The sequence below is a fragment of the Nocardia sp. NPDC004711 genome (assembly GCF_053601595.1).
The window spans coordinates 110,090-157,846 of record NZ_JBSGCB010000022.1 but is presented as its reverse complement, the minus strand read 5'-3'; the positions used below and the strand labels follow the sequence as shown (position 1 = coordinate 157,846).

The 47,757-nt window shown below is 68.7% G+C and carries 50 protein-coding genes, 1 rRNA gene, 1 pseudogene and 1 riboswitch (1 of these 53 running past the window's edge); of the genes and pseudogenes, 29 read left to right on the top strand and 23 right to left on the bottom strand.

Features of this window, described 5'->3' with window-relative positions:
* From rrf to ACWEKS_RS23640, 7 genes are all read left to right on the top strand, one after another.
* Positions 1 to 82 (top strand): 5S ribosomal RNA (gene rrf / locus ACWEKS_RS23670); the annotation flags it as partial.
* A 115-nt stretch (positions 83 to 197) separates the two neighbouring features.
* Positions 198 to 596 (top strand): hypothetical protein, encoded by a 399-nt coding sequence (locus ACWEKS_RS23665; RefSeq protein ID WP_452342070.1) that lies wholly within the window; start codon positions 198 to 200, stop codon positions 594 to 596.
* A gap of 56 nt (positions 597 to 652) precedes the next feature.
* A complete protein-coding gene (locus ACWEKS_RS23660) occupies positions 653 to 928 on the top strand; it encodes a hypothetical protein (RefSeq protein ID WP_452342069.1) in 276 nt (91 codons plus the stop codon).
* A gap of 226 nt (positions 929 to 1,154) precedes the next feature.
* On the top strand, positions 1,155 to 1,502 hold the full coding sequence (locus ACWEKS_RS23655) for a YrdB family protein (protein WP_452342068.1): 348 nt from the start codon (positions 1,155 to 1,157) through the stop codon (positions 1,500 to 1,502).
* Between the two features lie 285 nt (positions 1,503 to 1,787).
* On the top strand, positions 1,788 to 3,821 hold the full coding sequence (gene fusA / locus ACWEKS_RS23650) for an elongation factor G (RefSeq protein ID WP_452342067.1): 2,034 nt from the start codon (positions 1,788 to 1,790) through the stop codon (positions 3,819 to 3,821).
* Between the two features lie 149 nt (positions 3,822 to 3,970).
* Positions 3,971 to 4,405, top strand: a complete 435-nt coding sequence (locus tag ACWEKS_RS23645) for an SRPBCC family protein (RefSeq protein ID WP_452342066.1) — start codon at positions 3,971 to 3,973, stop codon at positions 4,403 to 4,405.
* Positions 4,398 to 4,880 carry a MarR family winged helix-turn-helix transcriptional regulator gene (locus ACWEKS_RS23640; RefSeq protein ID WP_452342065.1) on the top strand — a complete coding sequence of 161 codons (483 nt, stop codon included), beginning with the start codon at positions 4,398 to 4,400 and terminating at the stop codon, positions 4,878 to 4,880. The genes ACWEKS_RS23645 and ACWEKS_RS23640 overlap by 8 nt, the downstream gene beginning before the upstream one ends.
* A gap of 40 nt (positions 4,881 to 4,920) precedes the next feature.
* Here ACWEKS_RS23640 and ACWEKS_RS23635 read toward each other — a convergent pair whose 3' ends face one another.
* Positions 4,921 to 5,769: a GNAT family N-acetyltransferase gene (locus tag ACWEKS_RS23635; protein WP_452342064.1), complete on the bottom strand. Its 849-nt coding sequence runs from the start codon at positions 5,767 to 5,769 to the stop codon at positions 4,921 to 4,923.
* Between the two features lie 269 nt (positions 5,770 to 6,038).
* On the opposite strand from ACWEKS_RS23635, the gene ACWEKS_RS23630 reads away from it, so the two are divergent.
* Positions 6,039 to 6,677, top strand: a complete 639-nt coding sequence (locus tag ACWEKS_RS23630; RefSeq protein ID WP_452342063.1) for an HAD family hydrolase — start codon at positions 6,039 to 6,041, stop codon at positions 6,675 to 6,677.
* Between the two features lie 52 nt (positions 6,678 to 6,729).
* Here the strand turns inward: ACWEKS_RS23630 and ACWEKS_RS23625 are convergent, their stop codons facing one another.
* Positions 6,730 to 7,212 carry an SLOG cluster 4 domain-containing protein gene (locus ACWEKS_RS23625; RefSeq protein WP_452342062.1) on the bottom strand — a complete coding sequence of 161 codons (483 nt, stop codon included), beginning with the start codon at positions 7,210 to 7,212 and terminating at the stop codon, positions 6,730 to 6,732.
* Between the two features lie 93 nt (positions 7,213 to 7,305).
* Positions 7,306 to 7,422, top strand: a riboswitch (SAM riboswitch).
* 163 nt (positions 7,423 to 7,585) lie between these two features.
* Here ACWEKS_RS23625 and ACWEKS_RS23620 point away from each other — a divergent pair.
* The 9 genes from ACWEKS_RS23620 (at position 7,586) to ACWEKS_RS23580 (ending at position 16,655) form a co-directional block, all read left to right on the top strand.
* Positions 7,586 to 8,746: an ABC transporter substrate-binding protein gene (locus ACWEKS_RS23620; RefSeq protein ID WP_452342061.1), complete on the top strand. Its 1,161-nt coding sequence runs from the start codon at positions 7,586 to 7,588 to the stop codon at positions 8,744 to 8,746.
* Complete coding sequence (locus tag ACWEKS_RS23615; protein ID WP_452342060.1) at positions 8,747 to 10,582, top strand: ABC transporter permease; 1,836 nt, start codon at positions 8,747 to 8,749, stop codon at positions 10,580 to 10,582.
* Positions 10,563 to 11,432, top strand: a complete 870-nt coding sequence (locus ACWEKS_RS23610) for an ABC transporter ATP-binding protein (RefSeq protein WP_452342059.1) — start codon at positions 10,563 to 10,565, stop codon at positions 11,430 to 11,432. Before ACWEKS_RS23615 ends, ACWEKS_RS23610 begins: the two co-directional genes overlap by 20 nt.
* Entirely contained in the window at positions 11,425 to 12,174 is a 750-nt protein-coding gene (locus ACWEKS_RS23605) for an ABC transporter ATP-binding protein (protein WP_452342058.1), read from the top strand. The genes ACWEKS_RS23610 and ACWEKS_RS23605 overlap by 8 nt, the downstream gene beginning before the upstream one ends.
* Positions 12,171 to 13,187, top strand: coding sequence for a putative FMN-dependent luciferase-like monooxygenase (locus ACWEKS_RS23600; RefSeq protein ID WP_452342057.1), 1,017 nt, complete (start codon positions 12,171 to 12,173; stop codon positions 13,185 to 13,187). The genes ACWEKS_RS23605 and ACWEKS_RS23600 overlap by 4 nt, the downstream gene beginning before the upstream one ends.
* A complete protein-coding gene (locus ACWEKS_RS23595) occupies positions 13,184 to 13,756 on the top strand; it encodes a hypothetical protein (protein WP_452342056.1) in 573 nt (190 codons plus the stop codon). Before ACWEKS_RS23600 ends, ACWEKS_RS23595 begins: the two co-directional genes overlap by 4 nt.
* Positions 13,749 to 14,354: a peroxidase-related enzyme gene (locus tag ACWEKS_RS23590; RefSeq protein ID WP_452342055.1), complete on the top strand. Its 606-nt coding sequence runs from the start codon at positions 13,749 to 13,751 to the stop codon at positions 14,352 to 14,354. Before ACWEKS_RS23595 ends, ACWEKS_RS23590 begins: the two co-directional genes overlap by 8 nt.
* Positions 14,355 to 15,066: 712 nt before the next feature.
* On the top strand, positions 15,067 to 15,699 hold the full coding sequence (locus ACWEKS_RS23585) for a TetR/AcrR family transcriptional regulator (RefSeq protein ID WP_245550798.1): 633 nt from the start codon (positions 15,067 to 15,069) through the stop codon (positions 15,697 to 15,699).
* An 89-nt stretch (positions 15,700 to 15,788) separates the two neighbouring features.
* Positions 15,789 to 16,655 carry an alpha/beta fold hydrolase gene (locus tag ACWEKS_RS23580; protein WP_452342054.1) on the top strand — a complete coding sequence of 289 codons (867 nt, stop codon included), beginning with the start codon at positions 15,789 to 15,791 and terminating at the stop codon, positions 16,653 to 16,655.
* A gap of 13 nt (positions 16,656 to 16,668) precedes the next feature.
* Here the strand turns inward: ACWEKS_RS23580 and ACWEKS_RS23575 are convergent, their stop codons facing one another.
* The 3 genes and pseudogenes from ACWEKS_RS23575 to ACWEKS_RS23565 form a co-directional block, all read right to left on the bottom strand.
* Positions 16,669 to 18,144 carry an aspartate ammonia-lyase gene (locus ACWEKS_RS23575; RefSeq protein ID WP_452342080.1) on the bottom strand — a complete coding sequence of 492 codons (1,476 nt, stop codon included), beginning with the start codon at positions 18,142 to 18,144 and terminating at the stop codon, positions 16,669 to 16,671.
* Between the two features lie 72 nt (positions 18,145 to 18,216).
* Positions 18,217 to 18,552: pseudogene (locus ACWEKS_RS23570) on the bottom strand (cyclic nucleotide-binding domain-containing protein); the annotation flags it as partial.
* A gap of 16 nt (positions 18,553 to 18,568) precedes the next feature.
* Positions 18,569 to 20,617 carry a prolyl oligopeptidase family serine peptidase gene (locus ACWEKS_RS23565; RefSeq protein WP_452342053.1) on the bottom strand — a complete coding sequence of 683 codons (2,049 nt, stop codon included), beginning with the start codon at positions 20,615 to 20,617 and terminating at the stop codon, positions 18,569 to 18,571.
* Positions 20,618 to 20,732: 115 nt separating this feature from the next.
* Here ACWEKS_RS23565 and ACWEKS_RS23560 point away from each other — a divergent pair, with 115 nt between their 5' ends.
* Complete coding sequence (locus ACWEKS_RS23560; RefSeq protein WP_452342052.1) at positions 20,733 to 21,734, top strand: dipeptidase; 1,002 nt, start codon at positions 20,733 to 20,735, stop codon at positions 21,732 to 21,734.
* Positions 21,735 to 21,910: 176 nt separating this feature from the next.
* Positions 21,911 to 23,314 carry a dihydrolipoyl dehydrogenase gene (gene lpdA, locus ACWEKS_RS23555; RefSeq protein WP_452342051.1) on the top strand — a complete coding sequence of 468 codons (1,404 nt, stop codon included), beginning with the start codon at positions 21,911 to 21,913 and terminating at the stop codon, positions 23,312 to 23,314.
* 180 nt (positions 23,315 to 23,494) lie between these two features.
* Here the strand turns inward: lpdA and ACWEKS_RS23550 are convergent, their stop codons facing one another.
* Both ACWEKS_RS23550 and ACWEKS_RS23545 read right to left on the bottom strand, forming a co-directional pair.
* Positions 23,495 to 23,974, bottom strand: coding sequence for a nucleoside deaminase (locus ACWEKS_RS23550; RefSeq protein ID WP_452342050.1), 480 nt, complete (start codon positions 23,972 to 23,974; stop codon positions 23,495 to 23,497).
* Positions 23,975 to 24,009: 35 nt separating this feature from the next.
* Positions 24,010 to 24,408, bottom strand: a complete 399-nt coding sequence (locus tag ACWEKS_RS23545) for a winged helix-turn-helix transcriptional regulator (protein ID WP_452342049.1) — start codon at positions 24,406 to 24,408, stop codon at positions 24,010 to 24,012.
* A 109-nt stretch (positions 24,409 to 24,517) separates the two neighbouring features.
* On the opposite strand from ACWEKS_RS23545, the gene ACWEKS_RS23540 reads away from it, so the two are divergent.
* Positions 24,518 to 25,369, top strand: a complete 852-nt coding sequence (locus ACWEKS_RS23540) for an SDR family oxidoreductase (protein WP_452342048.1) — start codon at positions 24,518 to 24,520, stop codon at positions 25,367 to 25,369.
* Positions 25,370 to 25,412: 43 nt separating this feature from the next.
* Here the strand turns inward: ACWEKS_RS23540 and ACWEKS_RS23535 are convergent, their stop codons facing one another.
* From ACWEKS_RS23535 to ACWEKS_RS23515, 5 genes are all read right to left on the bottom strand, one after another.
* Positions 25,413 to 25,904, bottom strand: a complete 492-nt coding sequence (locus tag ACWEKS_RS23535; protein WP_452342047.1) for an aggregation-promoting factor C-terminal-like domain-containing protein — start codon at positions 25,902 to 25,904, stop codon at positions 25,413 to 25,415.
* Between the two features lie 134 nt (positions 25,905 to 26,038).
* Positions 26,039 to 27,271, bottom strand: coding sequence for an RNA polymerase sigma factor (locus tag ACWEKS_RS23530; protein ID WP_452342046.1), 1,233 nt, complete (start codon positions 27,269 to 27,271; stop codon positions 26,039 to 26,041).
* A gap of 17 nt (positions 27,272 to 27,288) precedes the next feature.
* The gene (locus tag ACWEKS_RS23525; protein WP_452342045.1) at positions 27,289 to 27,645 is read right to left on the bottom strand and encodes a YciI family protein; all 357 of its coding nucleotides are present in this window, start codon (positions 27,643 to 27,645) and stop codon (positions 27,289 to 27,291) included.
* Between the two features lie 3 nt (positions 27,646 to 27,648).
* Positions 27,649 to 28,236, bottom strand: a complete 588-nt coding sequence (locus ACWEKS_RS23520; protein ID WP_452342044.1) for a dihydrofolate reductase family protein — start codon at positions 28,234 to 28,236, stop codon at positions 27,649 to 27,651.
* Positions 28,237 to 28,346: 110 nt separating this feature from the next.
* Entirely contained in the window at positions 28,347 to 28,724 is a 378-nt protein-coding gene (locus ACWEKS_RS23515; protein WP_452342043.1) for a VOC family protein, read from the bottom strand.
* 124 nt (positions 28,725 to 28,848) lie between these two features.
* Between ACWEKS_RS23515 and ACWEKS_RS23510 the strand changes: the two genes are divergently transcribed.
* Positions 28,849 to 29,628, top strand: a complete 780-nt coding sequence (locus ACWEKS_RS23510; protein ID WP_452342042.1) for a TetR/AcrR family transcriptional regulator — start codon at positions 28,849 to 28,851, stop codon at positions 29,626 to 29,628.
* Positions 29,629 to 29,730: 102 nt separating this feature from the next.
* A complete protein-coding gene (locus ACWEKS_RS23505; RefSeq protein ID WP_452342041.1) occupies positions 29,731 to 30,393 on the top strand; it encodes a GNAT family N-acetyltransferase in 663 nt (220 codons plus the stop codon).
* Positions 30,394 to 30,413: 20 nt separating this feature from the next.
* Here the strand turns inward: ACWEKS_RS23505 and ACWEKS_RS23500 are convergent, their stop codons facing one another.
* The 9 genes from ACWEKS_RS23500 to ramB form a co-directional block, all read right to left on the bottom strand.
* On the bottom strand, positions 30,414 to 30,953 hold the full coding sequence (locus ACWEKS_RS23500) for a carboxymuconolactone decarboxylase family protein (RefSeq protein WP_452342040.1): 540 nt from the start codon (positions 30,951 to 30,953) through the stop codon (positions 30,414 to 30,416).
* A 65-nt stretch (positions 30,954 to 31,018) separates the two neighbouring features.
* Complete coding sequence (locus ACWEKS_RS23495; protein WP_452342039.1) at positions 31,019 to 31,786, bottom strand: GntR family transcriptional regulator; 768 nt, start codon at positions 31,784 to 31,786, stop codon at positions 31,019 to 31,021.
* 11 nt (positions 31,787 to 31,797) lie between these two features.
* Positions 31,798 to 32,490 carry an urea ABC transporter ATP-binding subunit UrtE gene (gene urtE / locus ACWEKS_RS23490; protein ID WP_354847117.1) on the bottom strand — a complete coding sequence of 231 codons (693 nt, stop codon included), beginning with the start codon at positions 32,488 to 32,490 and terminating at the stop codon, positions 31,798 to 31,800.
* A complete protein-coding gene (gene urtD / locus ACWEKS_RS23485) occupies positions 32,474 to 33,346 on the bottom strand; it encodes an urea ABC transporter ATP-binding protein UrtD (RefSeq protein WP_452342038.1) in 873 nt (290 codons plus the stop codon). The genes urtE and urtD overlap by 17 nt, the downstream gene beginning before the upstream one ends.
* Entirely contained in the window at positions 33,343 to 34,533 is a 1,191-nt protein-coding gene (gene urtC / locus ACWEKS_RS23480) for an urea ABC transporter permease subunit UrtC (RefSeq protein ID WP_452342037.1), read from the bottom strand. Before urtC ends, urtD begins: the two co-directional genes overlap by 4 nt.
* Entirely contained in the window at positions 34,530 to 35,414 is an 885-nt protein-coding gene (urtB, locus tag ACWEKS_RS23475; RefSeq protein WP_354847108.1) for an urea ABC transporter permease subunit UrtB, read from the bottom strand. The genes urtC and urtB overlap by 4 nt, the downstream gene beginning before the upstream one ends.
* A 111-nt stretch (positions 35,415 to 35,525) precedes the next feature.
* Entirely contained in the window at positions 35,526 to 36,761 is a 1,236-nt protein-coding gene (gene urtA, locus ACWEKS_RS23470) for an urea ABC transporter substrate-binding protein (protein WP_379404199.1), read from the bottom strand.
* A gap of 330 nt (positions 36,762 to 37,091) precedes the next feature.
* On the bottom strand, positions 37,092 to 37,781 hold the full coding sequence (locus ACWEKS_RS23465) for a hypothetical protein (protein ID WP_452342036.1): 690 nt from the start codon (positions 37,779 to 37,781) through the stop codon (positions 37,092 to 37,094).
* A 178-nt stretch (positions 37,782 to 37,959) separates the two neighbouring features.
* Positions 37,960 to 39,369, bottom strand: coding sequence for an acetate metabolism transcriptional regulator RamB (gene ramB / locus ACWEKS_RS23460; RefSeq protein WP_452342035.1), 1,410 nt, complete (start codon positions 39,367 to 39,369; stop codon positions 37,960 to 37,962).
* Positions 39,370 to 39,475: 106 nt separating this feature from the next.
* Between ramB and ACWEKS_RS23455 the strand changes: the two genes are divergently transcribed.
* Entirely contained in the window at positions 39,476 to 40,993 is a 1,518-nt protein-coding gene (locus tag ACWEKS_RS23455; RefSeq protein ID WP_452342034.1) for an ATP-dependent DNA ligase, read from the top strand.
* A gap of 378 nt (positions 40,994 to 41,371) precedes the next feature.
* Here ACWEKS_RS23455 and ACWEKS_RS23450 read toward each other — a convergent pair whose 3' ends face one another.
* Positions 41,372 to 41,812, bottom strand: a complete 441-nt coding sequence (locus ACWEKS_RS23450; RefSeq protein WP_354847094.1) for a DUF4254 domain-containing protein — start codon at positions 41,810 to 41,812, stop codon at positions 41,372 to 41,374.
* Positions 41,813 to 41,916: 104 nt separating this feature from the next.
* Between ACWEKS_RS23450 and ACWEKS_RS23445 the strand changes: the two genes are divergently transcribed.
* The 6 genes from ACWEKS_RS23445 (at position 41,917) to ACWEKS_RS23420 (ending at position 47,066) form a co-directional block, all read left to right on the top strand.
* Positions 41,917 to 42,861, top strand: coding sequence for a hexose kinase (locus tag ACWEKS_RS23445; RefSeq protein WP_452342033.1), 945 nt, complete (start codon positions 41,917 to 41,919; stop codon positions 42,859 to 42,861).
* Between the two features lie 154 nt (positions 42,862 to 43,015).
* Positions 43,016 to 43,369: a hypothetical protein gene (locus ACWEKS_RS23440; protein WP_452342032.1), complete on the top strand. Its 354-nt coding sequence runs from the start codon at positions 43,016 to 43,018 to the stop codon at positions 43,367 to 43,369.
* Positions 43,370 to 43,470: 101 nt separating this feature from the next.
* A complete protein-coding gene (locus ACWEKS_RS23435; protein WP_364620358.1) occupies positions 43,471 to 44,274 on the top strand; it encodes an ABC transporter ATP-binding protein in 804 nt (267 codons plus the stop codon).
* A gap of 11 nt (positions 44,275 to 44,285) precedes the next feature.
* Complete coding sequence (locus tag ACWEKS_RS23430) at positions 44,286 to 45,047, top strand: ABC transporter permease (protein WP_452342031.1); 762 nt, start codon at positions 44,286 to 44,288, stop codon at positions 45,045 to 45,047.
* Positions 45,048 to 45,094: 47 nt separating this feature from the next.
* On the top strand, positions 45,095 to 45,889 hold the full coding sequence (locus ACWEKS_RS23425; protein ID WP_452342079.1) for an ABC transporter permease: 795 nt from the start codon (positions 45,095 to 45,097) through the stop codon (positions 45,887 to 45,889).
* 79 nt (positions 45,890 to 45,968) lie between these two features.
* Positions 45,969 to 47,066, top strand: coding sequence for an ABC transporter substrate-binding protein (locus ACWEKS_RS23420; protein ID WP_452342030.1), 1,098 nt, complete (start codon positions 45,969 to 45,971; stop codon positions 47,064 to 47,066).
* Positions 47,067 to 47,086: 20 nt separating this feature from the next.
* Here the strand turns inward: ACWEKS_RS23420 and ACWEKS_RS23415 are convergent, their stop codons facing one another.
* On the bottom strand, positions 47,087 to 47,757 hold the 3' portion of the coding sequence (locus ACWEKS_RS23415; RefSeq protein WP_452342029.1) for an XdhC family protein. The gene runs 355 nt beyond the window's last position; the window shows 671 of its 1,026 coding nt (coding positions 356-1,026); the start codon falls outside the window, past its right edge; it ends in the stop codon at positions 47,087 to 47,089.

Below are 47,757 nucleotides of genomic sequence, written 5' to 3'. Positions count from 1 at the left end.
CATTCCGAACCCGGAAGCTAAGGCCACCTGCGCCGATGGTACTGCACTCGACAGGGTGTGGGAGAGTAGGACACCGCCGGAACATCCTTCGCGAAGGCCCCCAGCTCATGCTGGGGGCCTTCTGCGTTTTCTGGGTATTTCTCGGCCGGCGCGTAATTCGGTGGGGCCGGGGCGTCGAAGGTTGCGAAGATGCCTGGGTGAGTTGGGATCTGGACGAGCTGGTGATCAGCCGTACGTTGCGGCTGCCCGGTGTCGAAGGGCCGGAGGGGTCCGGCGAGGTTGTCGTGCGGCAGTTCGATGCCGTAATGATGTCGGTGGGGTTCAAGCTTTCCGGGGATCTGATCGCGCGGCTGGCGGGGTTGACGCCGGGGGCGGTGCTCGATATCGCGGTGCGGGTGCTGCCGATCGTGCGCCGGATGGCCGGCGCGCATGTCGAGCACAATGTGTACTTCAAGGACTTCCCGGCGAATGTGCCCGACACGGTGGAGTTCTGGACCGACTGCCTGCTGGATACGCTCGGTGACGAGCGGGCGGCGGCCGCGGTGTCCGAGGGATTGGCGCAGGGGGTGCTGAACCTGCTGGCCTTGCCCAGGTAGCGGGGCGAGTCGCCCTGCCGCTGGTGTTCTTTCGCGCGCCGGGCGGCGAGTGGCAGGTGAGGTGGCTGCATCTGCACCTGGCGGGCGAGCCCGAATTCAATGCGGTGGAGAACAACCAGGTCTCGGCGACCGCGCTGGCGCGGGCGCTGGTGGATCGCCGGTATCTGACGGTGGGTTACCTGGCGGGCCTGCTGGCGGACGACGTGATCCGCTGGGACGGGCAGACTTTCGAGGGGCCGGTCACCTTCATCGGCCTGGAGCGCCCGGAGGGGCTGCCGGAGGGGTCGCGGATGTTCACTCCCGAAAACCTGGGTGATCTGATCCCGGCATGACTGCTAGCGTGGTGCGTGGCGAGGCCATGGGGGAGCTTCCTTCTAATTCTTTTGGGTAGATAATCCAGCGCCTCCGCTCTCCTCGCCGTCCAAGGGCCCCCCGGCACTGTGCCGGGGGCCCTTGGCATTTCCGCCTCCGATCGCAAAGCGAGAGCACTGCTCTTGACTCGGTGCCTGCGGTGGGCGATCATTGGTCCTAATTGAGAGCACCGATCTCGGAGTAGACATGATCACCACCGCCTGGACGGCCGTCAACCTGACCCTCGCCTTCGTGCTGGAACTCGTCGCTGTCGGCGCGCTGGCCTACTGGGGCGTGCGCACCGGTCGCGGCCGGATCGCCAAGGTGGTGCTGGGTGGCGGCGTCGCCCTGGCTGCCATGGTGCTGTGGGGCATGTTCGCCGCACCGCAGGCGAGTTTCTCGATCCCCGCGGCGGCGGTGGCCACCAAGGTCGTGGTGTTCGGCGGTGCCGCCGCCGGGCTGTGGCAGCTGGGACATCGGACGGCCGCGGTCGCCTTCCCGGTCCTGGTCGTCGCGAATCTGGCCGTGATCCATGCCGGGCATCTGGCGATGTAGCGCCGGCCGAGCTCGAATGGACCCCTGGGAAATTCACGCGACACCGAAAACGTTGCACTGTTACGGTCGCACGGCGGAGCGGGAGCTTCCGTCGAACTCGAGAGCGGGAAGGGGCCGATCATGCGCGTTCATCGCGACGTCGTCGTGGCCCGCCCGCGCTTCGAGGTGATCCTGGTGTCTTCGCCGGCTCGGTGCCGGCTGCGCGGCCGGTACTGAGTACCCCCGGGGCGTCTGCCCTGTCCGGGGGAATCGCGCTGTTCTGTTCCGGATCAGCACGAAGGACGTATGACCGTGCGTACCAACACTTCTCGACAATCTTTGGCAGTCGTTCGCAATCTCGGAATTCTCGCGCATGTGGATGCCGGGAAGACCACGGTGACCGAGCGGATGCTGTTTCTTACCGGGATCACCCACAAGCGCGGCGAGGTGCACGACGGCACCACCGTCACCGATTTCGATCCGCAGGAACGGGATCGGGGCATCACCATTTTCGCGGCGGCCGTGAGCTGCGAGTGGGCCGGGCACCGGCTCACCGTCATCGACACCCCGGGGCACGTCGACTTCTCCGATGAGGTCGAGCGGTCCCTGCGGGTATTGGACGGCGCGGTGGCGGTTTTCGACGCCGTGGCGGGGGTGGAGCCGCAGAGCGAATCGGTGTGGCGACGCGCCGACCGCTACGGCGTGCCCCGGATCGCCTTCGTCAACAAGATGGATCGCGCCGGGGCCGACCTGACGGCCGCGGTCGCCTCGATTCGCGAACGGCTGCATCCGGTTCCGGTGCTCGTCCAGCTGCCGGTGTACGCCGGCGACGCCTTCGCGGGCGTGGTGGATCTGGTTCGCCTGCGTGCCCTCACGTGGGCGAACGGCCTCGTGGCGGGCCCGGTTCCGGATCACCTCGCGGACGAGGTGGCGCGATGCCGACGTGAACTGGAAGAGGCGGTGGCGGAGCGGAATTCGGCGGCGCTGGAGGAATTCGTCGAACGCTCCGGCCTGTCCGCCGAGACCCTGACCGCCGCGCTGCGGGAGCTCACCCTCTCCGGCGAGGTGGTGCCGGTGCTGTGCGGCGCGGCCTACCGCGATATCGGCATCGAGCCGCTGCTCGACGCCGTGGTCGCGTACCTGCCGTCACCGCTGGACCGGCCCGCGGTCGGGGCCGGTGACGACGTCCGCGCCGCGGATCCGGCGGAACCGTGTGCGGCACTGGCCTTCAAGGTGCATGCCACGCCGACCGGGCGGCTCACCTTCGTGCGCGTCTACTCGGGCGTCCTGCGGAAGGGCGACACCGTGCTGGACGTGGGCGGTGGTCGTCGCGAGCGGGTCGCGCGCATCCTGCGGGTGCAGGCGGACCGGCACGCGGAGGTCGAGGCCGCGGTGGCGGGCGACATCGTCGCGCTGGTCGGGCCGAAGGCCGTGCGGGTCGGCGCGACCCTGTGCGCGCCGGACGCCCCGGTGCTGCTGGAACCGCCGGCTCCCACCGAGCCGGTGGTGTCGGTCGCGGTCGAGGCGCGGACCGGCGCGGACACCGAGAAGCTGGCGGTGGCCCTGGCCCGGCTGGCCGAGGAGGACCCCTCCCTGGCGGTGCGGACCGACCCGGAGACCGGGCAGACCCTGCTGGCCGGACTGGGCGAACTGCACCTCGAGGTCGTGGTGGAGAAGCTGCGCCGCGACCGCGGGCTGAGCGTGACCGTGGGCAGGCCGCAGGTGGCGTACCGGGAGACCGTGGTGCGCGGCATCCGGGGCCTGACCTACCGGCATGCCAAGCAGGACGGCGGGGCCGGGCAGTGGGCGCACATCGTGCTCGATGTGCAGCCGCTGCGTGAATCCGAGCCCGGGGCAACGGGATTCGAGTTCGACTCGACGGTGGTCGGTGGCCGGGTGCCGGCGGAGTTCGTCCGCGCGGTGGCGGCCGGCTGCCGGGACGCCCTTTCGGAGGGTCCGCTCGCAGGTCACCCGGTCACCGGGGTCCGGGTCACGCTCACCGATGGCGCGACGCATTCGAAGGATTCGTCGGAGCTGGCGTTCCGCACCGCGGGCCGCCTGGGGCTGCGGGAAGCCTTGCGCGCCAGCGCCATGGCGGTGCTGGAGCCGCTGGTGGAGCTGACCGTGACCGTGCCGGAGGACCATGTCGGCGCGGTGCTCGGTGACCTCGCCGCCCGGCGCGGCCGGGTGACCGGCTCGGTCACCCGGCCCGGCGTCGTGGTGGTGACGGCCACCGTACCGCTGGCCGAATTGTTCGGCTACGCAACCCGTTTGCGCAGTCGCACACAGGGCCGGGGCACGTTCACCACACGCCCGCTGGGTTACGCCCTCGCCCCGTAGGGGGTGACCGGGGCCCGGTGGCGGCGGGATATCGAGGCCGTCCGTCACCGAGCCCCGTTGTCGTGTGCGGCCATCGAATCCCCGGAAGGGTTGATTGTTGTCGCGACTACGGTTACTGTTGTCGCAACAACAGAATTTCCCGAGGGGAGATGGCAGTCATGATGTACTCGTTCACCGAAGAGGCCGTGATCACCGGCGACATCGACAAGATCTGGGCGGTCGCCACCGATGTGGCCCGCTGGTCGGAATGGGACCCGCACGAGGAGAAGTCCCGCATCGACGGCGAGTTCGCGGCCGGGACCACCGGGTGGGTCAAGCCGAAGGGGGCGCCGGCGGGGCCGTTCACCATCGTCGCCGTGGAGCCGGGACAGTCGTGGACCAGTGAGGCGGGTATTCCGTTCGGGAAGCTGCGCGGCCACCGCACCTACCAGGCCCTCGGCGACGGCACCGTGCGGGTGGCCGAGAATGTCGAGGTGCACGGGCTGTTCGGGCCCTTGTTCAAACTCGTCTGGGAGAAGGCCATGCGCGCGGATATGCCGCTGACCTTCGCGGCACTGGAGCAGGAGGCGCTACGGCGTGGCTGAATCATCGGGGCGGGCGCCGGGAACTTCGCGGCAGGCGCGTGGCGTGCCGCGGGGACCGCTCATGAGCCCGGGCTTCTGGTTGCACCACGCCGCGCTGGAGTGGCGGGCGACGCTGGAACGCAATCTGCGCCCGCTCGGCCTCACCCCCACCCAGTTCAACCTGCTGGCCTCGGCGGGCTGGCTGAGCCGGGAGGGCGAGCTGCCGACCCAGCAGCAGGTGGCCGACATGTCCGGTTCGGATCGGATGATGGCGTCCAAGGTGATTCGGGGGCTGGAGGAGCGGGGCCTGCTCCTCCGTCACGCCGATCCGGCCGACGCCCGGGTCCTGCGCATCGAACTGACCTCCGCCGGACGGGAACTGGCGAGCCAGGGCGTGCAGACCGCCGTCGACACCGACGCCCAGCTCTTCGGCGACGACGGCGACCTGCTGCGCGAACACCTGAAACCGATTGCCGCGCACCGGCTGCCGGGCTGATCACGGCACGACCCGGCTGATCAGGGCACGACCGGGCCGATCAGGGCTTGACCAGGATCGCCCGCGTGTAGAGCAGCCCGAAGCCCAGCCGTTGCACATTCTGCTGGGACTTCGAGCCGGGCTGGGTGGTCACCACCGCGATATCGCAGCCCGCTGCCGTCGCCTCGGCGAGGCGCACCGACAGCAGCGACGACTGCACCCCGTGCCGCCGATGCGCGGGATCGGTTGCCGCGCCGGTCAGCTGGGCGACGCCCTGGGACATGCGCATGCTCGCCCCGCCGGCCACCCGCCCGTCACGCCGGGCCAGATATCGCCGTACCCCCGCCGCACCGGTGAGATCCCGCATGGCCCGGGCGATGACATCGGCCGGAAATTCCTCGTGCGACGCCACACCCTGGGTATCGGGATGCGCGAACCCCTCCGCGACCACTTCGAGCCAGCTGTCGAACTCGTCCTCGCCGCTGGGTTTCACGTCGACACCGTCGGCGATCACCGCGGCACGCGCGCCGCCGAGCTCCAGCCCGAGCACGTTCTCGAACGACACCAGCAGATAACCGCGCGCGGTGAGGAGTTCGCCGACACCCGGATCGCCGAGCTGCGAGACCTCGGCCTGTACCGGCGTCTTCCGTGCCGCGAACAACCGCTCGATCTCGTCGAGTTCCGACGGCTCGGGTATCCCCGCGAATCCGAGCCCGGCGACCTTGTTCAGCGGTGACCCGTCCTCGGCAAACGACGCCACCCCGCCCGCCACCGGCAGTACGAACCCCGCATCGACTCCCACCCGGTCCGCGGCCGCCGCACTGCCCTTCGCAATGAGCTCCGCTTCGACCCGCTCGATCCGCGCCGCCAGCTCCGTCCCACAGAAAAGCGTTCCCTGATCACTTGGCATGCGCCCGAGACTAATTCGGGTCGCAACGGACATGCCCGCGATTTTCCGTCCCGGGAGAGCCCGCTGCCCAGGTCGTCACGGAACGGCCTGCCGGATTCCATGAATGCCGTAGCCCGGGCGAGCGCGGGTGGTGCCGGTCTACTCAGCGCCCGGGCTGTACCGATCGGGTCGGCGCGGCCGGTGGGTGTCATGCACGGTCCCGAGTGGGTGCGACGGTGGTCGGCTGTGGCCGTGGTCGGGTGGGTGGACGTGGGTCGTAGGGTCTGGGGGTGAGTGTTGATCGTTCGGGTGCAGTCGCCGGTGGGCTGGTGGTCGGGTTCGACCTGGATATGACGCTGATCGATTCGCGGCCGGGGATTGCGGCGGTGTGGGATGCGGTGGCCGCCAGGACCGGGGTGGCGATCGATTCGGAGCTGGTGGTGTCGCGGCTCGGGCCGCCGCTGGCGCACGAGGCGGCGCAGTGGTTCCCGGAGCACGAGGTGCCGGGGATCGTCGCGATGTACCGGGAGTTGTATCCGGATCTGGCGGTGCACGCGGCGGAGCATCTGCCGGGGGTGGTCGACGCGCTGGCGGCGGTGCATCGGGCCGGTGGGCGGGTGCTGGTGATCACGGCGAAGAACGGGCCGCACGCGCAGTTGCATCTCGATCATCTCGGGCTGGCGGTCGACGAATTGGTCGGCGGGGCCTGGGCGGAGGAGAAGGGCGAGGTGCTGCGGGAGCGCGGGGCCTCGATCTATGTGGGGGATCATCTCGGCGATGTGCGGGCGGCCAAGGTGGCCGACGCGGTGTCGGTGGCGGTGACCACCGGGCCCTATGCGGCCGAGGAGCTGTCGGCCGCGGGCGCGGATGTGGTGCTCGGCGATCTGACCGAGTTCCCGCGCTGGCTGACCGCCCACCTCGCCGCGTAACCGGCCGACTCGCAACCGCTCTCGGCGCACCGGCCGCGCGCGGTGCGGGTGCTCACGGATAGATCGGCGGGGCGAGCGCGAGGGCCACGGCGTGCGAGGGGTCGAGGGCGGGGATCGAGGCGTCGACCGCGTGGCCGTCGGCATCGCGTACCTGCCAGCCGCGCAGTGATACGACCGGGATACCGCGGTGGTTCGCCAATGCCAGCTCGGACAGGGTGCCCCACGAGCCGCCGATGACGATGACCGCGTCGGCCGAGGCCACCAGGATCGTATTGCGGGCCTCACCCATATTCGTATAGATCGCCGCGGACAGGCCCGGGCAGACCGCGTCACGATCCGTGTCGGGACGGATGCCGAGGACGAGTCCGCCTGCGCCGGAAGCGCCCTCGGTGACCGCGGCCATCACGCCCGAACCGCCACCGCACAGCACGGTCGCACCCGCCGCGGCGAGCAGCCGGCCCACCTCGCGGGCGGCCGTGGACTCGGAGTCGGTGCAGGTGCTGGGGCCGCAGACGGCAATTTGCAGGGGTGGCAAGGGCTTTCCTCTCGTCGGTGCGGACGGGTCGTTGGCATCAGGGTGATTCGAATGGTGTCGGCGCGGGGTGGCCGCGGCTACCGTTCTGCCCACGGTCACGAGTATCAGCATGTTCGAGCCCCGGCTCGCTGATCGGCAACCCTCGCGCGGCGGTGGGGTGCCCCGGGTGACGACCAGGCGGCGTCCACGCGGACCCCGCAAGCGCTAGTCGAAGGAGCACAGGTCCATGTCTGGATGCCGCCCGGCCAACGGCTGAGGCCCGGCGCCCGAATTCCATGCGGGCGATTCTCTTTCCCGCACCGTACGCCTTCGGCGGTCGCGGTCGAGTCCCCATGCCCCGGCGCGGTGTCGGTGCACGAGTGCAGAGGTAGCAATGAGCAGGAACTGGTCCGGGTCGCGTGGATTCCGGGTGTTGGTGGGTGTGGCGGCGGCGACCGCGGCGGCGGGGCTGCTGTCGGCGTGCGGGAACGAGTCGTCGGACAGCAAGGCGGACACCGTGTACTTCGGGGTGTCGGGCCCGAAGACGGGCGGGTCGGCCGAGTACGGGCGGCTCTGGCAGCAGGGCTTCGACCTGGCCCTGGACGAGATCAATGCGGCGGGCGGGATCGACGGCAAGAAGGTCGCGCTGAAATGGGAGGATTCGCAGTCGGATCCGAAGCAGACGGTGCCGATCGCCACCAAGTTCGTGGGCGACAAGTCCATCATCGCCGAGCTCGGCGACTTCTCCTCGCCCGCCTCCATCGCGGCCTCGCCGGTGTACAACCGCGGCAAGCTGGTGCAGTACGGGTTCACCAACTCCTCGGTGGATTTCACCAAGGGCGGCGACTACTCCTGGAGCCCCTCCATCACGCTGGACGTGTACATGGAGCGCAATGCCGAGTGGGTGCGATCCAAGGCGAAGAAGGTCTCCGTCGTCTACCTCGAAACCGACTGGGGCAAGCAGGCTTTCAAATTCTTCGAGCAGTTCGCCAAGGAGAAGGGCATCGAGATCGCCTACTCCTCGGCCATCCTGCCGGATTCGCAGGACTTCCGGCCGGTGCTGATCAAGGGCCGCGACGCCAACCCGGACGCCTTCGTGCACCTCGGCTACGGCCCGGACGGCGCGCTGGTGGTCAAGCAGCTGCGTGATGTCGGGTTCACCGGGCAGCTCTTCGCCGGCCAGAACACCCCGCAGTTCATCGATCTGGCGGGTGCGGCGGCCGAGGGCGACATCGTGAACGGCGTCTTCACGCCGTCGGATCCGAGCCCCAAGATCCAGAGCTTCGTCACCAAGTTCCGGGCCAAGTTCAACACGGACCCCGGCGATTTCAACGTCTACGCCTACGACGCGCTGAACGTGCTGGTGAAGGCCGCCAAGACCGGCGGCGCCACTCGCGAGGGCGTGCTGAAGGGCCTGCGCGAGATCAAGGACTTCGACGGAATCGGGCTGGGCACCTTCGCCTTCGATCAGCAGACGCGACGGCCCACCGGCGTGAAGCCGATCGAGCTGGAACTGCGCAGCGGCAAATTCGTGCCGGTCGGAAGCGCCAAATAGATGTTCGACACGCTCATCGCGGGTCTGGTGCACGGCAATGCGTACGCGCTCATCGCCGTGGGCATCACCCTCATCTTCGGGGTCAGCAATGTCATCAACTTCGCGCACGGCTCGATCTTCGCGTTCGGTTCGGTGCTGGGCTGGTGGCTGATCGCCCAGCACGGCGTGCCCTGGTGGGCCGCGCTGATCGTGGTGGTGGCGGCGACGGCGCTGGTCGGCGTCGCCATCGACATCCTGGCGGTGCGGCCGCTGCGGCGGGCCCCGGCCATTGCCGCCCTGCTGGCGACGGTGGCGGTCGGGCTGATCATCGAGAACGTGGTCGCCCTGGTATTCGGACCCGACACCCGGCCCTTCCCAGAGGTTTTGCCCACCAACAACTTCCGGGCCGGCGGCGTGCGGTTCGGCACCTCCGATGTGGTCATGTTCGCCCTCACCCTCACGGTGATGGCGGGACTGTGGGCGTTCCTGCGCTACAGCCGCCACGGCCTGGCCATTCGCGCTACCGCGCAGGACCCGGACGCCGCCGCGCAGATGGGCATCGGTGTGGGCCGGGTGCAGGCGCTGGCCTTCGCCATCGCCTCCGGACTGGGCGGGCTGGCGGGCATCTTCGTCGGCCTCTACAACTCGAACATCTCGCCGACCAGCGGTGGCATCGTCGGCATGACCGGCTTCGTGGCCGCGACCATCGGCGGGCTGGGGTCGATTCCGGGCGCGGTCATCGGCGGCTTCGTGCTCGGGCTGGTGGAGGCTTTCGGCATCTACTGGTTCGGTGACGGCTACCGGGATCTGATCACCTTCGGCCTGCTGGTGATCTTCCTGGTGCTGCGGCCCGGCGGCCTGCTCGCCCGGCCGCCCGCCATCGAATCCGAGCCCATGACCGGCACCTTCCTCGGGTCGGGACGGGAATTGCGGGTCCGCTGGTGGCATGCTCTGATCGCGTTCGCCGTTGCGGGCGTGGCGATTCCGCTGATCGCGGACGACTACGGCATCTCGGTGGGCACCCAGATCCTGGCCTACGCCATCATCGCGGTCTCCATGACGCTGGTGGCCGGGTCGGCGGGACAGCTGGCCATCGGGCAGGCGGGTCCCATCGCCATCGGCGCGTACACCTCGGCGGTGCTGACGGTGTCGCACGGCTGGGCCTTCCTGTCCGCCATCGTGGCCGCGGGCCTCGTCGCGGCCGTGGCCTCCTCGGTGCTGGCCGCGCCGCTGTGGCGGCTGGGCGGGCACTATGTGGCCATCGCGACGCTGGGCATCGGCATCGTGACGGTGGCGATCATCCGCAACTGGGAGCCGGTGACGCGCGGCAGCTACGGCATCTTCGGGATTCCCGCGCCCAGTCTGTTCGGGTACGAATTCGCCACGCACACCCAGATTTTCCGGCTGGAGCTGGTGGTGCTGGCGATCGTGCTGGCGGTCATCGTCGGCGTGCAGCGGTCCCGGCTGGGGATCGCCATCCGGGCCATCGGGGCCGACGAGGTGGCCGCCCGCTCGGCGGGAGTGCCGGTGCGCGACTACAAGGCGCTGGCCTTCGCGGTGGCGGCGTTCTTCTCCGGCATCGGCGGCGCGCTGCTGGCCCATCAGTACTCCTACATCGACCCGACGGTCTTCAACCTGCCGATGTCGCTGCTGGTGGTGACCATCCTGGTGCTGGGCGGCACCGCCTCGCCCTACGGTGCGGTGCTGGGCGCGGTCGTGCTGATCGGGGTGCCGGAGCTGCTGCGGCTGGCGCCGTCGTGGCGAATCGTGTTGTACGGCTTGGTCCTGCTGCTGGTGGTGCGGTTCCGGCCGCAGGGAATTCTGGTGAGGAGGAATCGTGTCCCGGTCAACGCCTGACGTGCTCACGGTCACCGGTCTGCGACGCTCCTTCGGCGGTGTGCGAGCCGTGGACGGGGTCGAATTCTCCATCGCGCCGGGTGAATTCGTCTCGATCATCGGGCCCAACGGGTCCGGGAAGTCGACGACGGTCAATCTGATCTCCGGCGTGCTGAAGCCGGATGCCGGGGCAGTCCTGGTGCACGGCACCAGGATTCGCCCGGGTCGCCCGGAGGCGGCCGCCGCGGCGGGCATCGCCCGGACCTTCCAGAACGGCCGCGTGTTCGGCAACATGACCGTCCGCGAGAACGTCGATGTCGGCCTGCAGCCCACGCTGCGCGCCGCGCGGCCACTGCGTGCGCTGGCGAATGTGCCGGTGCTGAAATGGATTTCACTGCTCGCCGAGCTGGGGGTGGCGCTGGCGCCGACACCCGCGGCGCGCGCCGAGCGGCGGGCGTCGGCCGCTCGGATCGACGCGCAACTCGCACGGTTCGAGGAACGCCTGGCGCCGCGCGCCGACCATCCGACCTACACGCTGTCCTACGCCAATCGCCGCCGCACCGAGATCGCGCGGGCACTCGCCGCGGAACCCGTCCTGCTGCTCCTCGACGAGCCCGCCGCGGGCATGAACCAGTCCGAGACCGCCGAAATCGGCGGGCAGCTGGCCGCATTGAAGGCCCAGGGCCAGACGGTGCTGCTGGTCGAGCACAAGATGGACCTGGTCCACGACCTGTCCGACCGGGTGCTCGTGCTCGACGAGGGGCGCATCATCGCCCAGGGCACGCCCGCCGAGGTGCTGGCGGATCCGCGCGTCATCGAGGCCTACCTCGGGCGCAGCCGGGCCGGCGGGAAGGTCGGCGCGGATGTCTGAATTCGACGAGAACGCCACGCCGATCCTCGAATTCGACCGGGTGGTGGTGCACTACGGCCCCTCCCGGGCGCTCGACGAGGTCTCCCTGCGGGTGCGGCCCGGCGAGATCGTCTCGCTGCTGGGCGGCAATGCCTCGGGCAAGTCGACCACCATGAAAACCGCGCTCGGCCTGCTGAAACCGTCCTCGGGCGGGGTGCGCATCGACGGCACGGACGTGAGCGCGACGCCCCCGTCGGCGCGGATCCGGGCCGGGCTGGCCTCGGTCCCGGAGGCCCGGCGCGTCTTCCCGGCCATGACCGTCGAGGAGAATCTCTTCGTCGGCGGCTACATCCGCAAGGAGCGCCGCGCGGTGCTGGCCGCGCGCGCCGCCGAGCTGTTCGACCACTTCCCGCGCCTGGCCGAGCGGCGCGCCCAGCGGGCGGGCACGCTCTCCGGCGGCGAGCAGCAGATGCTGGCCTTCGCCCGCGCGCTCATGAGCAAACCGCGTCTCATCTGCATGGATGAGCCCACCATGGGATTGTCGCCACTGTTCGTCGATCGGGTGCTGGAGGAGATCGCCCGGCTCAATCGGGAGCTGGGCCTGGCCATCCTGATCGTCGAGCAGCAGGCGGAGCTGGCCCTGAGTATCGCGCACACCGCCAATGTGCTGCGCAGCGGGCGGATCGTGCTGCACGGCCCGGCCGCGGAACTCGTCGGCGATCCGGCGGTGCGCGACGCCTACCTCGGAAAGGTGACCACATGACCCCGCAACGGCTCGGCTTCTTCACCCGCCTGGTCCGCACCGATCCGGCGGAGGACGCGAGCACGGTGTACCGGCAGGCGCTCGAGCAGATCGGGCTGGCCGAACGACTCGGCTACGACACCGCCTGGGTGGCGCAGCATCACCTGGATCCGGCCGAGGGCGGGCTGCCGTCCCCGTTCGTGTTCCTCGCCCACGCGGCCGCCCGCTTCCCGCGCATCCGCTTCGGGACCGCGATCGTGACGCTGGCCCTGGAGGATCCGATCCGGGTCGCCGAGGACGCGGCGGTGCTGGACCAGCTGTCGGGCAGGCGGCTCGAGCTCGGGTTCGGCGCGGGCGGGTCGCGGCACGCCTTCGAACTGTTCGACCTCGCCGGCGCGGATCGGCAGTCGGTGTACGCGGACAAGCTCGCGCGGGTGACCGCGGCCCTGGACGGTACGCCGCTGGTCGGCGACCGCGGGCTGAACCCGCCGGCCGCCGGGCTGCGTGACCGCCTGTGGCAGGCCACCTTCTCGGCCGGGGGCGCGGGCCGGGCCGGGCGGGCCGGTGACGGACTGCTGCTGTCGAAGGCCCAGCCGCGTGATCCGGCCGCGCCGGACGCCACGCTCTGGGAGATCCAGCAGCCGCTGGTCGACGCCTACCTCGACGCGCTGCCCGCGGGCGCCGAACCGCGAATCGGCGCGTCCCGGGGCGTTTTCGTGGCCGACGACCACGACGAAGCGGTGGCCCTCGCCGAGCGCGGGGCGGCCCGGTTCCTGGATCAGCTCGGCCGCAACGGCGGACCCGAAGTGGCGGAAGCCGTCGACGAGGTCTTGCGCGACATCTACATCGGCACCCCGGACGAGGTGGTGGCGCGGCTGTCGGAGGACGCGGCGCTGCGGCACGCCACCGACTTCATCGTGCAGGCGCACCCGGTCGACCCGGGCCACGCCGCCACCCTGCGCTCCATCGAACTCATCGCCACCAAGGTCGCGCCGCATCTGGGTTGGCGACCCGACGAAAGGACCAACCGGTGACCGAGGCATTCACCGCCTACGACGACACGCCACCTGCAGCAACGGAAGTGGCCGGTAAATCTGCTTCCGACACCGGCGACACCGCCGACCCGGCCGGCGCGCACGGCGGCGCAGGGGGCCGCCGCGCCGATGTCATCGATGCCGTGCTGGGTGCGCGCGCCGAATCGGTGCGCGCGGTGCGCGCGACACGCCCGGAGGTTATCGAACATTCGCAGGGTGTATTCGAGGCGCTGCTCGACGGCCCGGCCACCGCGAGCGTCGGACGGGAGCGGCTGATCGCGGCGGCGGTCGCCGTCGCCGAGCTGGCCGGCGCGCCGGAGCTGGCGGCGTACTACGCGGCGCTGGGAACCACTCCGGCGGAGGGCGATCCGGTGCTGGCGGCCGTGCTGCGGCACGCCGCGCGGGTGACCTCCGCGCCGGCGTCCCTCGCCCGCGCGGACATCGACGCGCTGGCCGCGGCCGGCCTGTCCGAGCGCGACATCGTGACGGTGGCGCAGCTCATCGGGTTCGTGCACTTCCAGGTCCGGCTGCTGGCCGGGCTGCGACTGATCGGAGCGGATGATGAGTGAGCCCGGGCGCGAGGTGCGCAGTGTCGAAACGTCCCGGCGGCCAAGTGGATTCACCCAGGAGCAGCTGGACTGGGTGCCGTGGGTGGAACCCATCGTGCTGGCCGATGCCGATGAGTTGCAGCGTCCCCTGCTCGAGGGCGATCGCGGTGTCGGCCCCTATTTCCGGCTACTCGCGCGCAATGCCGAGGTGCTGGCGCACCGCAGCGCGAATGATCGAGCGATCTTCTACGGTCGAGGGGGATTGACCCGGGCCGAGCGCGAACTCGCGGCGACCGTTACCTCCCGGCACAACGGGTGTGAGTACTGCGCATCCGTTCATTCACGTTTCACTTCTGCGCTGTCCGAGCGTGTCGCGGATGTGCAGCGGTTGCTGGACGAGGGCAACGAAGTGCGGATCGACGAAAGGTGGGACGCCGTCATCGATTTCGTGGACGCGCTGGCCGCCAATCCGCCGCGCGCGTCCGCCGATCATCTGAAGCGGCTGCGAGAGCTGGGTTTCGACGCCGCCGAGCTGCACGATCTGGTGCTGTCCGCCGCCTCGTTCTCCTGGGCCAACCGGCTCATGCTCACCCTGGGCGAGCCGGAGGTCCCGGCCTAATCTAGGGCTCTCTCAAAAAAGTTCTAGAAAGTTCATCGGAAATCTTCCCTGCGTGGGTACCGGATCGGTATCGTGCCGAGGGCAAACGGTCAGTGAAAGCACTGGCACCCCGGCGGATCGGAGCACCACCATGGCGAACTTCCTTTCGGATGTTCTCGTTCAGACCATTCTCAAGTTGCTGGCAACCGGCTCCTCGAGCGTTTCCGCCAAGTAGCCACGCGAGCGCCATCTTTCGGCTACTGCGCGGAAGCCGGGGTGATGTGGAAGGACCCGATCTCCGACGGGGGGATCGGGTCCTTTTTTATGTCCGTGTCGACGGGTTTCGCGCCTGGTGTCAGTGGGTAAGGCGCTGGGTACTCCGCTCGCATCGAGTGCTCCCGCCCTGGTCCGGCCGGGCATCGCGAGGGTCCGACAAATTAATACTAAAAAGATCCTAGAAAAGTATTCCGTCCAGTACGGCTGCTCTGTATCGTGTTGAACGGCAAACGATCAGTGACTTTCGGGTCAATGCGACATCGGGCCGCGAGTCTCTCCCCCCGGACCCGCGTCCCGAACCTGGGACGGTTCCCCTGCCTATACCCACCGTTCCGGGTGCGCCGCCCGGCCCGAAGTCACTGAGCCATCTTTCGGCTATCGCGCGGTAAGTCGAAGGTTCAAACGAAGGGCCCGATCCATGACGAGGGGATCGGGCCCTTCGGTATTGTCTGGCGCAATGTCACAGGAAACGAACGCGGGAAGAATGTACGCCGGGCAGCCCGTAGAAGACCGGCAGCGGCAGCGTCGTGCGCGTTTTCTGGAGTCCGGGCTCACGGTGTTCGCGCGCGATGGATACGCCAATAGTTCTGTCGGAGCCATCTGCAAGGACGCCGGTCTCTCCTCGAGGCAGTTCTACGAGGAGTTCACCGGACGCGAATCGCTCTTGCTCGAGCTCTACGAGCAGATCGATCGCGAATCCCGGGAAGCCGTGGCGGCCACCATCGCCGAGCACTCCGACGCCAGCGCCATCGACATCATCGACGCCGCCGTACGCGCCTATATCGAGTCCATCGGGCGAGATCCGCGCAAGGCCAGAGTCGCGCTCGTCGAAGTCGTCGGGGCGGGACCCAAGGTGGAGAAGTTCCGCCTGGAACTGCGGCGCGCCTGGGGCGCGCTGCTGGCCAGCGCCGCCGAGGATGCCGCCCTGCACGGTGAAATCCCGCCCGGTGACTACGAAATGCGCGTGCTCGCCATCATCGGCGCCGTGAACTACGTGGTGGACGCCTGGAGCGGTTCGGAACCGCGCCAGCCGCTCGACGACGTGATCCGGGTGCTGCGCCGCATCATCATGGGCGCCGTCAGCGCCTGACCCGGTCCGAACCCCCGACCACCGACCCGTTTTCGCGCCCGTCCGCTGCCTCGCGGACGGGCGCGACCTTTACGGGTAGCGTGCCGATCATGGAGACCGTGCCCATCCAGATGCCCGACGGGACCACGGTGCCGGTGCGCTTGATACCGGCGAAAGGCCCGCACCGGCATCCGATTACGGCCGACCGCCCCCGGCCGGTGGTGGTGATCGCGCCCGGCCTGGGCGTCCCGGGGGAGTACTATTCGCTGTTCGGGAAGCCATTGGCGGACCGGGGTTTCGATGTGGCGCTGCTGGAGATCCGCGGAAACGGAGCCGCTCCGCCTCCCCGCGCTGGTAAGCCGAAACCCGGCGTCCCGAGCACCCACGGCTATCAGGAACTGGTGGCCATGGACTTCCCCGCCATGTTCGAGGTGGTGCGCGAGCGGTTCCCCGAGAGCACGCCGTACCTGCTGGGGCACAGCATGGGCGGCCAGCTCGGCGTCATGTACGCCTCCCGGATCCGCGGGCGGCTGGGCGGATTGATCCTCATCGCCTCGGGCACGCCGCATTTCCGCGGCTACACGGGCCTGGCCGCGGTGGGCAGCGCGGCGCTGTCGCTGACCGCCAATCTGGCCGGGTTCTGGCCCGGCGACACCATCGCCGCGGGCGGCTTCGGACGGCAGTCGAAGGCGCTGATCGCCGACTGGGCGCGGCTGGCCCGCACCGGCCGATTCCAGCCCGCCGGAGCCGATATCGACTACGAGGAGCGCATCGGGCGGCTGAAACTGCCGGTCCTGTCGATCACCATGACCGGCGACGAGCTGACCCCGCGCGGGTCGGCGCGGCAGCTGCTCGCCAAGCTGTCCGAGGCCGACATCACCACCTGGCACAATCCGGACCCGCTCGGGCACAACGGCTGGATCAGCGATCCCGAGTCCACCCTCGACCATGTCGAAAAGTGGCTCCGGGATCACTGATTCGCGGGCCGATTCAGAGGGTGCGCGACCGCGGCGCGGTCATCTTCTCCGGGCTCAGCAGCTCGTCGAGTTCGTCCTTGCTCAGGGCGCTGCGCTCCAGCACCAGGTCGTAGACGCTGCCGCCGGTCCGCAACGCCTCCTTGGCGATCGCCGCCGACTGCTCGTAGCCGAGCTTGGGCACCAGCGCGGTCACCAGGCCGATGCTGTGCGCCACCAGATCCCGGCAGTGTTCCCGGTTGGCGGTGATGCCGGTGATGCAGCGGCTGGTCAAGGTGATGGCCGCATTGCGCAGCATCATCAGGCCCATCAGCAGGTCGTAGGCCATGATCGGTTCGGCCATGTTCAATTCCAGCTGGCTCGCCTCGGCGGCCATGGTGACGGTCATGTCGTAGCCGATGAGCTGGAAGCAGACCTGGTTCACCACCTCCGGGATGACCGGGTTGACCTTGCCCGGCATGATCGACGAACCCGGTTGGACCGCGGGCAGATTGATCTCGCCCAGGCCGGCGCGCGGGCCGCTGGAGAGCAGCCGCAGATCGTTGCAGATCTTGGACAGCTGGACCGCCGCGCGCTTGAGGGTGCCCGACACCGCCACGAAATCGCCCGAGTCCTGGGTGGCTTCGACCAGGTTCTCGGCCTGGCGGATGGGCAGCCCGGTGATCTCGGCGAGATTCCGGGTCACCAGGTCCGCGTAGCCGGGCGGGCTGGTGATGCCGGTGCCGATGGCGGTGCCGCCCATGTTCACCGCGAGCAGGTCCTGCCCGATGCGCTGCAGATGGCTGATGGCCTCGCCGATCATCACCGCGTACGCACCGAACTCCTGGCCCAGCGTCATGGGGACGGCGTCCTGCAGCTGGGTGCGGCCCATCTTGATGACGTCGCCGAATTCGACCGCCTTGGCCCGCAGGGCATTCCGCAGTTCCGTCAATGCCGCGGCGGCGTCCTGCAGCGACAGGTACACGCCGAGCTTCACCGCGGTGGGGTAGACGTCATTGGTGGACTGCGAGCAGTTCACGTCGTCGTTGGGGTGCAGGTAGCGGTACTCGCCCTTGCGATGCCCCATCAGCTCCAGGCCGCGGTTGGCGATGACCTCGTTGGCGTTCATATTGGTCGAGGTGCCCGCACCGCCCTGCACCATGTCGACCATGAAGTCCTCGCACAGGCGCTGAGCGGCGGCGCCACCGGACTCCAGCAGCTCGTCGCAGGCTCCGATGATGGCCGTCGCCTTCTCCTGCGTGATCGAGCCGAGCTCAGCGTTCGCGAGTGCCGCGGCCTTTTTCACATAGGCCAGTGCGGACACCAGGTGCCCGAACCGGCGCAGCTTCACGCCCGAGATCGGGAAGTTCTCCATCGCGCGCAGGGTCTGCACGCCGTAGTACGCCTCGGCGGGCAGTTCCCGGGTGCCGAGCGAATCGTGTTCGGTGCGAATGCCGCCCAGCGGCTGCTTGGCCGCGATCGCCGCCGCCAGCCGTTCGGAGACGCCGCGCATGCGGTGCGCGATGAGCTGGGCGACGCGGGCGACGATGCGGTAGTAGCGATCCGGGTGCAGCTCGGCCAGCTCCCGCAGGGTGGCGTCCGGGACCGCGAGCACCACCGCACCGTCGCGGGTGCGGCCGGTGGCGGTGTGCGGGGAGTCGTCCACCAGCGCGACCTCGGAGACCAGGCTGCCGGGGCCCAGGCGCGCGAGTTCGATCTCGTGGCCGGTGAGGCCGGAGATGATCTGGACCTCGCCCTCGACCACGATCCCCGCCCACTCCCGCGGCGTGGCCTCGTGGAACAGGGTTGAGCCGGCCGGATATTCGCGCCGCTCGGCGGTGGCGGTGAAGGACCGGACGTCGTCCGGATCGAGCCCGGTGGCGGCGGCGGTGGTCTCGATCAGCTCGTCCAGTTGGTCCACATCGGCTCCCGGGGCGTCAGTCCATCAGCTGCTGGGTGAAGAACTCGTAGATTATCGCCGCCTGGAAGGCGGACTGCTTGTTGTCCGCCGCGCCGCCGTGGCCGCCCTCGATGTTCTCGTAGTACCAGACGTCGTGGCCCTCGGATGCCAAGCGCGCGGCCATCTTTCGCGCATGTCCGGGGTGCACGCGGTCGTCGCGGGTGGAGGTGGTGAGCAGGATCGGCGGATACTGCCGGTCCGGGCTGGTGTTCTGGTACGGCGAGTACTTCGCGAGGTACTCCCACTCCTCCGGCTTGTCCGGATCGCCGTACTCGGCGATCCAGGACGCGCCCGCCAGCAGCAGGTGGTAGCGCTGCATGTCCAGCAGCGGCACCTGGCACACGATGGCCCCGAACAGCTCCGGGTATCGGGTCAGCATGACGCCCATGAGCAGGCCGCCATTGCTGCCGCCCACCGCGCCCAACTGCCCGGGCGTGGTGATGCCGCGCGTTACCAGATCCCGCGCCACGGCCGCGAAATCCTCGAAGGCCTTGTGCCGGTTGGCCTTCAGCACCGAGGTGTGCCATTCCGGGCCGTATTCGCCGCCACCGCGGATATTGGTCATGACGTAGGTGCCGCCGCGCTCCAGCCAGCCCATCCCCACCATGCCGCTGTAGCTGGGGGTGCGGGAGACCTCGAACCCGCCATAACCGGACATTACGGTCGGGCCTGGGGAACCCTGCCGATCGCGGTGGCGGATCACGAAATACGGGATCTGGGTGCCGTCGTCGGACTGCGCGAAGAACTGCTCGGTCACGATGCCGTCGGCGTCGAAGAAGCCCGGCTCCTGCTTGAGCACCTCCACGCTGCCGCCCACCGACCCCGACATCAGCGTGGCGGGGCGGGTGAAACCGCTGGTGGAGAGCATGAATTCGTCGCCGCCGTCGAGGCGGTCCAGATTCATGATGCTGGTGCTGGCCATGGCCGGGGTGTCGGCCAGGGGCTCGCGGGTCCAGCCGTCGGAGCCGGGGGTGAGCACGTACAGCCTGGTCTGCACATCCTCCAGCGTGACCAGCAGCAGGTGGTTCTCGGTCCAGCCGTAGCCGTGCAGCGCGGTGTGCGCGTCGGGGGTGAACAGGACCTCGAAATCGCGTGCGCCGGAAAGGAATTCCTCGAAGTCGGTGGCCAGCAGCGCACCGGCCGGATAGGTGGCGCCGTTCACCTCCCACGGCGACTTCAGCCGCACCAGCAGCCACCGCTTGTACCAGGTCTCGGTGGCGTCGGTGGGCACGTCGATGAAGCGCAGCGTGCCGTCGGACTCCAGCAGGTAGACCTCTTCGTTGAAGAAGTCGGTGGCGCGGCTCAGGAAGTGCCGCTCGTAGCCGGGGGTGCGGTCGTAGCCCGCGGAGACGGCCACATCGGTGACCTCGCCCTCGTACACGAATTCCGCCGCCTCCAGCGGGGTTCCGCGCCGCCAGCGCTTCACCACCCGCGGATAGCCGGAGTCGGTCAGCGAGCCGGGACCGAAATCGGTGCCCACGTACAGGGTGTCGTGATCGATCCAGGCGAAGTCCGACTTGGCCTCTGGTAGGTGGAAGCCGCCGTCCTCGGGTGCGATGAAAGTCTTTGCCTCGATATCGAATTCGCGGACCACCTTGGCGTCCGCGCCGCCGCGCGAGAGGCTGATGAGCACGCGCCGCTGCTCCGGCCGCTTCACCGCCGCGCCACCCCAGACCCAGTTCTCGCCCTCGGCGGCCGACAGCGCGTCCAGGTCGATGAGGATCTCCCAGTCCGGCTCGTCCTTCGCGTACTCGGCGAAGGTGGTGCGCCGCCACAGGCCCTTCGGGTGCTCGCGGTCGCGCCAGTAGTTGTAGAGCCACGGGCCGCGCCGGCCCGGATAGGCGATGCGGGTGTCGGTGTCGAGCATGGCCAGCACGCGCGCCTCGAGGTCGGTGAAGCGCTCCGAGGACGCGAACCGCTCCCTGGACACCGCATTACGTTCTTCCGCCCAGGTCAGGGCGCGTTCGCTCTCGACCTCTTCGAGCCACAGGTAGGGATCCGTCACTCCCTGTCCAACACCGGTCATGCCCACATTGTTGCCGAGGCGCGCGTTCGCCGGTCGCGAACGTATTGCCGGGCACTCCGCCGCACGGTCAGTAGGATTGCTGTTTCGCTACCGATCGGATCCAGGAGGCCTCGGCGTGTCGCATGAGCCCCGGCTGTGGGAACAGCACTGCTGCCTGCCACTGCTGCCGACCGCGGACCTCACCGAGCTGACGCGGTACCCGCTGGGCTCGTACCTCTCGGTCAATATCGGCTACGCGCCGCAATCCACCCGCGAGTCGCTCGAGCTGGTCACCCAGTTCCGGCGGGATGCCCTGACCGACGGCCGATTTCGCCTGGTGCACAGCATCGAGGACGCCTGGCCGGAGGTCCCCACCGCGGAGACCGACGCCACCCTCGCGCTGGCCTTCGACCTCGAGGACTCCGGGCCGCTGGGGGGTGATCTCGACAATGTCGAGCTGTTCCACGAACTGGGGCTGCGCTCGCTGCTGCCCACCTACAACCACGCCAACGCGGCCGGCTGCGGGTGCCTCGACACCGACGACACCGGCCTCACCGCCTACGGCCGCGACCTGATCCGCACGCTCAACCAGGTCGGGGTGTTCGCCGACGGGTCGCACTGCTCGCGGCGCACGGGACTCGACATCGCCGAGACCACGACCGTGCCGATGATCTACAGCCACTCGAATTTCGCGACGCTGTGGGCACATCCGCGCAATATCGGCGACGACCAGGCCAAGGCGTGCGCGGCCACCGGCGGTGTGATCGGCATCAACGGGGTCGGCATCTTCCTGGGCCGCAACGAACCCGCCGACGGGGCCGGGCGCATCGAGGCCATGGCCGACCACATCGCCTACGGCGCGGAACTGGTCGGCATCGAGCACATCGGGATCGGCTCCGACTACTCCTTCGACGCCGAGGATTTCAACGCCGAACTGGCCGGCAATCCGGACAGCTACTCCGAGGAGTACACGCGCTACGGCCAATTGCAGTGGGCGCCACCGGAAGACCTGCTCGGCACGTCCGGGGTGCGGGGGCTGGCCGAGGTGCTGGCCGCGCGCGGCTTCTCCGCCGCCGACCGGACGGCCGTCTTCGGCGGCAATTTCGCGCGCGTGGCGCGGCAGGTCTGGCGGGGTTAGCCGCGGCGGGCCCGGCGGGATCAACGGACCGTCGGGGATCCCGGCCGGTCCACCGGGCGCAACAGACTGATCGGTCGCATCCAGGCTGCGGGCGTGACCTCTCTCACGTGTTCCGCGTCTCACGCGGGCGGGGGATGGCTGAGTGAGGTCCCGGCAACAGGTCTAGTCTCGATGCCGTGACTTCCCACTACGATGTCGTCGTTCTCGGCGCTGGTCCCGGCGGTTACGTCGCCGCGATCCGTGCCGCTCAACTCGGCCTGCGAACAGCGATCGTCGAGCAGAAATACTGGGGTGGCGTGTGCCTGAACGTGGGCTGCATTCCGTCCAAGGCACTGCTGCGCAATGCGGAGCTGGCTCATATCTTCACCAAGGAAGCGAAGACCTTCGGTATCTCCGGTAGCGCGACCTTCGACTTCGGCGCGGCGTTCGACCGCAGCCGCAAGGTCGCGGACGGCCGGGTCAAGGGCGTCCACTTCCTGATGAAGAAGAACAAGATCGACGAGTTCGACGGCAAGGGCACCTTCACCGGCCCGAAGTCGCTCTCGGTCGCGCTCACCAAGGGCGGCACCGAGGACATCACGTTCGACAACGTGATCATCGCCGCGGGCACCGAGACCAAGCTGCTGCCGGGCACCTCGCTGTCCGCCAACGTGGTCACCTACGAGGAGCAGATCCTCACCCGTGACCTGCCGGGTTCCATCCTCATCGTGGGTGCGGGCGCCATCGGCATGGAGTTCGCCTACGTCCTCAAGAACTACGGCGTGGACGTGCGCATCGTCGAATTCCTCGACCGCGCACTGCCGAACGAGGACGCCGACATCTCCAAGGAGATCACCAAGGCGTACAAGAAGCTCGGAATCACCATCACCACCTCCGCGGCCGTGCAGTCCATCGAGGACGACGGCTCCAAGGTCACCGTGTCGATCAAGGACAACAAGTCCGGCGCGATCGAGACCGTCACCGTGGACAAGGTGCTGCAGGCAGTCGGCTTCGCGCCGCGCGTGCAGGGCTACGGCCTGGAGAACACCGGCGTGCAGCTCACCGACCGCGGCGCCATCGCGATCGACGAGTACATGCGCACCAACGTCCCCGGCATCTACGCCATCGGTGACGTCACCGCCCTGCTGCAGCTCGCGCACGTCGCCGAGGCGCAGGGCGTGGTCGCGGCCGAGACCATCGCGGGCGCGGAGACCATGTCGCTGGGCGACTACCGCATGATGCCGCGCGCCACCTTCTGCCAGCCGCAGGTCGCCTCCTTCGGCCTCACCGAGCAGCAGGCCCGCGACGAGGGCTACGACGTGAAGGTCGCGACCTTCCCGTTCACCGCCAACGGCAAGGCGCACGGCCTCGGCGACGCGCAGGGCTTCGTCAAGCTCATCTCCGACGCCAAGTACGGCGAGCTCATCGGCGGCCACCTCATCGGCCCCGACGTCTCCGAACTGCTGCCGGAACTGACGCTGGCCCAGAAGTGGGATCTCACGGTCAACGAACTGGCCCGCAACGTCCACACCCACCCGACCCTGTCGGAGGCCCTCCAGGAAGCGATCCACGGCCTGGCCGGCCACATGATCAACTTCTAGCTCTCGAAGACTCTCAGGGGCTACGCCCCTGAAACCCCAAGGGATTTCGGGGGCCGGCCCCCGAACCCCCGAAGGGGAAGCGAGTCCCGCGAATCTCAGGGTTCCGTCGCCGAAACCCCGAAGCGGCCCGGTGCCGGCGATTTCCGCTGGCACCGGGCCGCTTTCGTTCTTTCGACCGGTTCAGTCAGCCAAGTGCAGGCGGCGGTGGAGGGCGTAGACGCGGTCGGTGAGTTCTGGGAAGGGGCCGGAGACCGGGATGCCCGGGGCCACCTCCTGGATGGCGAGGGGGCGGATGGGGCCCACGGGGACGCCGAACTCGTTGAGCCACTCCGTGAGCTGGGCGGTGGAGGCGGCATAGACGATGCGGCCCAGGCCGACCCAGGCGTGCGCGGCCGAGCACATGGCGCAGTGTTCGCCGGAGGTGTAGACCGTGGCCGTCGCCCGGTTCTCGGGGGTGAGGTGCTCGGCGGCCCAGCGGGCCAGCTCGAATTCGGGGTGGCGGGTGGCGTCGCCGCCGGACACGCGGTTGCGGTCCTCGGCGAGCACGGTGCCGTCCGCGCCGACCAGCAGTGACCCGAACGGCTCGTCGCCCGCGTCCAGGGCTTCGGCGGCCAGCTCCACGCAGCGTTCGAGATACTGCAGATCAGCGTCGACGGACATGCGGCTCCGTTCTTCGGTTTACGCGGTTCTTCGATTTACGTGCGGTGGTAGGCGGTCTGGGCCGCTTCGATCTTCGCGATATTCGATTCGAGGATCTCGATGAGGCCGACGAGCTGGTCGGCCACCTGCGCGCCGAGGTCGGTGAGGGTGTACTCGACGACCGGCGGGATGGATTGCTGGACTTCGCGATTGACCATGCCGTCGCGTTCCAGGGTCTGCAGGGTCTGGGAGAGCATGCGCTCGGAGATGCCGTCCACGCGGCGGCGCAGCGCCGAGAACCGGTAGGGGCCCTCGCGCAGGGCGGCCAGGGCGAGCACGCCCCAGCGACTGGCAACGTCTTGCAGGACCGGGCGCGAGGAGCAGTTGCGGGCGAAGACGTCGGCTTCCAGGGTGGGGTCGTCCGGGTAGGACTGGTCGGAAGGCCGAGCGTTCATGAGATCGAGGTTACCTGTGTTTCGGGTAGCGGTTCAGGAATAGCATGTGCTTACTATTAGTTAGTACATGTCAGCAGTGCAGTTCATTCCCTGAAACCTGGAGGTAGTCATGACCGTCGCAGTCACCGGAGCAAGCGGACAGCTGGGTCGCCTGGTCGTCGAGGCGCTGTTGAAGGACGGATCGCAGCCGGTGGTGGCGGTGGTCCGCGATCCCGCCAAGGTGGCCGATCTGGCCGCGCGGGGTGTCGAGGTGCGGGTGGCGAGCTATGACGATCCGGAAGCGCTCGAGCGCGCCTTCCAGGGCGTCGACCGCGTACTGCTGGTCTCCGGCAACGAGTTCACCAAGCGCGTCGCCCAGCACACCAACGTGCTGCGCGCGGCCGAGCGGGCGGGCGTGAAACTGCTGGCCTACACGAGCATTCCGCAGGCCGATCGCAATCCGCTGATCCTGGCCCAGGAGCACATCGGCACCGAGGCCGCGCTGGCCGGAGCGAGCATCCCGACCGTGCTGCTGCGCAACGGCTGGTACTGGGAGAACTACACCGGCGGCCTGGCACACGCCATCGAGACGGGCGTGCTGCACGGCGCGGCGGGCGAGGGCAAGGTCTCCGGTGCGGCCCGCGCCGATTACGCCGAGGCCGCCGCTCGCGTCCTCACCACCGACGGTCACGAGGGCAAGGTCTACGAGCTCGGCGGCGACGAGACGCTCTCGTATGCCGAACTGGCGCAGGTGATCTCGGAGGTGGCCGGCAAGCCGGTCCGCTACCAGGACCTGCCGCAGGCCGACTACGCCGCGGCGTTGCAGGGCGCGGGTCTGGACGCCGCCTATGCCGCCGCCCTGGCCGATGCCGACGCCGGTATCGCCGACGGCATCCTGGCCGTCGAGTCCGGTGATCTGCAGCGGTTGCTGGGCCGCCCGTCGACCCCGGTCGCCGAGGTCTTCCGGGCCGCGCTGAGCTGATCGAGATACGTACCGGGCTGATCGAGTTCGGGGACCGGCAGGCTCAGTACCAGTTGTGGGCCTGCCAGAAGCCCCAGGCGGCATTCGGGCTGCCGTAGCGCGCGACCATGTAGCGGTAGGCCCAGCGCAGCTGGGTGAGCGGGTTGAACATCCAGTCCGGGCCCTCGCTGAACATCTTCTGCGCGGGGAGGGCCTGGGCCAGCCCGTAGGCGCCGGAGGTCGGGTTGATCGCGAAGACCTGCCAGTCGCTCTCGTGCGTGATGATCTGATTGAACGACCCCCACTGGTCCCCGGGCACGACGAAACGTGACAGTGTCTGCAAGGCCGGTTTGGAGAACCGCTGGGCCGCGCCGACCAGCTGCAGCAGGGACGCCGGGTCCACCGGCAGGGCGGCCGGGAGCGCGGATTGGGCGATGGGGTCGGCGATTTCGGTGCGCGCGTCGGCGGTGCCGACGGCGACGGTGAGCGGGGCGAGAGCCGCCACGAGCAGTCCGAGGACGGTGGCTCGGAGCGGACGCTTGTCGAGAATGGGCAACGCCTGGTCCTTCCGTGTCGTTCACGAAAAAACAGACCCATCTGGCTTCAGCTAGGAACCGACCGTACGCCCTGCCGTTTCCCGGGAGGGGTGAGCGACACGCGGTGAAATGCCTGATCGGAGTGGATTGCCGGTCAGCGCGCCCGGCCGAGCAGCAACTCCCGCTCGATCTCATTGCCGGTCAGATCGGCCGCGCGCCGAAAAGTGGCCCGCGCCTCCGCATCCCGGCCCAGCCGCGCCAGCAGATCCCCGCGGACGGCGTGCAGCAGGTGATAGTCGTCGAGCGCCCCGGTCGCGGCAACGGCGTCGATCAACTCCAGGCCGGCGCCGGGTCCGTGCACCATGGCCACCGCGACCGCTCGGTTCAACTCCACGATCGGTGACGGAAACCGTTGCGCCAGTACGGCGTACAGTCCGGCGATGCGCCGCCAGTCGGTCTCGGCGGCGGTCGGGGCGACGGCGTGCACGGAGGCGATGGCGGCCTGGAGCGCGTAGCGCCCGGGCGGAAGGTCCCGCGTCCGATTCAGCGTGTGCGCGCGGCCCAGCGCGGACAGGCCGCGTTCGATCGAGAGCCGATTCCACCGGGACCGATCCTGATCGGGCAGCAGCACCAGCGCGTTGTCCCCGTCACTGCGGGCGGTGGTGCGGGATGCCTGCAGTTCGAGCAGGGCCGCCAGCCCGTACGCCTCCGGCTCCTCGGGCAGCAGCCCGGTCAGGATGCGCGCCAGACGCAGTGCGTCCTCGCACAATTCGGCCCGGACCCAGCGCTCGCCGGAGGTGGCGGTATAGCCCTCGTTGAAGATCAGGTAGATGACCTCGAGCACGGAGTCCAGGCGCGCGGCCAGCTCGGCGCCGGCGGGCACCTCGTAGGGAATCCGTTTGGCCGCGATGGTGCGCTTGGCGCGCACGATGCGTTGCGCCACGGTCGATTCCGGGACCAGATGGGCCCGCGCGATCTCGGCCGTGGTCAGACCGCCCACCATGCGCAGGGTGAGCGCTGCCCGCGCCGGGGGTGAGAGCACCGGATGGCAGGCGGTGAAGATCATGCGCAGCAGGTCGTCCGCGATGGCCGGTTCCGGTTCGCCGGGCGGCTGCTCGGCCGTGAGCGTCTCACGGCCGAGCAGCTCCAGCTTCCGCGCGAAGTTCACGTCGCGCCGAATGCGGTCCACCGCGCGGTGTTTCGCCGTCAGCATGAGCCAGCCGCCCGGATTCGGCGGGACGCCGTCGCGAGGCCACTGTTCCAGCGCCGCCACATGGGCGTCCTGCGCGAGCTCCTCGGCGGTCGCGATATCGCCGACCAGGCGGGTCAGGCCCGCCACCAGACGCGGCCATTCGATGCGCCAGGCCGCCTCCACGGCCCGGCGCACCCGCTCCTGCTGCGGATTCAGTTCTGGCCGTCCAGTTGTCGTACCTCGAGCTCGATGTCCCAGTCCGGCCCGTGCACCCGCAGGAACCGGGACGCCCACTCGGCCGCCTCCTCCTGCGAACGGCTCTGCAGCACCAGGTATCCGCCGATGATCTCCTTGGATTCGGTGTACGGCCCGTCCATGACCGTCTGCACGCCGCCGGTCTGCCGGATCCGGGTGCCCTCCTCGATCGGGCGCAGGCCCGCGGTGTCGAGCAGCACGCCCGCCTTGGTCATCTCCTCGATGATCTCGTTGACCTTGGCGATCAGGTCGTCGCCGGGCCCTTCCTCGGGCATCTGGGCGGGGTCCAGGCGAATCAGTGCCAGGTATCGCATTGCTCAATCCTCTCGCTGGGCGACTGCATAGCGGACATAGAGGGCACCACCGTCGAACGACTTCGATTCCAGCAGGTTCAGATTCAGTTCGGTCTTGTCCCGGAACATAGGGGTGCCGGAGCCGATTGTCACCGGATGGATGACGATGCGGTACTCGTCGATGAGCCCGGCGTCGGTGAACCAGTGCACCAGGGTCGGGCTGCCGTAGATGACCAGCGCGCCGCCGTGCTCTGCCTTCAGCTCCGCGATGCGCGCCGCCCCGTCGCCGTCGATGATCCGGGTGTTCCGCCAGCCGGCCGACGCGAGCGTGGTCGAGAAGACGATCTTGTCGATATTCGTGACCCATTCGGCGTGTTCGAGATCGTGTGCCGTGGCCTCCGGGTTGTCCGGAACGCTCGACCAGTGATCGCGCATGCCCTCGAAGGTCTTGCGGCCGTAGATCGTGGTACCGATATCGGCCCGGATGTGCTCGTCGTGGAAGGCGGCGAGGTCCGGACTGTAGGCGCCGAATGTCCATTCCAGTCCCAGCTCGGTGGGTGAGGCCGCGAAACCGTCGAGGGTCATGTGCTCGAAAGCCACCACTTTTCGCATCGGATTCCTCTCGTCGAAGTGCCGGGCCGCGGTTCGGCCCTCGCCTACTCCTCGAACGGGCCCGGCCGGAATCGACACGTTCGACGGAGGAATCTTTCAGCGGGTTCCGGTCAGACCCACTGGACCAGTTGGATGACGATCCCGTTCGGGTCGAGTGCCTGGAAATAGCGCTCGCCCCACGGCTCGGTCTCGATGGGGGTCACGATCGGCACGCCTTCGCGTTGGACGCGGGCGTATTCGGCGTCGATGTCGTCGACGACGAACACCACCAGCAGGCCCTGGCCCGCGCTGCCCGCGATGCGGTCCGGCTTGAAACTGCCGAGGCCGGTGCGCAGATAGATGACGTCGAATCCGGCGTCGGGCCGAGTCACGTCGACGAAGCCGTCGGCCGACATCTTCTCGGTGAAACCGAAGTGGTCGATGAGGAACGTCGCCGAGGCGATCGGGTCGGGCACGTTCAGGGAGATCGCGGATGCGGTGATGGTCATGGGGCCTCCTCGGGTGGTGCCGATCAATTCTGTACTAAGTACGCTGTACTTCGTACAGACATTCCCGACGGCATGCAAAGTGACGACTGTCACATCGATACGATCGGCGGCGGAGGTGACGCGAATGGCCGGACGAAGCGGGGAACGCAGCAGCGCGGGCGACCCGGTGCGCACGCTGGAACTGCTGTGGCGCGAGCCCGGATCCGGCGGTTCGGCGCGCGGGCCCAAACAGCGCACCACCCTCGACGCCGTCATCGCGGCCGCGCTGGAGATCGCCGACGGTGCGGGGCTGGGCGCGCTCACCATGCGGTCGGTGGCGGCCAAGCTGGGCATCACGCCCATGGCCACCTACACCTACGTGCCGGGCAAGGCCGAACTGCTCGACCTCATGCTCGACACCGTCTATCAGCGCATGCCGCGTCACGATCTCACCGGAATGCCCTGGCGGGAACGGGTTTCCGTGATCGCCGCCGAGAATCGCGCCCTGCTGGCCGAGCATCCGTGGGTGGCCTATCTGCCGACCACGCGGCCGCCGCTGGGTCCCGGCGTGGCCGCGAAATACGACCACGAGCTGCGCGCCTTCGACGGGCTCGGCCTCGGCGACCTGGAGATGGACGCCGCCCTCACCTATGTGCTGGGCTTCGTGACCTCGACCGCGCAGCTGGCCATCGACAGCGCCCGGGCCGCGACCGAGAGCGGGCACTCCGATCGCGAGTGGTGGGAGCGGGCGGCCCCGCTGCTGGCGCGGGTCTTCGACGCCGGCCGCTATCCTCTGGCGGCCCGGATCGGCGCGGTCGCGGGGCAGGCCCACGACAGCGCCTACGGTGCGGACCACGCCTACGAGTTCGGGCTGGCCCGGGTCCTGGACGGATTGGCCGCGCTCATCGAAAACCGCAGGCCCTGAGCGCGGCCGGTCGGTTCGGACAACCTGCGCAAGAGAGACCGATCGGGACGATGGTCTCAATTTCGCCGCGCGGATCGGGCGATCGCGGGCAGAATTCCCCCCATGCCGCGATCAACCCCGGCAATCGTCGCCGCCGAAACCTTCAGTCGGGCAGCGCAGCCGGTGCTCCCGATGGGAGACGGGCTGGTGCTGCGGCCGTGGCTGCGCCGGGACGGACCCGAGGTGTACGCGGCCTTCCAGGATCCGGCCATTCGGCGCTGGCATGTGCGCACCGCGGACACCGTGGAGGAGGCCGGGGAGTGGGTGGACTCCTGGGCGCGCTCGTGGAGCGGTGGCACCGCGGCCAATTGGGCTGTCGCCGATGGACGCAGCGGCCGGCTGATGGGCCGGGCCTCGCTGCATCACATCGAACTCGGGCACGGCGAGGCCGAGCTGGCGTACTGGGTGGTCCCGGCGGCACGCGGCCGCGGCATCGCCCCGCGGGCGGTGGAGGCGCTGGTCGGCTGGGCCTTCGAGGTGGCCGGATTCCACCGCTTGGAATTACGGCATTCCGTGCATAACGCCCAATCCTGCCGGGTGGCACACAAATCCGGCTTCGTGCTCGAGGGCATCAATCGCAGCGCGGGCCTGCACGACGACGGCTGGCACGACATGCACCTGCACGCCCGCATCCAGCCCGCCGAACCCGCCTCCGCGCATCGCATCCCGCACGCCGAGACCGTTCCCGAAGCCGCCACCCAGCCGGTCTACCGCGTGCGCCGCTGACAAACGGCCGGATCGCGCGGCTAGTGGTCGGTTTGGATGCGGAGGGCGGTGATGGTGCTGGCCAGGCCCTCGTACTGGTTGGTGAGCAGAACGATTTCGATGAGGCGCCGCTCGTCGTAGTGGGCGGCGAGGGCTCGCCAGGTGGCGTCGTCGAGGTCGCGGGTGGCGACCAGCTGGTCCACGGCGGTGAGCAGCGCGCGCTCCTTGGCAGACCATCCGGCGGCGGCCGGGCCCGCGCGGAGACGGTCCAGGATTTCGGCGGTAACGCCCGCGCGGCGGCCCAGCCGGATGTGATGGTCGGTCTCGTATTCGCACTGGCGCAGGTGCGCGACGCGCAGGATGACCAGTTCGGACTCGTACCGGAGCAGTTTGCCGCCCGGCATGAGGCGGCCGGAGAAGTGCAGCCAGCCCCGGAACAGGCCGCCGGTCCGGCCCAGCGTGCTGAACAGATGCGCGTCCTCCGTGCCCGCGGCACGGGAAAGCGCCTGCCAGACAACCCAGTTCACTGGACCGAGCTCCCGCAGGCGACCAGGAGCGATGCGTGGCTTCGTCGACACCATCTCCCCAGTCAACACCCTGTCTGAGCCACTCGCCAGACCGACGGCCCGGCGCGGCGCGGATCGGGTCACTCGCGGACCGCCTGGGCGAGTTTGGTGAGCTCCAGCGCGCGGCGGGCGCGGGTCAGGACGTGCGCCCGGGAGCTGGTGAGGTGGGCCAGGAGAGTGCGCAGGGCGGTGTCCAGATCCCCGGCCAGCAGGTGTTCGGCGATGGCGATATGGTCCTCGGCCATGGCGGCGATCCGCCCGGGGGTGGGCATGTCCAGGGCCCGCACCGGCCGCACCCGCGCGTGCACCGTCGAGAGCGCCTCGGCCAGTGCGGAATTGCCGGCGGCCAGCAGGAGTGTGGTGTGGAACCGCTCGTCGGCGGCGATGAGCTCGGCCCCGGGCTCCGGCGGATGCTCGCGTACGCGCCGCCAGAGCTCGAGCTCTCGCTCGACCGCGCCCAGATCGTGCGGCGTGACCGCAGGCCGAGCCGCCAGGGCCGGCGGTTCCGGCTGCACGGCGGCGGCCAGCGGTTCCGGGAGTGCCGCCGCGGTGGCCTGCAAGCGTTGGATTCCTCTGGCTTCCAGGACTATTCGGAGTTCGTACAGGTCCCCGAGTTCGTCGACCCGGGGACGGTACGGGTAGAGGCCGTCGGTGTGGCGTTCCAGCAGGCCGTCGGCGAGGAGCCGGGCCAGCGCCTCGCGGACCGGGGTACGGGAGACGCCGTAGGTCTCGGCGAGGCGTTCCTCGCCGAGACGCTCGGTGGGTACCAGCATCCCGGCCGCGAGATCGCGCTGCATGGATCGATAGACCCGCTCGGACAACGGAATACGCCCCCTGCGCGCGTTCACGGAGTGTCCGATCAGATCGCCATGGCCTGGCGTACCGCGGATTCCGCGCTCGCCCCGCCCGCCCCGGAGGAGGTGACGCGGCCCGAGCGCAGGACATAGAACTGCTGCGCGGCCTGCAGCGCGAAGCCGATGTGCTGTTCGACCAGCAACACGCTGAGTCCACCCCGGCCGGTGAGTTCGATGATGGTGCGCTCGATCTCGGCGACGACCGAGGGCTGGATGCCCTCGGTCGGCTCGTCGAGGATCAGCAGCGCCGGTTCGGTGATGAGGGCGCGGGCGATGGCCAGCTGCTGGCGCTGGCCACCGGAGAGCAGTCCGGCCTTGCGGGACAACAGTTCCCGCAGCGCCGGGAACAGGTCCAGCGCTTCGTCGACGAGTGCCTTGCCGCGTTTGCGGCCGTCGGCCACCACCTGGAGGTTCTCCATTGTGGACAGCTGTGGAAAACTCTGCTGCCCCTGTGGAACGTAGGCGAGGCCGCGCTTGACCCGCCGCGACGGCGACATCCTGGTGATGTCCTCGCCGCCGAAGCGGATCCGCCCCGACTTGGCGGGCAGCAGCCCGACCGCCGCGCGCAGCAGCGAGGTCTTACCGGCCCCGTTGTGGCCCATGATGGCTGCCACGCCATTGTCCGGAACCGTCAGGGACACCCCGTGAATCACCTCGGTCCGGCCGTAGCCGGTGTGTAGGTCAACGAGTTCCAGCATCCGCGGCCTCCTTCGCCTCGTCCGATTCCTGCTGCGCGCCCATGGATTCATCAGCGCCGGCCTCCGCGGGCGGCAGCTCACCGGCCGCGGCGGTGCCGAGGTAGACCTCCTGCACCTTCGGATCGGCCTGCACCTGCTCCACGGTGCCCTGGCTGAGGACGCGGCCGCCCGCGAGCACCGTCACCGAGCTGGCGAACGCGCGCATGAAATCCATATCGTGCTCGACGACGATGACCACCCGCTCACCGCCGATGCGGCGCAGCAGGTTTCCGGTCTCCTCGCGTTCCTCGGCGCTCATGCCCGCCACCGGCTCGTCCAGCAGCAGCACCGAGGCGTTCTGCACCAGCAGCATGCCGATCTCGAGCCACTGTTTCTGACCGTGCGCGAGCACCCCGGCAGGTTTGTCGCGCAGCGCGGCGAGTCCGGTGGTCTCGAGCGCCTCCTCGATGGCGGGCAGCACCGACTTGCGCCGGCGCAGCAGGGTGAGCGCGGAACGTCCCGCGCCCGCGGCGATATCGAGGTTCTGTAGCACGGTGAGCTGTTCGAACACGCTCGCCGTCTGGAAGGTGCGGCCCACCCCGAGGCGGGCGATCTGATGCACCTTGCGGCCGATCAGCTCGGCGCCGGTCTTCTGCGCCGAGCCGGTCGCGGGCACCAGGCCGGTGATGGCGTCGATGAGGGTGGTCTTGCCCGCGCCGTTGGGTCCGATGAGGAAGCGCAGATCGCCCTGCAGGACGGTCAGGTCCACGTCGGAGACGGCCTTGAAGCCGTCGAAACTCACGGACAGGCCGCGGATTTCGAGGTATTCGCTGTCCATTCCGGCATTGCCGCCGATTTTCGGTTCGGGTGCGGTCATCGTGCATCCACCTTCTGCTCGGCCTCGGGCTCTGCCTCTGCCTCGGCCTCCGGTTCCGCCTCGACCGCCGCCTCGATCTCGGGTGCGGCGGCCGGTTCCGGTGCGGCGTCGGGGGCCGTCGCGGGGCGCAGCCGCTCCAGCAGCTGCTTGGCCATGGGCCCGAATCCGGCCAGTCCCGCCGGAATGAAGCCGACCACCACGATGAACAGCGCACCCTGGAAGTAGGTCCACGCCGACGGGAAGTGCTCGGAGAACGTGGTCTGCGCCCAGGCCACGCCGATCGCGCCCAGCACCGGCCCGAGCAGGGTGGTGCGACCGCCGATGGCGACGCCGATCAGGAACGCGATGGACGGGACCACACCGATGTCGGCGGGGGAGATGATGCCGACGATCGGGGTGAACAGGGCGCCCGCGATGCCCGCGAAGAACGCGGCCACCACATAGGCGACGATCTTGATATTGGCCGGGTCGTAGCCGAGGAACCGGACCCGTTCCTCCTGATCACGGACGGCGACAAGCAGTTCCCCGTACCGGCTGCGCATGAGCTGGCGTGCGACGGCCACCACGATCAGCAGCGTGCCCGCCGCGATGAAGAACAGCATGCGCCGATTCACCGGATCATCCAGGCGGAAGCCGAAGAACGAGCGGAAGTCGCTCAATCCGGTGAAGCCGCCGATGGTCTGCTGCCCGGTGAGCAGGATCGCCAACGCGGCGGCCAGCGCCTGGCTCAGGATGGCGAAGTACGCGCCCTTGACCCGGCGCTTGAACACCCCGAAGCCGAGCACCGCGGCGATGGCGGCGGGCAGCACCGCGATCGCCAGCAGCGCCACCGGCGCGGACTCGAAAGGCCGCCAGTACGAGGGCAATTGGTCCACACCCGCGATGGTCATGAACTCCGGCACATCCTCGTGCGCCTTGGCGGCGTCGGCCATCTGCATGTGCATGGCCATGATGTACGCGCCGATGCCGAAGAACACGCCCTGGCCGAGGGTCAGCATGCCGCCGCGGCCCCACGCCAGGCCGATGCCGACCGCGACGATGGCGAAGCACAGGAACTTGGCGAGCAGACTCAACCGGAAGTCGGTGAGCATCGCCGGTGCGAGACCGAACAGGACTATGGCGGCGATCACGAAGCCGCCCAGGGCTTTCAGGGAAGAGTTGGCACTCAGTCGCTGGATGGTGGTCATGCCAGACTCCTCGTCCGGACGGTGAACAGACCCTGCGGGCGCACCTGCAGGAAGATCACGACCACGATGAAGACGATCACCTTGGCGACCGTCGCGGTGGTCGAGTACTCGACGAACGAATTCAGCAGGCCCATGGCGAAGGCCGCGATCACGGTGCCCTTGATCTGCCCGAGGCCGCCGATGACGACCACCAGGAAGGCGTCCACCAGATACGACTGCCCGATGGTGGGGCTGGTGGAACCGATCAGGGTCAGGGCCACACCGGCCACCGCCGCCAGCCCGGAACCGATGAAGAAGGTGCTCACATCGGTGAGACGCGAAGAGACGCCCGAGGTTTCGGCCAGGCTGCGGTTCTGCACCACGGCCCGGATGCGGCGGCCGAGCGGCGTCGTCTTGAGCGCGGTGGCCAGCGCGATCACCGCCACCACGGCCAGCACCATGATGAAGATGCGGGTTTTGGGCACGACGGTGCCCGCGATGGTGAGGCCGCCGGTCAGCCAGTCCGGCGCGACCACGTTCTTGGCGGGCGCGCCGAAGATGTCCCGCACCGCCTGCTGCAGGATCAAGCCGACACCGAAGGTGACCAGCAGGGTGTCCAGGGGGCGGTCGTACATCCAGCGGATGAGCCCCATCTCGAGGGCCGCGCCCAGCAGGCCGCCGACCAGGAAGCCGACGAACAGCGACACGATCAGCGCCACGCCCGTCGCCGAGATCAGTTGTTCCACAACGTAGGTCGTGTAACACCCGGCCATGATGAATTCACCGTGCGCCATATTGATGACGCCCATCTGACCGAAGGTCAGCGACAGACCCAGCGCCGCGAGCAGCAGGATCGAGCCCAGACTCAGCCCCGTGAAGAGCTGTCCGACAGCCACATCCATGATCAGTACCTCTCGAGCTCTATTGGTGGAGAACGCCGTACGGCTGGTGCGATGCCGCGGTGAGAGTCGCGCGGACACCGCACCAGCCGCCCCTCATCGGCGGCCGCCGAATTACTTCAGGCCCTTGGCCCAGTCGTAGTTCTTCAGGTACGGGTCCGGCTGGATCGGCTTGCCGGAATCCCAGACGGTGTAGATGAGCCCGTCGGGGTGGATCTCGCCGATGCGCGCGGTCTTGGTGATGTGGTGGTTGGAGCCGTCGATGGTGACGGTGCCCTCCGGCGCGTCGTAGCTGACGCCGTCGGCGGCCTGCTGAATGTCGGCCACCGCGAACGACTTCGCCTTCTCCACCGTCGCCTTCCACAGGTAGACCGAGGTGTAGGCGGCCTCCATCGGGTCGGAGGTGGGCTTGTTCGCGCCGTAGGCCGCCTTGTACGCGGCGACGAACGCCTTGTTCTGCGGGGTATCGACGGTCTGGTAGTAGTTCCAGGCGGTCAGCTGGCCCGCGACGTTCTGCACGCCGACGCCGCCGACCTCCTCCTCGGCAATGGACACCGAGACCACCGGCATGTCAGCGGCTTTCAGGCCCGCGTTGGCGTACTCACGGAAGAAGGCCACATTGGAGTCGCCGTTGAGGGTGTTGAACACCGCGCCCGCCTTGGCATTGCGGACCTTGTTGACGATGGTCGAGAAATCCGTGGAGCCCAGCGGCGCGTAGTCCTCGCCCTTGATCTCGATGCCATTGGCCTTGGCGTACGCCTTGATCTCGCGATTGGCGGTCTGCGGGAAGACGTAGTCGGAGCCCACCAGGTAGAGGGAGGTGATGCCCTTCTGCTTCAGGTAGTCCAGCGCCGGGATGATCTGCTGGTTGGTGGTGGCGCCGGTGTAGAAGATGTTCTTCGAATCCTCCAGGCCCTCGTACTGAACCGGGTAGTACAGCAGCGAATTCAGCGATTCGAACTTGGGCTTCATGGCCTTGCGCGACGCCGAGGTCCAGCCGCCGAACACCGCGGCCACACAGTCGGAGCTGATCAGCTTCTCGGCCTTCTCCGCGAAGGTCTTGGGATCCGAGGCGCCGTCCTCGAGCACCACGTCCAGCTTCTTGCCCAGGACGCCGCCCGCCGCATTGATCTGGTCCACCGCCAGCTTGGTGGCATTGGCGACGGTGACCTCGCTGATGGCCATGGTGCCGGTCAGCGAGTGTAGTGAACCGATCTTGATGGTGTCCTTCGACGTGTCCACGCAGGACTTGGCATTGGAGCCCGACGCGGTGTCGCTGTCGCGCGAACCACAGCCGGCGACCAGCACGGCGGACAGCGCCAGCGCGGTCGGAATGGTGATCGCCTTCATCAGGCGGGCGGCCCTGTCCCGGCGGGGAGAGTCGTGCATCGGCGGATCCTTCACTTCACGGTGTTCGGCGGCGCCACATGCGCCGCTTGCGAATACCGCCGCGTATACAGCGGCTGTATTCGTGGAACGAAAGGTAAACGGGAAGTGTTGCGCCGGAATGACTCTCGATGAATGTCCGATTTCCTAGATTGCCGCGGCGTGAATTTCTGCTCACCGCATCGTGGTTCGTTCGATGTGGAGGAAACATTATTGCAGGTCAAGGGATATGAAACGGCCCGAGCCGGGGCCAGCGCAAGCTGACACCGGCTCGGGGCCAAGGGTGAGATCGGGTCAGTAGCAGTACTGGTCGTGGGTGTAGTAGTCGGTGTGGCAGTCCTGCTGCCACGTCCAGCCGTCCTGCCGGTCATCGTTGGTGGTGCCGGCACCCGCCGCGCTGCCGGTACCGCCACCGATCAACGCACCGATCATGGCCGCGAACGGCAGGGCGATGATGCCGAGCCCCCCGGTGGCCACCGCGATGATGACGCCGACCACGATGCCGCCGAGCGCACCACCCAACGCGCCCACGGCACTACCGGTTTCGGTCGCGCGCTGCTTGGGCGAGGTCGGCACCCACCGCCCGATATCCGCCGCACCCGGCTGCGCGACCTCGCCGGCCTCCGGATGCGCAACCAGCTTGGTCCCATTGTCCTCGATGCTCGGATGCATCGAAACCACCAGATCCGTACCCGCGGTGGTCATCGCCAGCGGCATCCGCGACACAACCACCCCGGAGCCATCCAATACGTCCACCGACGCATCGGTGAGCCGGAAAGTGCCGCCGTTCAGCGTCGTCGTAACCGTCTTATCGGCATCCGACCGGACAATGGAGTAACCCAGATCGTTCTGTCCCTGAGCGGGGTGCTGAATCGACTGCACCGCAGCCGGATCCGGCGTCGGCGTCGCGTAGGACGTCCCCCCTGTGATCGCCAGCGCGGCAATGGTGAGACCAGCAGTGGCGATAACCTTCTCGATTTTCACACGATCATGTTCGTCCGCGATTCAACGCGTGTTTCCCATCCGGATAGGTCATCCAATCGGTCATCAAATGATGTCCAGCAGTCATCGAATGATGCACGGAGCCAATCCCGGCGCATCGCCGGACGAACGGAAGTGCGGATCCAGAACTTCATCGACGATGGCCGGTCGAAGGACGCGGTCACTGAATGACGTAGGGGGAGATGGAGCTTCGGTGTTCGCTGATGTCGAGTGATTTGCCGAGGGGTGGGAAGGCGCGTTGGGGGCAGTTGGAGCGTTCGCAGACGCGGCAACCGGCGCCGATGGGGGTGGCTTTGGGCTCGTTCAGGTCCAGGCCGTCGGCATAGACGGTGCGGCCGGCGTGGCGGAGTTCGCAGCCCAGTCCGATGGCGAAGGTTTTGCTGGGTTCGCCGTAGCGGGTGGCGCGGCGTTCGACGGTGCGGGCGATCCAGAGGTATTTGCGGCCGTCGGGCATCTGGGCGATCTGGGTCAGGATCTTCGCGGGGTAGGCGAAGGTCTCGTAGACGTTCCAGAGCGGGCAGGTGCCGCCGCTGGAGGAGAAGTGGAAACCGGTGGCGGACTGGCGTTTCGACATATTGCCGGCGCGGTCCACGCGGACGAAGGAGAAGGGGACGCCGCGGAGTTTGGGGCGCTGCAGCGTGGACAGGCGGTGGCAGATGGTCTCGTAGCTCTGGGTGAAGAACGCCGACAGGCGTTCGATGTCGTAGCGGAAGTCCTCGGCCACCTCGTGGAAATGGGTGTAGGGGAGCACCGTGGCAGCGGCGAAATAGTTGGCGAGGCCCAGTTTTGCCAGCACGACCGAATCGTGGCCGCTGAAATTGCCCTCCGCCACCAGCTTTTCGATGAGCTCGCCGCATTCCAGATAGGCCAGCTCGGCGGCCAGCTTGAACACCCGCTGCCCGCCCGAGAGATGCGGCGCGATTTCCAGGCGGCGCGACTCGGGATCGAAACGGTGCAGCACGCCGTCGCCCAGATCGATACGCTCCACGATCTGCACGCCGTGCGCATCGCTGAGGCGGCGCGGGATCTCGCGCTTGAGATCGCCGCCGTGGAGTCGCATGCGATGGGTGAGTTCCTCGGCGGCGGTATCCAATTCGTGAATGTAGTTCTGCCGCTGATAGAAGTAGTCGCGCACTTCCTCGTGCGGTTTGGAGATGGCGCCCGAACCGCTGCCGTCGGCGAAACGGTCCTCGGTGGCGGCGGCCAGCTGCGCGGTCGTATTTCGGTAGCGGCGATGCATGTTCACCATGGCGCGCGCCAGACCCGGGTGCGCGGACACCATTTCGGCGATCTCCTGGGCGTCGGCCTCCACCCCGAGCTCCTGGTCCATCACGACCTCCTGGAGTTCGGCGATGAGCCGGGTGTCGTCCTGGGAGGAGAAGAAGCCGGCGTCGACGCCGAAGACTTCACTGATGCGCAGCAGGACCGGTACGGTGAGCGGACGCACGTCGTGTTCGATCTGATTCAGATAGCTCGCGGAGATCTCGAGCTTCTTGGCCAGCGAGACCTGACTCAAACCGCGCTCGGTACGCAGCTGTCGCAGCCGCGCACCGACGTAAGTCTTGGCCATGCGCCCGAGTTTATTGCTGTCTTCGCATCGTTGCCAACGCGAGAGTTAGCAGGGCTGCTGAGCTGTGTGTCACATCGTTGTCGGTCGCTCGGGTTACCGTCGACAAGTGCTCTTGTCCGATGTGGTTGAGGCGTCACAGGGTGTGCGGGCGACGTCGTCGCGAAAGAACAAGATCAAGATCTTTGCCGACCTACTGAAGCAGGCGGCGCCGCAAGAGTTGGCGCAGGTCGTGGCCTGGTTGTCCGGCGAGCTACCGCAGGGGCGGATCGGAACCGGCTGGCGCACGCTGACCACGCTCGCGGTCGAGCCGGCCGCGGCGCCCACGCTGTCCGTGGACGCGGTGGACACCTCTTTCAGCGAGCTGGCCGAGGTCGCGGGCAGCGGGTCGGCGGCGCGACGACAGGAACTGCTGGCCACCCTGTTCGGGGCCGCGACCCGGGACGAGCACGAATTCCTGCTCCGCCTGCTGACCGGGGAGATGCGGCAGGGTGCGCTGACCGCGATCGTCGCCGAGGCGGTGGCCGCCGCGTTCGACGTGCCGATCGAGGCGGTGCGCCGGGCTCACATGCTGTCCGGGCGGCTGCCGGTCACCGCCGTCGCGGCGCGCACCGGCGGCGTCGAGGCCCTGGCCGCGTTCCGGCTCGAGGTCGGGCGGCCGATCCAGCCCATGCTGGCCTCGCCCGGCGCGACCCTCGAGGAGGCGATGGCCGAATTCGAGGGGCGGGTCAGCGTCGAGCACAAGATGGACGGCGCCCGCATCCAGGTGCATCGCGACGGCGAGCGGGTGTGGGTGTTCACCCGCACCCTGCGCGACATCACCGCGAGCGTGCCCGAACTGGTCGAGGTGGTGCGGCAGCTGGACTGCACCAGCGTCGTCCTCGACGGAGAAACCTTGGCGCTCAACGACTCCGGCCGCCCACGGCCCTTCCAGGAGACCATGAGCCGCTTCGGCGCGACCACCTCCCAGGAACTGCTGCTGCACCCCTACTTCTTCGACTGCCTCCATCTCGACGGCGCCGACCTGCTGGACGCCCCGCTGCGCACGCGCCGTGAGGCCCTCACCGCCGTGGCCTGCGGCCTGACCATTCCGGCCCTCATCGCCCCGGACCCGGAAGCCGCCGCCGAATACTTCGACGGCGCGCTGGCCGCGGGCCATGAGGGCATCATGATCAAATCCCTGGACGCCCCCTACGCCGCCGGTCGCCGCGGCCGCTCCTGGCAGAAGATCAAACCCACCCACACCCTCGACCTCATCGTGCTCGGCGCGGAATGGGGCTACGGCCGCCGCACCGGCTACCTCTCCAACCTCCACCTGGGCGCCCGCGACCCCGAGGGCGGCGACCCGATCATGGTCGGCAAAACCTTCAAGGGCCTCACCGACGCCCTACTCCATTGGCAGACGGCCGAATTCCCGCGCCACGAACGCAAACGCGATGGCAACACCGTCCACCTCTACCCCGAACTGGTAGTCGAAATCGCCCTCGACGGCGTCCAGACCAGCCCCCGCTACCCCGGCGGCGTAGCCCTCCGCTTCGCCCGGGTAGTCCGCTACCGCCCCGACAAAGAACCTCACCAGGCCGACACCATCGACACCATCCGGGCCCTGCTACCCGGCACCAAATAGACGGGGTGCGGGGGCGAAGTAAACGGGGTGCGGGGGCGGAGCCCCCGAAATCGCCCCTGGGGGTTCGGGGCGAAGCCCCTGAGAGTCTCGAGAGTGGGGCCCGCTCCTCACAGACGATTCACAGCTGGAACAGGGCACGCTCCGAGTTTCGGGCGACATGATTCACGTGTCGACGCTCGACCGGACGGTTGTCAGGTGACGGGACACAGGAACTGCCACCGCATCTCCCACGCGGATTCCCTGTGAGCTCGTGCCGTTCGGGAGACTTCGACGGTGGATTGCGCATGGTCCACTTTGTGGCCGGTGGTGCCCCGCCCCTCGCCGGGCACCGCCGGCCGCGGTCAAGATTCGTGTCGCGGTCGGGATTCGTAGTCGCGGTCAGGATTCGTAGTCGCGGGTGCCGGTCAGGTTCGGCAGCCGGCGGCGGCCCGCGGCCAGCTCACCCGCCAGATGCTCGTAGGCGATGGCCAGTTCGGTGAGCCGCTGGGCGGCATCGTGCACGGCGTCGTCGGGCGACATGGCCAGGGACAGGTAGGCGAGCGCGGAGAATTGCGCCAGCCGGTCCACCACCGTCCCCACGGTCTCGGTGTGCAGGTGGGCGTCGCGGGCGGCCTTGGGGAGTTCGGCCGCCACCCAGCTGTCGATATCGAGCACCAGCCGCGCCCGGTCGTGGTCAATCCGATCGGTGCCGCCCGCTCTGGTGAGCCGCCGCTCGTGCAGGTCCGCGAGTAGGCCGGCGCAGCGCAGCACCGGATGGTCGTCGGGGGGCAGGCCACGGCAGGCCTGCAGCAGCAGGTGTTTCGGTGGGAGCGGATGCACGGCCGACATCCTGCCCCTCGAATATCTCCGAATGGCAACGACATTCGGTGCCACTTTGCCGTGCAGGGGTTGCATCCGGTGCCGTGACGTGCCGAGATGGTGGGGTGATCCTCACCGTGACCCTGAACCCGGCCTACGACATGACCTACCGGGTGGAGCACTTCGAGCGGGGCCGGGCGCAACGGGTGCGGTCGGTGGATCAGCGGCTGGGCGGGCGCGGCATCAATGTCACGCGGGTACTGAACCAGCTCGGCAAATACGCCCGCGCCACCGGCTTCTCGGACCATTCCTTCGCGGCCGCCGCGGAACTCGAGATGCCCGTGGACTTCGTGCACGCGCTGCCGTGGGTCCGCCGCACGGTGGTGATCAGCGAATCCGATGACGGCACCGCCACCGCGCTGTGGGAGCCCGGCCCGCGGGTCACCGAACCGCACGCGGTGGATCAGCTGCGGGTGCGGGTGGCGGGCCTGCTCTCGGATATGAGCGGCCTGGTCATCTCGGGTTCGCTGCCCGGCGGGGTGAGTCCGGGCCTGCCCGCCGAGCTGGCGCGCACCGCCATCGCCCGGGGCGTGCCCACGATCTGCGACTTCGACGGCCAGCCGCTGGAATTGGCCGCGCGCGTGCCCGGCGTCGTGCTCACCCCCAATGTCGAGGAGCTGGAACGCCTCACCGGCCGCCCGGCGGGCACCATTCCCGAGATCCTCGCGGCCGTCGATCCGCTCATCGCCGACGGCGTGGGCACGGTGGTGGTGACCCGGGGCGGCGCGGGCATGGTGGCGGTCACCCCGACCCGGGCCTGGACGGCGGCGCTGCCGAAACCGCTGGCGGGCAACCCCACCGGGGCGGGCGACGCGGCCGTGGCGGCCATCATCGCCGCGCTGGCCGGCGGCACCACACCGGACTGGCCGGAGCTGCTCGCCGACGCGGTCGCCACTTCCGCTGCCGCTGTGGTCATTCCGGTCGCGGGGGAGATCGACCGGGTGCTGCGGGATCGGCTGCTGCCCACCGTGCGGGTGCGGGAACTCGAATCCGTCGCTGTCCGGCCGTGACACTCCGGGGACACGCCGTATGTGAGGTAGCTGTGAACTGAACCGCGCGGCGGCGTGGTGGCGGAGACCGGGGATTGTCCCGGGTTAGGTTGGGGGAGTGTCGGACCTGGGAACTCAACCCGATCGGGGGTCGGGTGTGGACGACAGTTATCGAATGCCCCGGGTGGTGCGTGCGGCGCAGGTGCTCGCTCTGGGAATCGCGGGGCTGGGCGCGATCTGCGTGGCCTCTTCGGGATGGCTGCTGGGAGCCGAGGCGGCGATCGGGACCGCGGTGCCGTTCATCCCGGCGTTCCTGCTCGGTCTGGTCGCGCTGACATTCAACTCCGAGGGGCAGTCGGTGCGCATCGGAGCGATTCTGGTGGCGTTCATGAACATGCTGTGGACGGTGCCGTCGATCACCGAGGGGCGGCCGCCGGGTCCGCTGGGTCCGCTGGTCTCGCTGGCGGTGATCGTGCTGCTGTTCCGCCGGGAGGCGCGCGACTGGTTCGAACCCCCGGCCTGGTGGTGAGACCCACCTGGCAGATTTCGCAGCTCGCTGCGTAACAAATAGGTCATCTCGTCCGCTCATTTGCAATCTGCGTGCAATTCCCGGCACTTACCGTTGGCGCTATGAGTTCGGAAGCCGCCGCGGGGACGGGCATTCACATCAGCGGGCTGAGCAAGACCTTCCGCTCCGGGCGGCGGGTGGTGCCGGCCCTGGACACGGTGGATCTGCATACCGCGCAGGGCGCGTTCCTGTCGCTGCTGGGGCCCTCCGGGTGCGGGAAGTCCACCATCCTGCGGATTCTCGCGGATCTGGAGTCGCCCTCGGCGGGGACCGCGAAGATCAATGGTGAGACCCCGGCCGAGCTGCGCAGGCGGCACGAGTTCGGGATCGCGTTCCAGGATTCGGCGCTGTTGCCCTGGCGCAGTGTGGAATCCAATATCAAGCTGCCGCTGCAGGTGGCGGGGCTGCCCGCGGACCGGGAGCTGGTCGCGGATCTGATCCGGCTGGTCGGCCTGGAGGGCTTCGAGAAGGCCAAGCCCGCGCAGCTGTCCGGCGGTATGCGGCAACGGGTTTCGATCGCCCGCGCGCTGGTGGTCCGGCCGACGGTGCTGCTGCTGGACGAACCCTTCGGCGCGCTCGACGATATGACCCGGCAGCGGCTGAACCTGGAACTGCTGCGGATCTGGACCGAAAAGCCCGCCACCACACTGATGGTCACGCACGGCATCGCCGAGGCGGTCTTCCTCTCCGACGTGGTGGCCGTCATGAGCCCGCGGCCCGGGCGGGTGGTGGAGGTCGTGAACATCGACCTGCCGCGGCCCCGCACACCGGAGATGATGCGCACGCCCGAATTCCACAAGCTGCACGACTACCTGTCGGAACTGCTGTTCGGGCGCAGCGGCCGGGGCGGGGTGGCGTCGGAATGAACTGGGGCGCAATGAGAGAGAGTCTGCGGATAACCAGGCTGGGCGGTCTGGCGGGCATCCTCGCGCTGCTGGCGCTGTGGACCCTGCTCGCCGAACTGCGCGTCGCGGGCGGCACCGTCCCGAGCCCGTGGACCGTGCTGCACACCATGTACGCCGACGGCTGGGCGCTGTACGGACCCAATTTCCGGATCACGGCCTGGGGTGCGCTGCAAGGTTTTCTGTGGGGCAATGCGCTGGCCATCGCGTTGGCGGTGCTGGTGGTGCTGATCCCGCCGATCGAAATGCTGGTCACCCAGCTGGCCATCCTGAGCTACTGCACGCCGCTGCTGGCGCTGGGGCCGATCATCCTGGTGGTGTTCGGCGGGCGCACGCCGACCGTGTTCCTGGCGGCCATGTACTGCTTCTTCACCACCATGGTCGGCACGGTATCGGGATTGCGGTCCGCGGACCGCACCAGCCTGGATCTGGTGCGCGCCTACGGCGGTGGCCGCTGGCAGCGGCTGACCCGGGTGCAGCTGATCGCGGCCCTGCCGAATACCTTGGCCGCCTTGAAGATTGCCGCGCCCTCCGCGGTACTGGGCGCGATCATCGGCGAGTACCTGGGCGGCGTGGACAGCGGCATCGGGGTGGCCCTGACGGCCGCGCAGACCGCCTACAACGTGCCGCGCACCTGGGGCATGGCGCTGGCCGCGGCCGCGCTGGCCGGGCTCGGCTACGCGATCGTGGCGCTGGTGGCGCGGGTGGCGGTGCCGTGGACGCGAGCGGAGGCATGATGACCGACAAGGTCGCGAACCCGGCGGCGGGCCGGGCCGCACAGCTGCTGAACCTGCTGCGGCCGATCGGGAGATTCCTGCTGCCACTACTGGTTTCGCTGATTCTGCTGGTGGCCCTGTGGTACGGCTTCCTGAAGCTGTATCCGCAGGTCGGGCTGGTCGGCAAGAGCCCCGGGGACGTGTGGAAGTACCTGGTGACCGGACCGACCTCGGCCGGCGCTCGTCAGGTGATCTTCGACGAAATGCGAATCACCCTGCGGGACGCGGTGATCGGCTTCGGTGCGGGCATGGGCGCGGCGCTGGTGGTGGCGGCGCTGTTCATCGGCGTTCCCGCGGTGGCGCAGGCGTTCATGCCGGTGGCGATGCTGCTGCGATCGGTCCCGCTGGTGGCCATCACCCCGATCATCGTGCTGGTGTTCGGGCGCGGGCTGCTCGGCGTCACCGTCATGGCCGCCATCGTGGTGTTCTTCCCGGCCTTGGTGATGATCATGACCGGCCTGCGGTCCGCGCCCCGGCAGGCCACGGAACTGGTACTGGCCTACGGGGGTTCGAACTGGACGGCCATGCGCATGGTGGCGGTCCCGGCCGCGCTGCCCGCGGTGTTCGCGGCCGCCCGGGTCTCGGTGCCGGGCGCGCTGATCGGTGCGCTGCTCGGCGAATGGCTGGGCAGCGGAACAGGTTTGGGCGCGGGGCTGATTCGCGCCATCCCCACCTTCCAGTACAACCGGCTCTGGGCGTCGATCGCGCTGGTCACGGTGGTGTCGGTGTTCGCGTACGCGGTGGTGGGCGTGCTGGAAAACCTGGTGCTGGCGCGGTTCTCGCCGGAACGGAGCCGGGAATGAGCACACGAGTTAACGCGGCGCACACAAATACCTGCGGAAAAGCAAAAAATCGGAAATCGAAACGGCTTACATTCGCCGCATGAGTGGTGTGTTCCGGCCGGATTCGGCCTCGCAGTTGTCCATGGGTCGGCGATCCTTCCTCCGCTACGCCGGATTGACCGGTGCGGCGGTGGGCGGAGCCGGATTGCTGGCCGCGTGCGGTAAGGACTCCTCGGGCTCCGGCAATGGCTCGGTCGCCGACGGTTCCAAGTACGGGACGGTGGCCGTGCAGCTGTCCTGGTTGAAGAACATCGAGTTCGCCGGTGAGTACTTCGCCGATTCCAAGGGCTATTACAAGGACGCCGGATTCGGGTCGGTGAATCTGATCGCGGGCGGCGCGGCCAGCACCTCGGTGGAAGCGGGGCTGGGCACCGGCAAGATCTGGATCGGCATGTCCGCGCCGCAGACCACCGCGCCCGCGATTCTGGAGGGCCTGTCCGCCAAGATCGTCGGCACCACGTATCAGAAGAATCCCTTCTGCATCGTGAGCTCCAGCAAGAGCCCGATCCCCAATCCGCAGGCCATGAAGGGGCGCAAGATCGGTGTGCAGGACACCAATCAGCTCATCTTCAACGCGCTGCTGACCGCCAATGGCATGTCGCCCTCCGACGTCACCATCGTGCCCGCGCAATACGATCCGACGCCGCTGGCCAACGGTGAGGTGGACGGCTGGGTCAGCTACGCGACGAATGAGCCGATCACCCTGGCCACCAAGGGGTTCCAGAACTTCAACTTCCTGTTCGCCGACTTCGGGCTGCCGCTGGTCGCGGAGACCCTGACGGTGAGCCAGCAGACCATCGACAAGGAGCGCGACAAGCTCAAGGCGTTCCTGACGGCGGAGATCAAGGGCTGGAAGGACGCCGTCGCCGACCCGGGCGAGGCGGCGCGGCTGGCCGTCGAGGTGTACGGCAAGGATCAGCGCCTGGAGCTGCGCGAGCAGACCATGGAGGCGCAGGCGCAGAACGGGCTGGTCGAATCGGCCGACTCCAAGGCCAACGGGCTGTTCACCATGACCGACACACTGATCGAACAGAACATCGCGGCGCTGGCCAAGGCCAAGATCGATATCAAGGCGGACAAGCTGTTCGACCTCTCGGTGCTCAAAGAGGTCTTCGCCGAGCACCCCGAATTGAAGTAGCTCAGCGCATCAGTGCCGAGTCAGCGCACCAGCTGCACGTGCCGGCGGCCCCCGCCGGAGGAGGCGGACAGCGGTTCGGCGGAGGTGCCGTTGCGGACCGCCAGCAGTTCGGCGGCGATCGACACGGCGGTCTCGGCGGGGGTGCGGGCGCCCACGTCGAGACCGGCGGGAGAGTGCAGGCGGGACAGGGTCTCGTCAGTGAAGCCGCCCGCCTGCAGGGCCTCCAGCCGATGTGCGTGCGATGCCGGGGTGCCCAGGGCGGCCAGGTACCCCAGCTCGGGTAGTCGCAAAGCCACGGTGAGCAAAGGGATTTCGAACTTCGGGTCGTGCGAGAGCACCACCATGGCGGTGTCGGCGCCGATCTCCCCGGCCGACGCCAGGGTGTTGAGGTAGCGGTGCGGCCAGTCGACCACCACCTCGCAGCCCGGGTAGGCGCTCGGATTGGCGAAGGTGGGGCGGGCGTCCACGATGGTGATCCGGTAGCCGAGCAGCCGGGCCTGGGTGGCCAGCGCGCTCGCGAAAGCGTTGGCCCCCACCAGGATCAGGTGCGGCGGGCGGGCGAACGAAGACACGAAGACATCGGAGTCGGGGAGCGAGACCAGCTCGGTGCCGTGCTTGCGGTCGGTGATGAGGTGCTGGCCGATCACATCCGGGTCCGAATGCCAGACCACGGTGAAGACGGTGACCTGCC

What these genes read in the sequence shown, in the direction of transcription:
- ACWEKS_RS23655 (WP_452342068.1), top strand. Translation starts at nt 1,155, where the DNA reads ATGATCACCACCGCCTGGACGGCCGTCAACCTGACCCTCGCCTTCGTG.
- fusA (WP_452342067.1), top strand. Translation starts at nt 1,788, where the DNA reads ATGACCGTGCGTACCAACACTTCTCGACAATCTTTGGCAGTCGTTCGC.
- ACWEKS_RS23645 (WP_452342066.1), top strand. Translation starts at nt 3,971, where the DNA reads ATGGCAGTCATGATGTACTCGTTCACCGAAGAGGCCGTGATCACCGGC.
- ACWEKS_RS23635 (WP_452342064.1), bottom strand. Translation starts at nt 5,769, where the DNA reads ATGCCAAGTGATCAGGGAACGCTTTTCTGTGGGACGGAGCTGGCGGCG.
- ACWEKS_RS23620 (WP_452342061.1), top strand. Translation starts at nt 7,586, where the DNA reads ATGAGCAGGAACTGGTCCGGGTCGCGTGGATTCCGGGTGTTGGTGGGT.
- ACWEKS_RS23615 (WP_452342060.1), top strand. Translation starts at nt 8,747, where the DNA reads ATGTTCGACACGCTCATCGCGGGTCTGGTGCACGGCAATGCGTACGCG.
- ACWEKS_RS23605 (WP_452342058.1), top strand. Translation starts at nt 11,425, where the DNA reads ATGTCTGAATTCGACGAGAACGCCACGCCGATCCTCGAATTCGACCGG.
- ACWEKS_RS23600 (WP_452342057.1), top strand. Translation starts at nt 12,171, where the DNA reads ATGACCCCGCAACGGCTCGGCTTCTTCACCCGCCTGGTCCGCACCGAT.
- ACWEKS_RS23590 (WP_452342055.1), top strand. Translation starts at nt 13,749, where the DNA reads ATGAGTGAGCCCGGGCGCGAGGTGCGCAGTGTCGAAACGTCCCGGCGG.
- ACWEKS_RS23585 (WP_245550798.1), top strand. Translation starts at nt 15,067, where the DNA reads ATGTCACAGGAAACGAACGCGGGAAGAATGTACGCCGGGCAGCCCGTA.
- ACWEKS_RS23580 (WP_452342054.1), top strand. Translation starts at nt 15,789, where the DNA reads ATGGAGACCGTGCCCATCCAGATGCCCGACGGGACCACGGTGCCGGTG.
- ACWEKS_RS23575 (WP_452342080.1), bottom strand. Translation starts at nt 18,144, where the DNA reads ATGCGCGGCGTCTCCGAACGGCTGGCGGCGGCGATCGCGGCCAAGCAG.
- ACWEKS_RS23565 (WP_452342053.1), bottom strand. Translation starts at nt 20,617, where the DNA reads ATGACCGGTGTTGGACAGGGAGTGACGGATCCCTACCTGTGGCTCGAA.
- ACWEKS_RS23550 (WP_452342050.1), bottom strand. Translation starts at nt 23,974, where the DNA reads ATGTCCGTCGACGCTGATCTGCAGTATCTCGAACGCTGCGTGGAGCTG.
- ACWEKS_RS23545 (WP_452342049.1), bottom strand. Translation starts at nt 24,408, where the DNA reads ATGAACGCTCGGCCTTCCGACCAGTCCTACCCGGACGACCCCACCCTG.
- ACWEKS_RS23540 (WP_452342048.1), top strand. Translation starts at nt 24,518, where the DNA reads ATGACCGTCGCAGTCACCGGAGCAAGCGGACAGCTGGGTCGCCTGGTC.
- ACWEKS_RS23525 (WP_452342045.1), bottom strand. Translation starts at nt 27,645, where the DNA reads ATGCGATACCTGGCACTGATTCGCCTGGACCCCGCCCAGATGCCCGAG.
- ACWEKS_RS23520 (WP_452342044.1), bottom strand. Translation starts at nt 28,236, where the DNA reads ATGCGAAAAGTGGTGGCTTTCGAGCACATGACCCTCGACGGTTTCGCG.
- ACWEKS_RS23515 (WP_452342043.1), bottom strand. Translation starts at nt 28,724, where the DNA reads ATGACCATCACCGCATCCGCGATCTCCCTGAACGTGCCCGACCCGATC.
- ACWEKS_RS23510 (WP_452342042.1), top strand. Translation starts at nt 28,849, where the DNA reads ATGGCCGGACGAAGCGGGGAACGCAGCAGCGCGGGCGACCCGGTGCGC.
- ACWEKS_RS23505 (WP_452342041.1), top strand. Translation starts at nt 29,731, where the DNA reads ATGCCGCGATCAACCCCGGCAATCGTCGCCGCCGAAACCTTCAGTCGG.
- ACWEKS_RS23500 (WP_452342040.1), bottom strand. Translation starts at nt 30,953, where the DNA reads ATGGTGTCGACGAAGCCACGCATCGCTCCTGGTCGCCTGCGGGAGCTC.
- urtE (WP_354847117.1), bottom strand. Translation starts at nt 32,490, where the DNA reads ATGCTGGAACTCGTTGACCTACACACCGGCTACGGCCGGACCGAGGTG.
- urtD (WP_452342038.1), bottom strand. Translation starts at nt 33,346, where the DNA reads ATGACCGCACCCGAACCGAAAATCGGCGGCAATGCCGGAATGGACAGC.
- urtC (WP_452342037.1), bottom strand. Translation starts at nt 34,533, where the DNA reads ATGACCACCATCCAGCGACTGAGTGCCAACTCTTCCCTGAAAGCCCTG.
- urtB (WP_354847108.1), bottom strand. Translation starts at nt 35,414, where the DNA reads ATGGATGTGGCTGTCGGACAGCTCTTCACGGGGCTGAGTCTGGGCTCG.
- urtA (WP_379404199.1), bottom strand. Translation starts at nt 36,761, where the DNA reads ATGAAGGCGATCACCATTCCGACCGCGCTGGCGCTGTCCGCCGTGCTG.
- ramB (WP_452342035.1), bottom strand. Translation starts at nt 39,369, where the DNA reads ATGGCCAAGACTTACGTCGGTGCGCGGCTGCGACAGCTGCGTACCGAG.
- ACWEKS_RS23440 (WP_452342032.1), top strand. Translation starts at nt 43,016, where the DNA reads ATGCCCCGGGTGGTGCGTGCGGCGCAGGTGCTCGCTCTGGGAATCGCG.
- ACWEKS_RS23435 (WP_364620358.1), top strand. Translation starts at nt 43,471, where the DNA reads ATGAGTTCGGAAGCCGCCGCGGGGACGGGCATTCACATCAGCGGGCTG.
- ACWEKS_RS23430 (WP_452342031.1), top strand. Translation starts at nt 44,286, where the DNA reads ATGAGAGAGAGTCTGCGGATAACCAGGCTGGGCGGTCTGGCGGGCATC.
- ACWEKS_RS23420 (WP_452342030.1), top strand. Translation starts at nt 45,969, where the DNA reads ATGAGTGGTGTGTTCCGGCCGGATTCGGCCTCGCAGTTGTCCATGGGT.